Source organism: Paenibacillus sp. P46E, assembly GCF_001909095.1.
Lineage (GTDB): Bacteria > Bacillota > Bacilli > Paenibacillales > Paenibacillaceae > Paenibacillus_AQ > Paenibacillus_AQ helianthi.
Window position 1 is genome coordinate 230,686 of the sequence record NZ_LVYZ01000044.1, and the last position, 57,671, is coordinate 288,356.

Consider the following 57,671-nt stretch of genomic DNA (forward strand, 5'->3'; position numbering starts at 1 on the left):
CGATCACCCTGCAGCTTGGCAGCAAAAAAGCAAGTGTGAACGGGACTGTGAAGCAGCTCACTTCCGCACCTAAAATGATCAACAACGTTACCTATGTCCCTCTCCGGTTCGTAGGCGAAGCGACAGGCAACAGTGTCACCTGGAATGCCAAAGCTAATACCGTAGAAATCAAAGGCAATCAGAGCAGTGCCGTGACCGAGGGAATCTCAGAGCTTTTTGATAAATACACCAGCTATTCCAACAAAAATGATTTCGCCGGATTCCTGGGTCTGATTGATCCGAAATCGCCACTTGCCGCAGCAGCCCCTGCACTCAAAGAACAGATGGAAAAATCTGATACCACCACAGCGATCGCAAAAATGGACATTATCGATGTTCAGGCACAGGAGGCAACGGTGGACGTTGTGGAAACAACCGTTAGAAACAGCGGAGCCTTCACACCTAACAGCACCGCGGAGTACATTTATTCACTTACTAAGAACGCTGGCGGCTCCGACTGGCTGATCAGCAATGTGCAGATTAAGGCCATCAAATACTCCTTACCTGACGGCGCACTTGAAGCCAAGCTCTCTGTTCCTGCGACTGATGAGGATCAAATTAAGGCTGTGCTGCAGTCCAATACAGATTTCTCTAACAAAGAAGACCTGAGCGGCGTACTGTCTACAATAGACGAATCCTCTCCAGCCTATGCACAGAGCGAACAAACCTATAAGCAGCTTTTCGCCGCTTATGATTTGCAGTCCGCTGTGGAATCTTCCAAAATCATTTACTACAATAATAATGAGGCCGCCATCTATGCCGTACTTACATCCAAAAAGCTGAAGGGGCCACAGTTCACCGATTACCGGGCTGAAACCGTAACAACCGTCAAGAAATCAGCAGACGGCAAATGGAAGCTGGTTCAGACCTACAATCTAAATATCGAACCGCTGACCAAATAGGCTAAATGGACAATTTCCTGTTATAAAAGAAACGCAGCAGACTCCTGCCGGGAGCATCTGCTGCGTTTTTATTTGGAACCATAACCCCTCACAGAAACCGTTGGCGGATCTCTGGCGTTGGGACCAGACACTGATCATCCCGGCCGAACCAACGGTAACGGTTCCTGGCTACAAGTCTGTACAGCGCATTGCGAATTGGCCGGGGGACAACAATGAGCAGATAAGCAGCCGGCCAAGGAAAACGCAGCCTGCACGCAATCCGCAGCACCGCAGCTGACTCCGTATAGAAGACCCCATCCTCAACCAGAACTACCGTGCTTAGCTGACCAGGCACAAGACCGCTGTCACTCAAAAGTTGATGAGAAACCTCGCTCTGTAACGGGGCAAACAGAAACTTGCCTTTGGGATCGCGCGGAATAATAAACCGGACCATACCTTGACACAGATGGCAGACCCCGTCGATCAGCACAACAGATTTGTCCTTCATCATAATTCCCCTCTGGTCTTCCTTCATTGCCCTCTCCCCCTTCCGTTAGTCACAGTATATCCAGAACTATGCTTAGAAAAAAACAAAAGCGCGGGATAAGCTCCCGCGCCGTCATGATCCGTCCGTTTAAGTTATTCTGCGATTGCCTTGTCGATCCATTCGTCCCCGAGCATTTGCCCTTCGAAATCAGCTGTGAAAGCCTCCATGCATTTACAGATGAAGTCTTTGCGGCATACCGGACATGGTGTCTTAAGCAGGCGGCTGATGTTCGTCATTTTCCATTCCGGAAACCGATTGTAGAACGCGCGGCACTCCGTTCCGTCAGCAAGCTTGATAATGAACTCGTACAATCCTTCCTTATCGTTGCTGCTGGCTTTGGTCACATTCGTAATATTCGGTCTGTAAGACATCTTCATCACCCATTATTTAAATTTTTGGTAGTTAATAGCACACGCGACATTAACAGATACTTAGACATATTAAAGAATTTTAGGGGTGATGTCAACCAAAGCAGGCTCTGTGGACTTGCATTTAAGCGTTTACCTGAATTTCCCGACTCCATTTAGACATTATTTCCAGAACCCTTATATATATGCCATCCATTTAGGGGAAACACGGAAAAAAACCGGACATATCTGTCCGGCTTAGATTAGATATAAACCATACTGTATTGCTGCAAGACACTCCTTACTACAATTACAACACGTTCAGTTCAACCTCAATATTGCCGCGTGTTGCCTTGGAGTAAGGACAGAAAGCATGAGCCTTCTCGGCCAGTTCCTCCGCCTTCGCGCGTTCAATACCAGGCAGGCTCACATCCAGTCTCACCGCCAATTTGAAGCCTCCGTCGCTCTCATCCTTGCCGATTAGCACATTGGAAGTCACAACGACATCCTGAAGCTTCACACCTTCTTTACGGGCAATATTCGCCAGCGCACTTTCATAACACGCGCCATAGCCAGCAGCGAACAGCTGCTCCGGATTAGTACCCATGCCCCCCGGGCCGCCTAGCTCCTTCGGCATTTTCAAATCATGCTTGAGAGCACCGTCCGAGGATTCCACTGAACCTTCGCGTCCGCCCCGTACCGTAGCTGAAGCCGTGTATAATGCTTTCATTTTCAATGCTGTCATTGCCTATTCGCTCCTTTTCAAGCCAAATTTTTACTTCCGCATACTTCTAACTTAAACCACTGGCACATTTTGAAACGAATATGCAATATTGTTACAACCTTTAGCTTGCTTCTTTCAATAAATAGTGTAAAATTAAATTGTGATAAATCAATGTTCGGGAGGAATTATCCATGAGTATTTATGATTTTGAAGCAAACACACTGCGAGGCCAGGAAGAATCACTGTCCAAGTACAAAGGCAAAGTGCTGCTTGTCGTCAATACAGCCAGTAAGTGCGGATTCACTCCTCAGTATAAAGGTCTCCAGGAAGTGTACGATAAATTTAAGGACCGCGGGTTCGAAGTGCTCGGCTTCCCCAGCAATCAGTTCGCCGGCCAGGAGCCGGGTGAGAGTGAAGATATTGCAGAGTTCTGCGAAATCAATTACGGCGTAACCTTCCCGATGTACGAGAAAATTGATGTAAAAGGCAACGAAGCTCATCCGTTATTCAAATACCTCTCCAAGGAAGCACCAGGCGTATTGGGCTCTAAGAGCGTCAAATGGAATTTCACCAAGTTCCTGGTTGACCAGGAGGGCCGGGTACTGAAAAGATTCTCCCCGCAGACTACACCGGATCAGATTGAAGCCGATATTGCCAAGCTGCTTGGAAAATAATCACCGTGTAAAAAAAAGAGACTCTTCACGCAGGGCCTGGTGCCTTGCGGGATAGAGTCTCTTTTGTAAGGGACTATATACTTTTCCTCCAGATTACATGGATTCCCTGTTCGATTCATTTCATTGATTAATTCATAAATTCCCCACTCATACCACCCATGCTCGTCTAAAACAGTCAGGTTTTCTATGGAAGGGTACGATGTGAAAGAGATAAATTTATTTTCCAGCCTGAAACCAAGTCTCTGGGCAATAGCTTTGGAGCCAACATTGGTGGATACGCACAACCACTCTACGACGTTATACCTTTTGTCATAACAAGATCTCATTCTGACTAGTAATAAGGTGGGTTACCTTATAAAGACCTTACTGTCAGAACTCCGGATATAATACTTCCTTCCATTTGTCAGAATCCAGCCCATGCTGGCATAAAAATGCGTATAGCAACCTTTCCAGTCCAAATCCTACACATCCGGTACTCGCCCAGTTGTCTTCATCCCGCTGAATGAGGAATCGCTCACCAAAGAATTGTTCATGAAAGTTAAAGGAAGCTGCGGCAATCGTTCTCTGATCCTCAATGTGCAGCCGAAGCTCATATTTTAATTCCAGCATGCGCTGGTTTAATATCTTGGCAGCAGTATCCGCCTTGCAGAAAAACGGATCATTGGCCACCTCGCAATGTCCTGATAACCCCAGGCTGTCAACCAAAGCGAATGCAGCCTCCATCATCTGCTGCCGGCTGTCCAAAACGAACTGTTTCGTGCCCATGAATACGATCTCACGGATCGTAAAGTCGAATAGCCGTTCAATAGTCCGGCAATATTTCGATTCGTAGCGGAACGACTTGCCTTTTGATGTAATTACACGATTCCCTCTATCACCCAGATTTGTTCCTTTTAAATGCTGATACGTATGGTAGCACATCGTTGGCGGCAGACAGTAATCTGTATTGTTGCAATGGTGCAGAGCATAAGCTCCAATCTTGCCGGCTTCCTCATAATCTGCAGAAAAAGCACGATAGGTGTCCACATCATTATGCAAACGTGTGACAAACATGAGCATTTGGGGGAAGGAATCAAAATAACCGCAATCCTCCAATGTCTTTGTTGCAATAAGGGTAGGGTACCGGTATTCTTCTCCGCCCATTGCACTCACGATTTTTTTTATCCGCGCATCCAGCTCATCCATGATTTCAATTAGCGGCTCTGCAAAACAAAGCTGCCCCTCTCCCATTTCATACACGAGTCCCTTTTCCAAAAGCTGGTCAAATATGGGGGCATGCTCAATGGACGGTTCAGCAGAGCACCAAACCTGTCTGGAGGGGATGATTTTCTGTGTTGTAATTTCAGTGGAAATCACAGAGTTGATTTTGGCCTCCAGGGTAGAGAAATCGGTTCCTTCCGGTGCTGTCAGCTCGATGCCATTAATTTCTCCGTTCTCTTGAAGCAGCTTGAAATGTTCAATCTCACTGGAGACAAAATAAAGCCGTTTCTCGATTTCCTCTGCATAAGCGGCATTGATGGGCCTATCATAGGTGATTACGCAGTTCCTCATACCCGTTCTCCTGCCGGAGCAGAACTTCCCGTTTTTCTGGCAATCAATTCATAAATAGAGTTAATTGATTTGAAATTGTCCAGGTCAAGATCCTCGGTCCCAATTGTCAGACTGAATTCTTTTTCAACGAAAAGAACCAGCTGCATGGCGAACAGCGAGTTTACCATCCCTGTAGCAAACAGATTAAGATCCTCATTAATATCAGCACCTTGAACATTCTCCGCCAAAAAATTCTTGATTCTTTGTTTTATTGGATTCATAGTTTAAGCCTCCTGTAGGATCAATTCTTTGGAATAATTATAAAACCCTTGTCCGCTTTTACGTCCCAGACAACCTGCGTCCACCATTTTATACAAGATGGGGCAGGGCCGGAATTTGCTGTCCTTAAAGCATTCATACATAACTTCCATGGAATGGAGAATGGTATCAACTCCGATCAAATCGCAAGTCTCCAGAGGCCCCATCTTATGTCCGTAGCTCAGCTTAATCAATCGGTCAATCTCATTTACGCCTGCAACCCGTTCCTGCACCAGGAAGGCTGCTTCATTAATCATTAGGGTCATAAGCCTGTTGGAAACAAAGCCCGGCATATCATTGACAACGATTCCTTCTTTCCCCATCTGACTTAATAAGCCTTTTGTGATTTCTAACGTTTCTGGAGAAGTATGGTAACCTCTGATCACTTCAGCTACAGGCTTTAGGGGCACCGGGTTCATAAAATGCAAGCCAATAACCTTTGTTGGCCTTTGCGTGGCGGAAGCGGCTTTTGTAATCGGGATGCAAGAAGTATTGACAGCAAAAATAACCGGATCCGGACAGATAAGGTCCAGTCTGGTATACACCTCTTTTTTGAGATTCCAGTCTTCAGTAATATTTTCAATAATATAAGAAGCATCTGACAACAAGGTTTCGTCCGTGGTAAAAGTGATATTCTCCATGACCTGCTCATCAGGGACAGCTGCAGCCGTTCCCCCAAACAGTCTGTACATCCTTACATTCTGCTGAATCAACTGCGCCCCTCTTGCCAGGGCTTCCTCTGAACGGTCCACTGCAATTACCCGATAGCCCGCCTGAGATAAATTCTGAACGACGCCTGTCCCAATAGTACCTACGCCCAAGACACCAATTGTTCTCATATTCTATATTCCGCCTTATGAGGATATTATTTTTACTAGACGTTCTATGGTTGGGTCCAATAAAAAATCAGCAGGATGTACGTGTTGTCCGTATGATTGCTGCACGATGGTCAGCATGTTCACCAGCCTCAAGGAGTCTCCCCCAAGAGCAAAAAAGCTGTCATCCACTAGTACGCCAGTCCTTTCCAGCACATCCTCCCAAATATTTATCAGACCTTTCATTAAATGAAGCGACTGAATCTGCGGCTGACTGTGATCCGGGGAAGCCTCGGCCAGAATCATTGTCCGGCATATGTCCTCGTGCAGATCAACCCTCCCCCATGAGTTTATGGGGATATCCTGTAACATCACTATATCGTCCGGTATCATGTGAACCGGAAGCCGGCTGGACAGAAACCGCCAGAGCGCTTCTTTCTCTTCCACGCTGCTCATGAGCAGGTAGGCAACCAGCTGCTCATGTTCTCCGTTCCGTACATTTCCGCGAACCGCTGCCCACTGAACTGCCGGATGCCGCTCCAGTTCCTGTTCAATCTGCCATACATACAACACAGCGTTCTTCGCATGAACTACTCCATTGTCCCGTTCCCCAAGCACCTCTATAGTGCCATCCGATGTCTTTCGGCCAACAAGCCCCGTCTGGATAAGGAACTGCTGATGACCCTCCTGAGGGGGCCCTGCGTAAATCTCTCCGGTTGCCCAGACGGGACAGGTCGCCGCATTTCTTCCGATAACGGAAAGATCCGCGTGGCTGCAGTACATCTTTGCCTCCCCGCGCCCAGCATGCACAATTACTGGCATACCCGAACCTGCGATCCTCCATACCGCTACAACAGAGACCTGAGGGCAATAGGCTGTAACGGCGCTTATCAACGAAGAAGAAACCCTGTCGTTGTGGATAAGGATACGCTTCAAAGATGGCCCCGGGGATTGCATCTTCTGTTTCAGATAATTTTGCAACCGATTCGTAACTGGCATGGGGGTGCTCCAGACTGTTATTTGTTTACGATCAGCGAATTGCATCAAGTCATCCATTGAGTACTCCCGCAAATGCTCCTGATAAACGACAGTTCCCCCTGAACCAAACATGCCGACCCAGTCCATTAACCAGGCAGGGGAGCCAATGGGCCATAATGAGAGGAGTATTTCCTGCTCTTCCAAGTTAAACCGGCTGCTATAGCCGTTCGCCCATTGCTCCAGCTCTCTATAGGTAAAGACCATTTTGTCCGGTTTCGAACCTCCGGCCGGGCCGTAAAGGATACAAGCGGGTGCATCACTTGCCAGAACAGACAGACTTTCTCCCAAGTTCCCAAGACTATCTACCCGATGCACACCATCCTGTATATCGTTTAGATACAGGAGCAGTACCTGTTCTGGAACATGTGTCCGCTCCAGTAAAGCTTCACAGGATAACACCACTTCAATTCGTTCCTCCTGCATTGATGAGACTACCTGCGTCGGTGTCAAGTCAGGACGGATCAGTAGGGCCACAGCACCTAATTGCAAGACGGCAAGAACAGCAGCAATATACTCCTGCTCTTTATCCAGCACAATACCTACTCTTGTATGAGACGTCACTCCCGCATCGCCCAATAGCCCGGCGATTTGCGATGAGCGGCTAAACAACGAGGCATAGGATATATCCCGTTCCTTCGCTGAAATAGCAATATGCGCACCATGCTCTTCCATCCGTTTCAAATCATAGCGAAAAAAGGCCTGACTGGTTAATGAAGCGGGAGAGTCTATACTGACTTGGCGGTTCTCAGGTATGTCAGAATCCATATTCTCGGCCACAGTCATCTGCCAGCAGGCTTCTTGCAAGGCAAGCTTTCCCAACAGATTTCTGTAGGCGGCTTGAAGATCCTCCAGCATTCCCTCTGGAAAGGCCGATTCCATCGCTTGCCATTTACAATGAAGGCTACCTGTCATATCCCTGTATAGCGTAGGTAGCAGTTGTATTTGATTGGTGTAAAGCCCAGCTTCCCGTTCCCTCAGCTTCGGAAGAGGCAGCAAGACTTGCTTCAGCTTATTCCAGTCGGACTGCAGCCCTCTAGCTGCCGCCCCCCTCTTCTTAGCGAAGTGCAGGGCAGATAGATTAGGCATGTCTGGCGAATTGCTGACATTCCCGGCACTCTCTTCTGCTGTATCCACATCGAAAACTGTATTAAAAAAAACTGTCACCCCTGTTCTTGGGGCAACCGCATGCAGCCGGTTCATCTCCCGGAGAACCTCAAAACCCGAGCCGAAAGGATCATCCAAGTGTTCAACCGCCTGTCGCTGAAGCAGGTGGGCCCGTTCGTTGAAGGTGCCTCTCCATGGATCTGCCTCAATCAAGTGGATGGTATTAAAATTCCCCAAGACTTGATGCATTTGCTGATGCATTGGCGGACGGTAAGTGGCAATCAGTCCTATGCTGAACCGGGGAACCTCACTCCGGCACGCAAGAACATCCACAAACGCGGACATTAATACCGTCGAGAGACTTAAGCCTCTGTGAGCCGCCTTTTCCACCAGTAGCTTGCAAGTATGATTATCCAGAAGCTGCTCATCCCAAATTCTGATATCCGGCGGTGTGTCGGGCAGAATGAGCGTCTTGCCAGGCAGAAGAGGCCCCATCGGCAAGGTGCCTGCCTGGCGTAGCCAGCGTTCCCTTGACCTTGTAACCGCTCTGCTGGATCTGTACGCTTGCCATGCGACTGCATAATCGCTGAATCCGATCTCCAATGGAGGCAGAGCAGCCCGGGGCTGTTCCATTAGATGGAACAGCTCCTGAAAGAACTGGATTCGGCTTGTTCCGTCCATCAGCAACGGACTAATTCTAATCTGAAGCACCATTCTCCCACGGCTGAGAAGGTGAGGAAGAAATTCAAACAACGGCCACTCCCGCACCTTGATTTTCTCGGTTCTCATACGCCTGCGTGCAGATTCAAGCGCCTTCTCCAGCACCTCTTCCTTCAATCCCCGCAGGTCGTTCAGCTTCACATGATAGCGGGGATACTCTTCCAGCACTTGTTGCCTTCCGCTATCCAGAATGATGGTTCGCAGAACATCATGGCGTTTCACTAATTGATCTATGGCTGCTTCCAGTCTTCTGCGCAAGTAGGCTGTTGTCAAAAAGTTAATATTGCTGATCTCATACTCAATATATAAGTTGCTCCCACCGGCGCTTGCCTCAAAATACCCGCTCTGTCCCAGCCAGTATACTTGCTGTACTTCTGTCAGCGCATACGGCTCATTAGTAATCGGGCCCCCGGAACCAATTGCCGGAATTCCAGCTTGCTGATCGGGCTCATCCGTGATCTTCTCCTGCAGCCTTTTACGCAGCAGCTCACGCTTCTCGGGTGAGAGTAAGGCAATACGATCCTCAATGCTGCTCATGTCCGCTCTCCTCTCTTGGAGACAGTGGTCCGTATTTCCTGGTTACAGTGCATTCATCCTGATCCGCGCTTCCTCATCAGACAACTGCTCCAGTTCATCCAGCCATTTTTCCAGGTCTCCGTCTTCCTGCTGCAACTCTGCCTGCTCGCGCACAATGGCATATCCCAGCTTGTCAATGGTGGGAGCCTCGAAAATATACCGCAACGGAAGCTCTACACGGAATGTTTCTTTGATCCGGCTTGATAACTGCACCGCCAACAGGGAATGCCCGCCCTTTTCAAAGAAATTGTCGTATACGCCTACGGAATCAAGCTCAAGCAACTCCTCCCAAATCAATGCCAGTGCAGATTCTGTTGGTGTGCGGGGCAGCACCTTGACTTCCTCGCCTCCCCAATTCTCAGCCGGACTCGGCAAAGCCTGATGATCCAATTTCCCGTTCACAGTAACTGGAAGCTCCTTCATGAGCATAAAGGCCGAGGGAATCATGAAATCAGGCAGCTTATCAGATAAATAGTCATAACAATCCTTTGACGATAATTCACTCCCGACTTGTGGAACCACATAGGCGGTTAAACGGCGAGCCTCCCGTTCTCCCTTCCGAAGCAGCACAACCGCTTCCTTAATATCCTGATTTCCGGTCAGCACAGCTTCAATCTCACCCGGTTCGATCCGGAAGCCCCTGAGCTTGATCTGTTGATCTGTTCTTCCTATGAAGTCAATGTTGCCGTCAGCCAGAAATTTCCCGATATCTCCCGTCCTGTACAGCCGTTCCCCAGGTTGACCGCTGAAGGGATGAGGGATGAAGCTTGCGGCAGTATGATAAGGATCGTTAAGATATCCTCTGGCCAAGCCGCAGCCGCCAATATAGAGTTCTCCCGGCACACCCGCAGGGACCGGACAGAGATTCTCGTCCAGTATATAGACCTGTGTATTGGGAATTGGTCTGCCAATTGCCGGCTTCCTCCCAACCTGTCCGCAGGTATGCCAGGTTGCCCATATCCCGGCTTCCGTGGGTCCATAGAGATTATTAAATATCCGGCCGGTTCCCCATAATTCCACCCATTTTTGATCACAGCTTTCACCTGCAGTGTTAATGATGCGCAAATGGGGCAAGTCACTGTATGGCAGAGCTGATAGTCCCGATGGTGTAATCGTCATCACCGTGATCTTCTGTTCTTGCAGCAGTCCGGACATCCGTGGGCCCGGCATAGATTCTTCACGCGTCGGCAGACATAACGCCGCACCATTCCCCAGTGCCATTCCCACCTCGAACACGGAGGCATCGAATCCGATAGATGCCAACTGCGCAACCCGGTCTTCCGCAGTTACCTTGAATATTTCCTTCTGCAGTCTCACGACATTGCCTAATCCGCGGTGGGATAACAGCACCCCCTTCGGAACTCCTGTAGAGCCGGAAGTAAAAATGCAGTAGGCTAACTCTCCCGGCCCAGGCAGGTTCGTTACCATCTCCTCCTGCTTCGCGAATGCATCCAATCTCAAACCTGTGACAGATGGAGGCATCCGGTTCGGCAGTTGTTCCTGCGTGATGACCAGAGCTGTCTTGGTTTCATGCAGAATAAAGTTCATTCTTTCCTCGGGAATTCTCGGATCCAACGGCAAATATATGCCTCCGGCTTTCCAAACTGACAGCATGGCGATGATCCAATCAGGTGAACGCTCAAGATATACGCCCACCATGGTTCCGGGACTGATGCCATGCTTACGCAAGCGGTAAGCCAGCATATCGGCCCGATTATTCAGTTGCCTGTACGTCATCTCCATGCCATCGTATACAGTAGCGATCCTTTCGGGATTCTGCCCGGCATAACGCTCAAACCGCTGAATCACTCCTTCCCCTTCGTCAGCCACGACCTGGGATGGATGGGGATTCCTGCTCCAATTGCTTACAATAGTTTCTTGCTCTACAACATTCAGCATGGAGATCTCCTGGAGTCGGCAAGAAGGACGAACTGAGAATTGCTCCAATATCGTCTTTAAATGGCCAAGCATAGAAGCGATGGTACTGGAATCAAAATATACCGATTGATAATGAATTTGAACGGTAGCCGCCGTTGATCCGGCAGGGGGAATGATAATAACATTTAATGGATAGTTCGTCTGCTGTTCAAACCGGAAATCGCTGATATCGTAATCACCGCCGGATTGAATCCATTGCTTGTCCATCGGGTAGTTCTCAAATGCCAAAATACTGTGAAATAAAGGGGTGCTCTTAGGCAGCCCGCACCATTGCTGAATCTGCAGCAGGGGTGTGTATTCATACTGAAGCAGCTCGGTAAAATGCTCCTGAATAGTCTTCAGCCAGGGAATCAGCGTTGCTTCCTCTGAAACACATATCCTTACAGGAAGTGTGTTAATAAACATTCCCACCGCTTTCTGGATTGCCGTCAACGGACCTGAACGGCCGGATAGAGATGCCCCGAAGACTATATCCTTTTCTCCGCTATAACGGCTCAACAACAGAGCCCAAGCTCCAAGCGCGACAGTATTTAAAGTCAAATGCTGCTTTTGTACCAGAGCTTGCAGTTGAATCGACGAATCGGCTGATAATTCCACGGACTGCTTCTCGAACCGGGCAGCAGGCTGCGTTCCGGATTTGATATACTCCATCAACGGAACCGGCGAACCGAATTCGGCCAAAGTGCGCTTCCAATAGGCCTCCGCCTTGACCAGATCCTGCTTGCGTACCCACTCGATATAATCTCCAAAGGGACGGTAGCTCTCAATATGGAATTGCTTACTTTCGATTAAGCTGTGGTACAAATGAAAGAATTGGCTAAACAGCAGGGAGGTTGACCATCCATCCAGCACCAGATGATGGGAATGCCATATGAATTGCCACACCTTATCTTCCAAGCGGATAAGAGCCATGCGCAGAATAGGCGCTTTTGTAAAGTCAAATCCTCGCTTCCTGCTTCCCTCCCGGTACCCGTCAAGCTTGACCTTGCGGGTCTCGGCATCGATAGATGTCCAGTCCAGATATTCAAGCGGAAGTTCAACCTCACGCTGCACCAGCTGTACCGGAGTTGAAATATTGTCCCAATGAAAGGAGGTACGCAGCACGCTATGTTTGTCAAGCAGCTGTCGCCAGGCCTGTTCAAAAGCATGACGGTGCAGTCCCCCCTTCATCACAAACTCCAGCTCAAGAAAATAATCAGGCGCCTCAGGCTGGTACAGACTGTGAAACAGAATGCCCTCTTGAGCTGGAGATAGGTTGTACATATCCTCAATGTTAGTAGGCTTCATCATAACCTCCGTATTAGGTTATACTGCCAAGCAGTTTATTAAAATCCTGGTCGCTGATCCGAAGCCGCGGAAAGTCCGAGGGTGTGAATCCACCTGCCTCCGCAGATCTGCAGTGCTCTATAATCTCCAGCAAGACTTCTTTGAATAGACCAGCGAGCTGTCCAATGGAATCCTCGTAATACAGGTTTAGACTGTAATCGAAATGGATCTGGAGCCGGCCCTCAATCACATGGCAATTCACACCCAGCTTTGCCGGTCTTTTGCTCAGTGGACTTACGGCTGCACCCATATACTCCATTGCAGGCTGAAAAGATGCCTTTTCCCCAAATATCTGATCCAGCTGTCCTAAGTAATTAAATATAACTTCTGCCGGAGAGGCATGCTGCAACTGAATGTCCTTGCCGGCATCCGGTTTCCAGTAACTGTACATTAAATAGCTGATGCCTTTACCCGGAACCCTGCGAAGCTGCTCCTTAACCGATTTAAGTGTCTCGCCTAGACCTCCGGTTTCCGCGCGCTCCATCAGCAGGGGATACATGGACGTAAACCAGCCGACGGTTCTTGAGATATCGATCCCTTCTGTTACAACATCTCTGCCATGACCCTCAAGAAGCACACGCACAGAAGGAGTGCCCCGCCACCTGTAGCAGGCCTCAAGGAAGGCAGCTAACAGAATATCCATAATTCGTGTGTTGTAAGCCAGATGGACTTCACGCAGCAGCGCCGAGGTATCCTCCCGCTCCAATGTCACCGTCATCATTGCAGAAGATCCGGCAGTATTGCTGTCCGTTGCTTTGTCGGTGGGGAACAGAACCCCGCCCCTGCTGGAATCAGCCAGCCAATAGTTCATATCAGGTTCCCAGTATCCCTCATGGAACTTCTCCTTAAGGTCCATGACCCAACGTTTATATGAGGTTGTCTTTCGTTGAAGCTGAATTTTCTGGTCATCCCCCGCTTGCCACAAGGCCGACTGCAGATCCTCCAAAATCACTCTCCAAGAGAACCCGTCAATCACTAAATGATGGCAGATCATCAGCAACCGGTCAGGCTGCGGGGCACCAAGGCGAAACAGGACAAATTGGACGACCCTTCCCGTTGATAGATTTAGACTTTTCTGTAATTGATTAGACTGTTCCTCAATGGCAGCGGCTTGCATCTCCGGCGCAATGTGCTCCAAAGAGACGTGCTTGAAAGCTTCCATGTCAAGTGGATCCGCGCCATAATAAGCTTCCCAGCCCTCTGATGTCTGTACAAAACGGGTACGAAGCGCATCATGCTGCTGCACCAGCCGCTCTACTGCATATTCCCAATGACTGTAATCGTAGCGTTCACGGACTTCCAGCATGAAAGACATATTCCAGTGATGTCGCTCCGGCTGATTCATTGAGAAGAACCAGCTTTGAACCGGAGATAACGGACAGCTCCCTGTTATCATCCCCTGCTCCTCTTCCGTGTCAGCCCCGCTTCGCTCTTGCACCAGCGGAGCCAGACCCGCGATGGTCTGATGACGGAAAATATCAATATGATGGATATGGATACCGAGCCGGTGGGCTCGTTCAGCAATTTGGATGCTTAGAATGGAATCCCCACCCAGCTCGAAGAAATTGTCATGGACACTCACCCGCTCCACACCCAGTACCCCGGCCCAGATCTCTGCTAAGCTCTTCTCAACTTCAGATGAGGGCGCAACGTACTCTTCACTCCCTTTCTCTGTTTTCAACCCTGGCATCCGCTTTCTGTCGATTTTTCCGCTTGGCGTTAACGGAAGTTCAGGCAGCAGAATAAAGTCGGAAGGAACCATATACCACGGCAGTTTGTTCGAAGACAGCTCTCTTAACTCCCGAATCAGGGTGTTGCGGCTGCGCCACGAATCGGTAAGTTCGGGTTGCCCGGTCTGAACCGCCTGTACTTCCCGCGCCGGCGCTGGCCTTAGGGCATATACATTATAGAGTCCAGTTTCACTTAACTCACTGTCCTGCTCCAGCCACACTTCAAATCCATGGCGGATCAGAAGGTGCTCAACTTCCTGAAGCCGGCCTTCCCTGTCATGGGTTTCCAGCACAATTTGTTTGATCTTCGGCCAATCTTTCTCTTTTATTCCCTTCAGTACGTCAAGCTCACCCTTCTCTACATCCACTTTCAAAAGGTCTATGCTCTCCACGTCACATTCCATGATGATATCGGAGATGGTTCTAAGCTGACATTCATGCTTCTCCGTAGCCAGCCGTTCGTTCAGCATGTCCTGGATCATCTCTTCACCGATCTCCTCCAGGTGTTGATGCTTGAGAAATGCCCGAACCACCGCCTTTTCCTCGTCAACATCGGCATAACGGCCGGATAATATTGACAGGTTGGGATAGTAACTGAAGGTTTCCGTCTTATTGGCATCCGCCAGCCCGCATGCAAATAATCGCGCATTCAAGCCATATAATCGCACATTCTGTTCCAGCGCCCGGAATACGGGCGGAATAGGCTCAAATGCATAGATTGTACAATTTTTGCTTATGGCACCGGCATAGAGAGCGAACATCCCGATATTGGCACCGACATCAAATATGCAGCTCCCCTCCTCCAGAGTTATCCCCCGTTTGGAGTAGGACTCGTTGTCCCAAATTTCCCGGTACATGAACTCAGTCTCATTCTTATTGCGATGAACCAGCTCCAGACCATTAGGAAGCGTATACAGCGACAGCTCGCTCCCGGCCTCCTCCTGGAGCCTCAGAATTCCACTGATTGCGGAAGAAGACTGCGGGTCAGGAACAATATAGGCGGCTAATCTCCGTTCGCCCTCCGCAAGTTCTTGAAGCATAGCTACAGCGCTCTGCACGCCGGGATGGGTGGATAACGCTGCTTCAATCTCGCCCATTTCGATTCGGTAGCCGCGCATCTTGACTTGCTGGTCCATTCTGCCCAAATACTCAATATCTCCGTCCCTCAGATAACGCGCCAAATCACCCGATTTATAGAGCCGCTCCCCTCCCTTTAGGCTATAGGGATTGGGAATGAAGCGCTCAGCCGTCAAATCCGGGTGCTTGAAATAGCCAAGAGACACTCCTGCTCCGCCCACATAAATTTCGCCCGGTACGCCTACAGGGACGGGATTTAGCCGGGAATCAAGTATGTAGAGCTGCAAATCCGGAAAGGCACAGCCGATTACACTGCCGGCTCCCCGTTGTAAATCCTGCTTGGTAATCCGCCGGAATGTGGCATGCACGGTAGTCTCCGTAATACCGTACATGTTAACCAGCTGAGGCTGCTCATCTCCATAGCGTTCAAACCACGGCTCCAGCCTGTATATATCAAGCGCTTCGCCAGCGAATATCACCCAGCGCAGACTCGGGATCCGGGCGGCTTCATGCTCCTGTACCAGCCGGGCCAGCGCATGGAATGCTGTAGGAACCTGATTTAGAACAGTAACCCCTTTCTCATACAAGAGATCATAGAATTGCTGCGGTGAACGGGTAACCTCATAGGGGGCAATCACAATTTGGCCTCCATGGAACAACGCCCCCCACAACTCCCATACCGAGACGTCAAAAGAATAGGAATGGAACAGTACCCACACATCATCCGCTCCGAATCCATACCAGGTTTGTGTCGCATCAAATAACCGGACGACATTGGAATGGGTAACCAGCGTTCCTTTGGGGTGTCCAGTTGATCCGGAGGTATAGATGACATAGGCTAAATCGGCCTGGTTCACAGAGCCGGACAAGTTATTAGCCGGTTCTGCATCCATCAGATGCCAATCGCGATCCAGGCATAGCATGTTGGACACTTCTCCGGCAAGTTCATGGGCCAATTCTTCTTGGGTCAGTATCAGCTCTACCTCTGAATCCGCCAGCATATACTTGATCCGCTCTCGTGGGAACATGGGGTCCAGTGGAAGATAAGCGCCCCCGGCTTTTAGAATACCAAGGATGCCTATAACCATTTCTACGGAACGATCGGTATACATCCCGACAAGTTGTCCCTGCTGAGTACCCTGCTTCCTCAAATAATGCGCCAACTGATTCGCCCGCCGGTTAAGCTCGCTGTAGCTTATTTCCCGGTCCTGATAGACAATTGCTGTCGCATCAGGCGTTTGTTTGGCCTGCGCTTCAAACCGCGTATGAATACCGTCTCCCTGCAAAAAATCGGATGAACCGCTGTTCCACTCTTGCAGAAGCTTGTTTTGTTCTGTGGAGTTCAACAATGGCAGTGCCGAAATGGCAGCCTCCGGATCGGAAATTATTCCCTCCAGCAGCGTCTTAAAATGTCCGACGAACCGGGAAATTGTATCTAAATCAAATAAATCGCTGCTGTAGACGATTCTGCCTTCCAAGCTGTCCGGAATATCAAACAGTTCGAAGGTCAGATCGAACTGCGCATCTACGTCCGCTTCCACGGTGCTTATGGCCAGGCCTGGCATGCGGATTGCGCCCATGGGAGCATTTTGCATAATAAATGCAATTTGATACAGGGGAGTGTGGCTTAACGTTCTCTCAGGCTGAAGTTCCTCTACCAGTCTCTCAAAGGGCAGATCCTGATTGGCAAATGCGCCTAACGTAACTGCCTTGACCCGTTCTATAAGCTCCATAAAGCACGGATTTCCACTGAGATCCGTGCGAAGCACTACAGTATTCACAAAAAAACCGATCATCTCTTCCATTTCCTGCCGCGGGCGGTTGGCTACCGGTGTACCAATGATGACATCTTCCCGCCCCGTATACCGGTAAATCAGTGTTTTGAACGCAGCCAGCACGGTCATAAATAACGTGCAGTCCCTCTGCCGGCTTAGCGTACGCAGCGCAGAAGTAACCGAGGCATCCAAATGGAAATAATGACAAGCGCCGCGAAAGCTTTGAACTGCAGGCCGAATACGGTCAGCAGGCAGCTCCAGCAATGCGGGAGCCTCCGCCAGTTGACGGGTCCAATATCCCAACTGCCGTTCCAGCACTTCACCCTGAAGCCTTTCCCGCTGCCATATTGCATAGTCTGCATATTGCAGACGCAGAGGCTGTAAAGGCAAGGGGTTACCCGCCACGAAGGCAGCATACAAATCCGTCAATTCCCTGATCAACACCCCCAAAGACCATCCGTCAAAAATGATGTGATGGAGCGTAATCAACAAAACGTATTCTTGGGTATTTATCCGGAGAAGTGTGCATCTCAGTAAAGGTGCCTTAGTCAGATCAAACGCCTGCTGTGCATCCCTGGAAGCCAATTCCCGTACCCGGCTGCTTCGTGTCTCTTCCGCGGTTTCCATCAAGTCTATAAACGCAATAGGAATATGCAGCTCCGGAAGAATGCTTTGAGTGACTGTTCCTTCCTCCGCTGCAAAGGTCGTTCTTAATATTTCATGACGTCTTACCACTTCATTCAGTGCATATTCTATTGCGGCAATGTTCAGTTCTCCTTCCAAGCGGAATGCAACCGGGAAATTGTGGGAAGCCCGGCTGGCCTCCCACTGATCCACGATCCATAAGCTGTGCTGGGCAAAAGATACAGGGAGAGAGTCAGAACTCTCCCTGCCGGTAACAATCGCCGGAATCTCCGAACTGTCCATGCCTTCAAGCAAATGCAGAATATCTTCACGCCAATGGGACAGTTGCGAGCGAATATCCTGCGTTAAAGCTCCCTGAGGCGCATTACAGCGTAATTTGCCCTTTTCCGCCCAGAGGCGGATGTCCCGCTCCCGGAGCAGGGACAAAAACTCAGCAAGTGACATATGGTTTGCCCCTCTTTCTGCTAAATCTCAATTTCCTCGCGGACGCCGCTATTCTCCCCGGACGATTCGGAAGCCGATTGCTGCATCCACAGCAAGGCTTCGACATTCCGGGCAAAGCCTTCAATAAACGGCGCTTCAAAGAACATCCTCATTGGAATCTCCACCTTGAATACCTCGTAGGTTCTGGTCATCACCTGCGCCGCAAGCAGGGAATGGCCTCCAAGTTCAAAGAAGTTGTCCCTTATTCCAATCTGCGCAAGACCCAAAACTTCGGCCCAAATATGCGCCAGTTCTTCTTCAACTGCTGTTGTAGGAGCGATGTATTCATATTCTGTGCCCTGCCGGAGCCGATCCGGCGCAGGAAGAGCTTTACGATCTACCTTGCCATTGGCATTGAGCGGCAGATCGTCCAGGAGAATATATTCACTCGGCAGCATGTAATAGGCTACCTTGTCAGACAAAAATTTGTGCAGCACTTCTTTCACAGACAAATCACTGCCTTCGGCGGATGCAGACACATTCAGCAGCAATGGATTCGCATCCGCCTGCCGGTCCGCAACGACGTAAGCCACCATCTGATGCTTCTGCCGGTTCTCCCCTACCGCTGTAACAACGGCGGAGCGGACAGCTGGATGCTGGCATAGGGCTGCTTCAATCTCTCCCAGCTCTATCCGGTGACCCTGTATCTTGACCTGCAAGTCTTCCCGACCAAGGAACTCAATACTTCCATCTGCAGTGTATCTGCCAATATCGCCGGTATAATAGAGACGTTCCCCCGTACGCGGACATTGAATGAAGCTAGATGCACTCTTCTCGTCATCTCGCCAGTAGCCCCTCGCGAGGCCCAGCCCTCCGATATAAAGATTTCCCGGAACCCATAACGGACGCGGCTCCAGGCTTACGTCGAGCACATGAAAAGTCTGGTTGCACAACGGCTTTCCATATGGAATGCTGCTTGCTTCTGGCTCCACCTGTTCAATCGGGTGCGCAATGGACCAGATGGCCGCTTCCGTGGCGCCTCCCAGGCTGATGATTTGTACGCCTTCGGCAATAGAATGAATTCGTTCCGGCAAAGACACAGGGATCCAGTCTCCGCTTAAGAGTACAAGCCGGAGAGCATTAGGCAGGCTATTCTGACGTCCACCCGCATATTCAACGAGCATTTCCATTAGCGTTGGGACCGTATTCCAAATGGTGACTCTCTGCTCAGTGATCAGGTCAACCCAATGCGCCGGATCCTTGGCCCCATCGGATTCCGGAATGATAATGGCTCCTCCGGCCGCGAGCAGTCCAAACACGTCATAGACTGACAGATCAAAGCTGAAGGAAGATAACGCCAGCACCCGGTCTTCTTCCCCTACTCCAAACCGCCGGTTAATATCGAGTATGGTATTGACCGCTCCACGGTGATCAATCATGACTCCTTTTGGAGTCCCAGTAGAGCCAGAGGTATAGATAACATACGCCAAATCCTCCGGACTCCGGGCAATATCTGCCGCTAGGCTCACCGGCAATCCGAGGCTCATCACTTGATCCACATTCAGACTCGCAATAGTATCCGGCCAGCCGATTCGATCTGCAACCCATGATTGTGTAAGCACAAGCTCAACTTCACCGTTATCCAACATGTACAGAAGCTGCGATTCCGGAAGATCCGGGTTGATCGGCAAATAAGCCGCTCCCGAGTGAAGTACCCCCAGTGCCGCTGCAATTTGTTCCCATCCTTTATCCATAATAATAGCCACTAATGAATTGGCTTTTGCCCCTCTGTCCCGCAGCCATCCTCCAATCCGAAGCGCATAAGCAGTCAAATCTCCATAAGTCAGTGTCTGTCCAGGGGCGATTACAGCCACCTGATCCGGCCGTTGCTCTGCCTGATTCAGGAACAGTTCATGGAGCAGCTGCCTGGATTCGGGCGCTGTAGTGTTATTCACTTCCCGATACAGTTGCAAATCGCAGGCAGGCACCGGAACCAGTTCATGGACGGTCTGATTCCAGGCTTCCTCCGTATCGGCCAGAGTGTTCAGTAAATGGCAATAAGCCGCAAACATACTGTCCAACAATCCTTCAGGGAACAATTCTTCAACCGCATCCCAATTGAATACCAGAGCCCCACCTTGTTCGCTGACAACATGGTCCAGCCAAACCTGAGGAGTCTGAGAAATTCCATAGATGGTATCATCTTCAGAATCCAGGGAACCGGAAGGATAATCGGACGGCCCCAGGTTCAATGTGCTTGTAAATACAACCGGCATCACCGCCCTCGGAGCGCTGCCTTCTTGTCTTGCCATTTCCCGAATAACCTGCACGCCGCTGACAAAGCGATGATCCAGATCATCCCATAGCTGCTGCTGCAGTTGACGCGCCCGCTGAGTGAATCCCCCCAGCCCCGAATTGTCAATCTCAAGCAAAATAATTGAGGTGAAATCACCGACAATTTGATTGATTTGCGGATGAATGGGCAGCCGGTTAAAGAGCGACAGGTTTAAAGTGAAGTGCGGATTCTTGCTCCAGGCTGTCAGAACTTCGGCATAAGCAGCGGCCAGCATGCCCGAATGCGTCAAACCAGCTTGCGTGGCACGTGCCTTCAAACGTTCCCACCGAACCGGTTCAAGACTGCCTACCCGCCGGACAAATTCAGGTCTTGCAAGGGAACCCGGCTGTTTAATTATAGGCAGCTCAGGAGCCGGCGGCAGAGTGGGGATCCGATTCTTCCAATAATTCATTGAGGTCTCATAAATCTGCGTCCCGCGAATTTTCATTTCGGCCAGCACGTAATCGCGGAAGGAAACTTCCAGCGGTTCTAATTCCATATCCGGATTTAGATACAACTGGATCAGTTCCTGGCTAACAATTCTCGAACTCCAAACATCACAGATCAGAAGGTCAATACTGACATGCATGCGGACTTTATGGTCCCGGAGCAACGAAGCGCGCATCTCAAATAAAGGCCAGCGGTCCGAAGGCAGCACTTGATGTGACATCCGTTCGCGTATTGCATGGAGTTCAAGGTCTGCCGTTTCTTTGGAGCAGTCCTGCAAATCCAGCACGGCAATAGTGTACTCGGGCACCTCTTTCAGAATTTGCTGCTGTCCGTCCGGCAAGACAATGGCTCTCAGCATTTCGTGCCGCTCCACCAACTTTCTCCAGGCTGCTCCAAATCGCTCCAGATCAAGATCCGCCTGCTCTACCTCCAGATACACATGCATCCCGATATTACCAAGCTCCAGGTCAAAATTGCGGCCTATCCAGCATGCCTGCTGAACATCCGTTAAAGGAAACGGCTCATATCTGGATTCGAATTCATGTATGATCACGGGAAGATCGCTCTGTCCCCCTTGCTGTTCGGCAAGCTCTGAATCCCCCTCTTCGACTAATTGGCCGCCAAGCTCTGTGATTTTATTCGCAAGACCTGCAATGGTAGGCTCTGCGAACAAGCTCCGCAACGGCATATCTACTTGAAAGGACTGCCGGATATGCGAGATGAATTGAATGGCCATCAAGGAATCTGCGCCGAGTTCAAAAAAGTTATCATGTACTCCGATCTCATCATGGCCAAGCCCTGTTGCTAAAATGAGGGCTAATTTACGCTCTTCCGCATTTCGTGGCTTCACAAATACGGTCTCTTCCAATTTGTCCCCAAAACCGGGAAGCGGCAGCAGCTTCCGATTGACTTTTCCGTTAGACGTCAGCGGCAATGCCGCCAGCGGGACATATTCAACAGGAATCATATGTGCAGGGAGCTTCTCTTTTAGATAAGCGGTCAGCTCTTGGTTAAGCGCAGAGGCTTCTTCCTTCTTCTCGACCGATATTTTATAGCCGCCCCAATCTTCTTCCAGGCCCGCAAGCTTGTCCCTTGTCGTATCAATACTGCCTCCGAACAGGCTGTGTAGGTACACATGGCTGTCTCCCAACTGAAAGATTTCCCGAATGATCTCTTCATTTACATTTCCAATCTGACAAAGGCCCACTTCATAATCGGGTGCGGTCATCTCCAGCAATTGCGTCATCAGACCTGCTTCCAGATAGCAGAAGTTCTTAGCCATGGACCCGTACATCGGTTGAATCGCATCCATCTCTCCGATCAAGCACAACGAGAATGCCGATGCCTCGAACACTTCCCGGTTACCGGGCGGAAACAATTTCCCTTCAATGCGGACGTCGCCCGGAAGCGAAACGAGACGGTTCTCATAAGGGTTATAGTAATAAGCGCCCCCTGCAATCCCCTCTACTCTTCCTTCCTTGATATACAGATAGACCTGAACCGGATACAGTCCTCCCGCGGAGCCAAATCTATATTTGGGGAAAGGCAGCTTCTCAAAATCCATCTTCATCAAGCAACGGAGAAATCCGCCAAACTGATCCATGGACAACACAGTTTCCTTGAATATCCGGTAACTGCGGCGGTTAATGTAAGGCTCAGCGGATTCATCCTTATTCTCACTCAGCGGAAGCTGTATACTTTGAGAATGCTCCAAGGAGCGGATCCCCAGATGTTTCTGCTTAAACTCCAAACGCGCAATCGGGTCAAGCAGTATGCCTTCAGCTTCCAGAGCATCCGGATGTAGTGGATCGGCAGTTTCTTCATTCGCTTCGCCGCTATTTGCACTGCGTTCAGGCACATAATATGCGACGATACGTTTGTTTTTCCCTTGTTCAATAAACGTCACCGCCGCCGCCCTGACATCGTCATGTTTCACCAATACCGACTCAATCTCGCCAAGCTCTATCCGGTTGCCGTTCACCTTAATTTGGTTGTCGGCACGCCCCACGAACTCAATGTTTCCGTCAGGTAAATAACGCCCGATATCTCCGGTGCGGTACAAACGTCTGCCGGTGCGGGGATGATACACGAATTGGCTTCGCGTCCGTTCCAGATCGCCCCAATAGCCTTTGGCCAATTGCACGCCCTCACAATACATTTCCCCGGCTACCCAAGTCGGTCTATCGTTTAATTTCGAATCCATAATGTAGTAGGCGTTATTGGCAATCGGTTTGCCGTAAGGGATGGTTGTCCAATCGGGCTTCACTTCATCGACGGGATACCAGATATTCCAGATGGTTGTCTCCGTTGGCCCTCCTATGCTCAGAAACTGGGCATGTCCCGATAAGGCCTTCAAACGCTCCGGCAAGGTAACCGGTATCCGGTCCCCGCCTGCAATAGCCTGCCGCAGAGATTCCGGCAGGCTCTGGTTTCTGTCTTCCGCATAAGCAAGAAGCATCTCCAGCATAGCCGGTACTGAATTCCAGAGCGTGACGTGCTCTGCTCTCATAAGTTCCAGCCAATGGGAAGGCTCTCTCCGCAATGAAGGATCCGGGAGGACAATTACCCCACCCGCAGCCAGCATGCCGAACAAATCATACATCGCCAAATCATGATGCAACATCGTTAGTGCCAGCATCCGGTCCGAAGCTGAGACTGAAAGAGCTTCATTGGTGTACAACACCACATTAGCGAGACTGCGATGTGAGATCATTACTCCCTTCGGTGTTCCGGTCGAACCGGAAGTGTATATGACATAAGCCAAATCTTCCGGCTTCTGGACCGGCAACAACGCGCTGTCCTCCCAATTGGACAAATCCACTGTATCCAGACTGATTCTGGTAATTCCTTCCGGCCAATGCAGGGCCTCATCCAAACGGGACTGTGTTAATACAACATCCACTTCTCCGTTCTCCAAGGCATATTGGATTCGCTCTAAGGGCAGCTCTGCATCAATTGGCAGGCAGGCTGCTCCTGACTGTATGACCGCCATAGCACCGACAACCTGCTCCCATCCCTTTTCCATTACGATGGCAACCAGTTTATTAGGCTCGGCACCACACTCCCTTAGCAGTCTCGCTGCCTGGTTGGACTCCCGGAATACATCACCGTAGGTCATGATACGATTATGCGAAATCACCGCTATCTGGTCAGGTGATCTGTCCGCCTGCTCTGCAAAGAGCATATGAACCAGGGTATCCGTCATACACTGCCCCGTCTGGTTCACAGCTTCCCGCTGCTCTAGCTGATCCCGCGGAACAAGATCCAGCTGACGGCTTGACCATACTGCTTCGTAATTCGCCAATTTCAGCAGAAGATCACAGTAGGCCATAAACATGTCATCCAGCATCCCGGACGGGAAGATTTCGTCCACGGCATCCCAGTTGAACATCACACCGTCGCCCTTCTCCCCGACCTGACAATCGAGCCATACCTGGGGAGTCTGCGAAATGCTGTAGACGACCTGACCGAGACCGTCAAAAGGAGAGGTATCCTCCTCCAGCAACCCGATCGTGCTAGTGAAAACGATAGGAATGGCAACGGCCTGGCCTCCTCCCTGCGCCTTCGCCAGCTCCCTGATGATTTGCACACCGCTTACATAGCTGTGGTTCATGTCTTGCCAGAGCTGGCCCTGAAGGCGTTTTGCCCGGTCTACAAAGGTATCTTCTTCCGTATTGTCAACCTCCAGCAGATAGAAAGAAGCAAATTCCCCGACCAGTGCATTGACCTCCGGATGCAAAGGCATGCGGTTGAACTGTGGCACATTTATGGTGAATTTAGGCGAATCGCTCCATATCGTCAGCACTTCCGAGAACGCCGCCATCATAATGCCGGATGGCGTCAAGCCAATTTGGGCCGCATTCTTCTTCAGCTTGTTCCAATTCTCGGGGCTCAGCTCGCTTCTTCTCCGCACAAATTGCGGCTGTTCAATCGTTTCGATAGTTTTCGCCTGTGGAAGCCCGGGAGCCGGAGGAAGTTCCAGCAGACGCGGCAACCAGTATTCCAACGATTTCTTGTACGGTTCTGTTTCCTTTAGTGCTATCTCTCCCATGACATAGTCCCTGAACGTAATACTGAGCTCCTCCAGTTCTCTTTCCGGGTGCTCGTACAGTTCACAGACCTCCTTAGTCAGGATTCCGACACTCCAGGCATCGGCAATCATGGCGTCCACGCTCAGGTGAAGCCTGGTCCCTTGTTCCAATATCGTTGCACGGATTTCAAATAAAGGCCATTGCTCAATATCCATCACCTGATGCGACATCCGCTCACGCAAGGCCATCAACTCCAGCTCGCATGCTTCGGGGGTCTTCCCGCGCAGATTCGCCACTTCAATGGTGTAAGAAGGAAGATCCTTCAATACCTCCTGCTGGCCATCCCGCCGGATGACCGTCCGCAGCATATCATGCCGGTTAATCAGCCGGGACCAGGCCCCGCTGAATCTTTCCAGATCCAGATAACCGAAGTCAACCTCTTCATAGGTATGACATGCCACATTTCCCAGCGCTATCGCATCACTTCGACCGATTAAATAAGCCTGTTGCAGGCCCGTAAGCGGGAACGGTTTGTGAAGATCCTCCTTATTGGGCTGAATCACATGCACTTCTTCTACCGCTGGATGCGTACCGCTTGCGTTGCCAAGCAGTTCAATTTCATTCACCAGTGCCCAAATTGTCGGTGCTTCGAACAACCTCCGTACCGGAATCTCTACATTGTACCTGTTTTTAACCTGGTGCAAGAGCCTGATTGCCAGAATGGAGTCGCCTCCCAATTCAAAGAAATTATCATAAATTCCCGCCTGCACTATACCTAGCTCATTCGCCAGAATGGCGGCAAGCTCGCGTTCAATCGGTCGCACCGGAGCCACATAGCCTTTGTTGGCTGGACCTTGTTCCGGCAGTGGAAGGGCCTGGCGGTTTATTTTCCCGTTCGCGGTTAAGGGAAGTTCGTCAAGAGTTACAAAAGCCTGCGGAATCATGTACGCCGGCAGCTTAGTAGACAAATAGGAACGTACATGGTCATAAGAAAATTCGCTCTTTGTCTCAGAAACCAAAAAAGCGACGAGCCGTTTGGTCTCTCCCGCTTCGCCGAATATATGAACCGCACTGGTGTGAACATCCGGATATTGTGCCAACGCATTCTCGATTTCACCAAGCTCAATACGGTACCCGCCGATTTTCACCTGCAGATCCTCCCGGCCCAGAAACTCGATATTACCATCCGGCCGATACCTGCCCACATCGCCGGTGCGGTATAACCGCTCCCCCGTAACTGGATGGATTACAAAGCTTGATGAGGTTTTCTCCTCATCTCTCCAATATCCCCTGGCAACCCCTGCTCCGCCGATAATAATGTCTCCCGGCACCCATACCGGACGGATGTTCAGTTCCTCATCCATTACATAGACATTTTGATTCGGAAGCGCCTTGCCGTAGGGAATGCTGTTCCAGCTGGGATCAACTTGTTCAATCGGGTACATAATTGACCAAATGGAGGCTTCCGTCGCACCTCCCAGGCTGACTATACCTGCCTGCGGAGCTAATGTTTTCACCTGCCCCGGAAGCTCCAGCGGAATACGGTCTCCGCTGAGCCATATCCATCTCAGGTAGCCCGGCAGACTTCTGGAGTGACCCGTCAAATATTCCACAAGCATCTCCATCAAGGCCGGCACCGAATTCCATACCGTTATTCTTTCTTTGGATAACAGCTCTGCCCAGTGAGCCGGCTCCCGGTTGGAGTCTGCCCGGGGCAGTACCAAGGTGGCTCCCGCAGCGAAGGTGCCGAATATATCGTATACCGACAAATCGAAATTAAGCGCAGATAATGCGAGAATACGATCGTTCTCCCCTATGCCGAACAGCCCGTTCATTTCCCGGATGGTGTTGACAATCCCGCGATGATCTACAGCAACACCTTTGGGAGCTCCCGTGGACCCGGAAGTATAAATCACATAGGCGAGATCATCAGGCTGCAGTACCTCTTCAAGTGCCCCTCCGTCCAGATCCAGCCAATTATATTCATCGACATACACAACCTGGGTATTCACGGGGCATGCCAGCTTATCCTTCCATACCGATTGGCTGAAGACAATGGACACTTGTCCGTTGTCCAGGAGATAGGAGATCCGTTCCTGCGGCAGATCCGCCGCAACAGGGAGATAGGCGGCGCCGGACTTCAGTATACCCAGCACGGCGGCAATCTGCTCCCACCCTTTCTCCATCACGATGGCCACCAGTTGATTGGGCTTCACACCTTGTTCCCTCAACCAGCGCCCCATACGGTTGGTCAGAACATCCAGTTCATTATAGGTCATCTGATGACCGCCATACACAAGGGCCGGGTGATCTGGCCTCTGTTCACAGTGCTTGGCAAACACAGCAGGCAGCAGTTCCTGATCGGCCACCCTGGTCACTTCAGGCTTCAGGCCTGTAGCTGCCAAATCTGCGGGAACATGAATCCGTCCCGATTGACTCCAACACGTCTCCTCATCTGCCAGCTGCTGAAGCAACAGGCAGTAAGTTTCGAACATCGTATCCAACACGCCCGCCGGGAATAAGTCTTCCGCGGCATCCCAGTTGAACGTGAGCGCACCGCTTCTTTCCCCTACCTGGTGATCTAGCCATACTTGTGGTGTCTGGCTGATTCCGTATACTTCTTTCCCTAACCCGGCTACTTCTATATTGTCTGTAATGTTCCCGGTTTCAGCCTCATTCTGAATGATAAACAGCTCTTCATCTGCGTTATCCAACTCACTGGTGAAGATAATAGGCATCACGAATCTTTGGGCTCCACCGTACATCTTGGCATACTCACGCATGACACGCACCCCGCCAACATGCCGATGATCCAGATCTGCCCATAGCTGTTCTTGCATTTCGCGGGCTTTTTGCTCAAAGCTCCGGTCACCGCCGGCATTAATTTCCAACAGATTTAAAGTGGTGTAGTCTCCAACCACTTCATTCATCTGCGGATGAAGCGGCATGCGGTTAAACAGTGTTAAATTCAGGGTGAATTGCGGATTTCTGCTCCATGTGCGCAATATTTCGGAAAAGGCCGAGAGCAAAACAATCGTTGGTGTTACTCCGGCTGCCTTGGCTCGTTTTTTCAGCTTGCTCCAGGACTCCTTGCGCATAAATCCTTTTCGCCGGATAAATCTGGGCTTCAGTATTTCATCAGGCTTAACCGCGAGCGGCAATTCGGGAGCAGGAGGTAAGGACGGTAGACGTTTCTGCCAATAAGCCAGCGATTCCTGATACAATTCAGTATCCTCTATGGCCTTCATCGCCAACACGCAATCTCTGAAAGTCAGTTCGACCGGCGCCAGAGGCGTACTCAAGTCCTGATAGATCATTGCCAATTCACGAAGCAATATTTGACAACTCATTGCATCTGCGATCAGAAGATCCATGCTGACATGAAGCCTGACCAACTGCTCGCCCATCAGGGAAGCACGGATATCAAACAAAGGCCAGTGATTACTTTGCAACACTTGATGCGATAGAGTCTCCCTGATGTGCAACAGTTCCTGACCCGCTTCGGACTGAGACATGCCGCGAAGATCCGTAACCTTCAGCGAATACGGAGGAACGCTCTCCAGCACCTGCTGGCGTCCATCCGGGTGCACGATTGCCCGCAGCATGTCATGACGTTCGATTAAGATCCGCCACGCCTGTTCCAGGCGCTTGGGATCCATCCCCTCCTCTTCAAATTCCATATAAATATGCGTAGCCACATTTCCCAGTTCAAAATCACCGGACCGCCCCAGCCAGTAGGCTTGTTGCACATCTGTTAATCCAAAGGGCTCATAGCGGCTCTCCAGGTCCGGTACAATGGCCGGAAGGGATGCCGACATCTTCCCTTTTTTGAGAAAGGCAATAATCTCTTCCTTGCGCTCCGACAGTTCTTTCATGCATTCAGGACTTAATTTGCCTTCAGGGGCACGGACACGCAGTTTATCTCCATCCCATTGGATGCTGCCATTTAATTCACGAATATGCGTTAACAATTCTACAACCTTCATCTTGGTCAATACTTCCACCTCATTCACAACAATTTGGAGTAGTGCCTTTACAGTTCAATCTCTTCATACTGTACTGAGGATAGGGTGATATCCGGTTCACTGTTTTCTCTTTCAGCCCACCGAAAGGTATCAATATAAGCAGATAAAAACGCCACGGTAGGCTCCTTGACCAAATCAGCCAGCGCAATTTCAATATTGAAGCTTTGCCGGATTTGAAAAATAAGCTGAACTGCCAGCAACGAATTGCCGCCCAGTTCAAAAAAATTGTCTTCCACTCCCACATTCCGAATGCCAAGCGCATTTTGCCATAACTCTGCAATTTTCTGTTCGGTTTCGTTCCGGGGGGCAAGATAATTCATCCTCAACAATGGACGCTCATGTAATGCAGCCGGCATGGACTCCTCACTGTCCAGGATCACTCGGCGGTCTCCAGCCAGTCGGGCATTCAAATCATCCTGAGAGATAATTAAGTGATCTGCCAAAATATGATCCAGCCCCAGCACAAGTAATCTTGCTGCTGACTCTGCCTCTGAAACCCTCTGTCCATGATCCGTCATGAGGGATGGCGTTTGCCGGGCATTTTCCGGTAACCTGTCTAGTTGTACGATTCTCCATTGAATTCCGCCTGTGCTGGAGCTGTTGCGCACCCAGCGATGCAGCAAGTTCTGTGTCACCCGTTCATGACAAGCGCCAAATCCGCCGAGAGCAGAGAGTAGAGAGGTACAGACTATCACCTGTTCAGGCTCATTCTCCAGCACCAAATCAGCCAGCCATTGCAGCTCTTCCGATACTTCAGTCACGCTAGAGGCCGGTTGCAGCGTTACCGGGAGTATGGCCTCCTCTGTGCAAAATAAAATACGGATCTGCCCCCAAGTACGGCGAACCGTTTCAAGAAGCCTGCCGCATTCTTCCGGACTGCCGATCTCATGGCGAACCGAGTGAATCTCCCCGGCCGAACGGATAATGACCTTCAGACGAAAGCGGACTTTCTCTGTTGCAGCAGGCGGATCTTGCACAGGCAAGACGCCATCGGACGCCGTAGGGATATCTTTGGCTAAATATTCTGCCACAGCCCCCCCTATTTCGCTGTCTGCTCCGATGACCACATAGATGCCCTCTGGGAGAACCTCAGTCATCTGCTCCGGTATCGGCTGTACTTCATAATAATCGGGTACCCATTTCAGCCGGTTCCGATATGCGGATAAACGGCTGCCTGCCTGTGGAGCCAATTCGTGCCATAATACATCGGTCCAGCGCTGAATCTCCCGCGTATCGGTTATGCCTGCTTCCAAATCAACAATTCTGCATGTCAGGTGAGGATATTCGAGCGGAATCGAATCCAGCAGAGACATGATATTCCTGTTCACCGGACTCAGCGTTTCGCTTCCGGTGACCTCCTGAAGCTCTTCTGACAGAACAAGGTAATCTACCGGATAATTCTCCCTTATCCGTTCCAGACATTGAATCCAGGCGAGCAGCTCCGGCACTTGTCCATCCTGTGCGCCGCCTTCCCCCTCCGCTCCAAGGCTCTGGCAATCCAGAACCTTGTCAGGCAAAAGGTCGTACTGCACCAGTTCCCGGACAAGCTCTTCATAATGTCCGGTGCAACGTGAATCAAGGGAATAAGTAAGCCGGGAATGCCTTATGAAGCTCTCTCCCCGGGTGACAAGAACCACTTCTTGCCCCTGCTTCACCAACCGCTCAGCCAGCCCCGCCCCCAATCCTTGCTGATCCGCGAACAGCAGCCACTTTTGGGAGACCGCGAAGCTGTGGCTGCACTGCAGCGCCCGACGCCATCCGGGAGAATACCATCTCATCCCGGAAGGTTCCCGTATAGATCCAACCATTGGAATATCCGCCGGCCCAGGATGAATCCAGTACGTCTTCTTTTCAAAGGGATAGGTGGGCAAAGTCAGCCTTTGCCTGCGCTCGCCTTGATAATATTTCGCCCAGTCCAGCGGAACGCCTTGTGTCCATAGCCTGCCAAGTGCATGCGTCAGCAAGCCCGCAGCCGGTTGTCCGTCATGTGGTGCAGCCATTGTTGATATAACGGATTCAAAAGCGCCTCCGCTGGCCGGATGCTGGATAAACAAAGTGGTCAGCATCTGGCCCGGCCCCACTTCAAGAAAAACTCTCGACCGATCTCTCCACAATTCCTCTATTCCCTCGGACAGACGTACCGGCTGACGCAGGTGTTGAACCCAGTAGCCGGGGTCTACTGCTTGTTCCCGCGTAATCCAGGTTCCCGTGAGATTGGAAATATAAGGGATGCTTGGCGGCTGCAGAGAAACCGTCTGAATGAGAGCTTCAAATCTCTCAAGTATGGGCTCTACCATCGGGGAGTGAAAAGCATATCCTGCGGATACTCTCCGGCACGCAATCCCCTTGTTAAGCAACATAGTGGATAGCTCTGTAATAAGCTCCTGCTTACCCGCTACTACACAGGAAGCCGGACCGTTCAGAACCGATACAGACAAGCCGTTCTGCAACTCATCGATCAGCACCTCAGGTGGCGCCATTACGGCCAACATGGCACCGGGAGGCAGACTCTCCATCATCTCCCCTCTGCGGCAAATCAGCTTCAGGGCATCCTCCAGCGTGAAGACTCCCGCTATACAGGCCGCAGCATATTCGCCTATGCTGTGGCCAATCAGTGCCCGTGGACGGATGCCCCACTCCGCCAGAGTGCTTGCCAAGGCATATTCAACGCTGAAGATCGCCGGATAACTGAGAAGCGGCCGATGAAGTACAGACGGAGGATCCTCCGGATGCCCGGACACTCCTTGCATTAATCTGCGTAAATCAAGACCCGGCCCCTTCATATCACGGCTATCTTCTGACAACAGGATACCCCTCAAATCGTAGCCGATATCCTTCTCGACCAGCTCAAGACAGCGGTCCAGATGCTTGCGGAAAACCGGCTCTGTTCGATACAGCTCCGCAGCCATACCGGGATAATGCTCTCCGAGACCCGGAAACAGGAAGGTAACCGAAGGGGTATTCCCTTCGGCTATCCCCACTGCCATCCGCCCCGTCTGATCATTGCCCAGCAGTGACAGCGCCTCTTCTGCCGAGCGGCAAGCCAATGCCGTCCGGTAAGCGAAGGATCTTCTGCCTACTTGCAAGGTATAAGCCAAGTCTGCGATGTTCGCCTCTTTATTCTCCTGCAAAAATGCAGCCAGCTTCATCTTGTAATTCTCCAGTGCCGATAAGCTTCTTGCGGATAACATTATAGAATGCCAGGCTTTACCTTGTGCGGACGGCACTGTCCGCGGAGCTTCCTGAAGAATCAGGTGGGCATTGGTACCGCCCATGCCAAATGAACTGACTCCTGCCCGACGGAACCCGCTGCCGATCTCCCATTCCTGCAAGGAATGGTTTACGTAAAAAGGTGTTCCGGCAAAATCTATCTGCGGATTAGCTTCCCTGTAGTGCAGCGTCGGCGGCAACTGCCGGTGCTTTAAGCACAACACCGTCTTAATGAACCCGGCCATGCCCGCTGCTGTGGACAGATGCCCCACATTTGTTTTGACAGTACCAATAGCACAATAGGATGTTTTCTGCGTCTTGCTACCGAAGGCCCGGGTTAACGCCATAATCTCAATCGGATCTCCCATTGCCGTTGCGGTGCCGTGAGCTTCAACATAGGTAATCGTTTCAGGATGCGCATTGGCTACAGTAAGCGCTTCCGCAATCACCTCCGCTTGCCCGGATATACTGGGAGCCGTAAACCCTACCTTGTCAGAACCGTCATTGTTAATCGCAGAGCCCAGCACAACAGCGTGGATGTTATCTCCATCTGCTATAGCATCCTCCAGCCTTTTGAGAATAACGACGCCGATGCCATCCCCAAATATCGTGCCCTGGGAGCTTGCATCAAAGGCACGGCAATGCCCGTCAGGCGATACAATCCCTCCAGTTTCGTACGTATATCCACCGATTTGAGGTACTCCGAACGAAACACCGCCCGCCAAGCTCAGATCACATTGCCCGTTCAGCAGGCTCTCGCAAGCCTGATGGATCGCGACCAAAGAGGTGGAGCAGGCAGTCTGAACCGTTACGCTCGGTCCTTTGAGGTTGAGCTTGTAAGAGACGCGCGTGCTTAGATAATCCTTGTCGTTCATTTTGCTCTGAATTACGCTGACCGATGACAGCAAGTCGATGCTTGGCAATACACAATTCAGCAGGTAGGTGTTAGTGTCTGAACCGGCGAAGACACCAATTCTGCCTTTGTACTGCTCGGAGTCATAGCCCGCAGCTTCCAGCGCCTCCCAGGAGCATTCGAGAAAAACCCTGTGCTGGGGGTCCAGCATGGAGGCTTCTTTAGGATTCATCTGGAAAAAAGGAGCATCAAATTCTCCAATCCCTTCAACGACTGGTCTTGCTTTTACATAATTCGGATCACTCAGCCTTGTTTCATCCACCCCCGCAGCCCGCAGTTCCTCGTCTGTGAAGAAGGTGACCGATTCCACTCCATGGCTAAGATTGTGCCAGAATTCATCCACGTTCCTTGCGCCGGGAAATCTGCACGCTAGCCCGATGACAGCGATCTGATCCAATTGTTCCGGGTTGTCCACTATTCATCCTCCCTTCAATTAATATTATCCCCGTCTGCGCTGTCTCGACATTTTGCGCAACTCCCCCCGTTCCTCGCCTTCTTCGTGCCGAACGGGATCGTCCTGCTGTTCGTTAATGAATTTACTCAGGGCATAAACCGTGGGATACTCGAACATGTTCACCAGCGGAATATCCGTATGCAGATTTTCGCGCAACCGGTGATAGACACGGATTAAATACAGTGAATTTCCACCCAGTTCAAAAAAATGGTCATGCAGGCCAACTTGCTCCACTTGCAGAACTTCCTTCCATATTGCGGCGATCTCTTGCTCTGTCCGCGTTTGCGGCTCTAGATACGCTGCTTCCTGCACAAATCGGCTGCCGTGTGCCTGTGGCAGTGCCTTCCGGTCCAGCTTGCCGTTGGCCGTTAACGGAATAGCTGCCAGCGGAAAGAAAACCGCGGGGATACAATACTTGGGGAGCCTTTCCTGCAAATAACCACGCAGCTCCTTAGCCAGAGCATCCGCCTGAAGTTCTGACCTGGTAACAGATCTTTCCTCAGCAAAAGAAACCTCTGCCGCCGCGCTTTGCGGATGTGTCAAAGGTCCTGGAACTAGGTGGCCTATTTCATGAACAAGTGCTGCAAGCTCCGCCTGCTCTTCATGCAGAGCCTGCAGCTCTGTCTGTGAAGCGTTTATCGTTCCACCTAGAAGACAATGCAGGTATTGTTGTGAACCGCTCAATTCAAACAACGGCCGAACCTGCCCAAACTCATATCTGCCTATCTGACACAGGCCCATGCCGCATGCCGGAGCCTCCATTTCCAGCAGTTGTGTCATTAGTCCCGCTTCCAGCAGGCAAAAGTCCCTGGACCAATTCCCGTACAAAGGTTCTACGGCGCTGAACTCTCCGACCAGAAAGATGGCCAGGGCAGCTGATTCAAAAACCTCACGGTTCCCGGGCGGGAATGTAGCCGGATCAATATACGCCTGATCCTTTAATCGGATTAACTGGAACTCCTGCGGATTGAAATAATAGGCACCCCCGGCTATCCCCTTGATTCTGCCTTCCTTGATATATAAATAGGCTTGCACCGGATAGAGGCTTCCAGCAGAACCATAACGATATTTGGGCATAGGCAGCCCAATGTCTTGCGCCGGCACCAGACAACTCAGCAATTGGTTAAGCTGGCCCAAAGAAGCTGTCTCCGCTGTGAATTTGCGGAAACTGCGTCTGGTGAGATAGGGATTAAGCGCTGAGGCTTGCCACTCCGTCTTTTGCAGCGCAATAACATCCTTGCCGCTTATCCGGCGAATTCCCGGATGCGACAGTTTGTGCCTCAAACGTGCTACCGGGTCAAGTACCATCTCTACACCGGAAGCTTCCGCAAAGATTCCTCCTGCGGGGAGGGAAGACTGTCCTTCTGAATCTGTCTCAGTCGGATTCGCTTCCCCAACAGGGATATAATAGGCAATTAATTCTTGTCCTCCGTCTGCGGCAGCGCTCACTATAACGGTGCATTGATGGATGGCTGGATGTTGGTTAACTGCTGCCTCTATCTCGCCCAATTCAATGCGATGGCCTTGAATCTTGACCTGAGTATCCTCTCTACCCAGAAATTCAATGTTGCCGTCCGGCAAATAACGTCCCATATCCCCTGTAGCGTATAACCGCTCTCCTGTTCGGGGGTCGATAATAAAACTGTCTGCAGTCTTCGCCTCGTCTTTCCAGTAGCCTTTGGCCAAGCCCGCCCCACCGATATAGATTTGCCCCGGCACCCAGACAGGGCGGCGGTTCAAGGCCGCGTCGAGCACACGAACCGTTTGGTTTTCTAACGGCTTACCATATGGAATACTGGTTTGGCCCGCCTCCACCTTGTGTATAGGGTACACAATAGACCAGATTGACGCTTCCGTCGCCCCGCCCAAGCTTATCACCTCGGCAGAGCTGTTCCGGGACCGGATGCGGTCAGTGAGAGATAGTGGAATCCGATCCCCGCTCAGCAGCACCAGCCTCAGAGACGGCGGCAGTTCCATTCCAAGACCCTCTTCATACTCCACCAACATTTCCATGAATGCCGGAACTGTGTTCCATAGTGTAATTCCATGCCGCTCCATAAGCTGCTGCCAATGTGCGGGATTGCGAATCTCCCCCGCCTCTGGCATGACAACAGTACCTCCTGCGGTCAACAATCCGAATAGATCATAGACGGATAGATCAAAGCTTAAAGAAGAAAGTGCCAATATACGGTCAGAGGGTCCTACATGATATCTCTGGTTGATGTCCCTAATCGTATTGATGGCACCTGCATGGTCAATCATAACGCCTTTGGGCACACCGGTTGATCCAGAAGTGTAGATGACATAAGCAAGATCGTGAATGGATTGAATCGTCTCCATGGGCTCCGCGCCGCTCTCTTCAATCTGCTCCGCACAATCCACCGCAAGTATCTCCGCCTCTGTCCACTCTTTGACAGCCTGCTCATGTACTGCCTGAGTGAGCACCCACTGGACTTCTGCATTCTGCAGCAAAAAGCGGATTCGCTCTATCGGCAGATCCGGAGAGACAGGCAGGTAGGCAGCGCCTGATTTGAGAATTCCAAGCACAGCCGCAGCTTGCTCCAGACCCTTATCCATTACAACCGCAACCAACCGGTTGCAGCTTGCGCCACGTATCCTCAACCACCGCCCAATTCGATTAGACAAGCGGTCCAGTTCATCATACGTGAGAGCCGCCTTGTCTGTGATAACTGCAGGACGATCCGGGTAACGATCCGCCATTGCTGTGAAGAGTTCATGCAGACAATGACCGGATGAAACCGGATCCTCCGGAGCAACAGCTTCATCCGGGGCTTCCCGTTGTTCAGACGGAAAAGATATAAGTTCCATGCAGGAGCAGTCCCAAGCCATTTTTTGCTCTGCCAGCCGATTCAATAGACAGCAATACGCCTCGAACATGTCATCCAGCATTTGGGGAGGGAACAACTCTTCCACTGCATCCCAATTTAGAATCAGAGCGCCCCGTGATTCCGTAACCTGATGGTCCAGCCAGACTTGCGGAGTTTGGGAGATGCTGAATACATCGTCCGCCAAATCGGATATCCCCAGAGGCAGTTCATCTTGTTCAGGAGAAATCTGATTTAGAATACTTGTAAAGACAACAGGCATTACTGCCCGGGGTGCCCCGCCTTCAAGCCGAGCCAGTTCACGGATCACCTGAATTCCATTCACATACCTGTGATCCAGATCCTCCCACAGTTGCTTTTGCAGCCGCACAGCCCTTTCAGCAATCGAACCCGGTTCCGTATGATTGACCTCCAGCAAAGTCAATGATGTGAAATCGCCGACAATCTCGTTGACCTGCGGATGGATGGGCAGACGATTGAACAATGTGAGATTGATTGTAAATTTCGGACTGCGGCTCCATGCCGCCAGCACCTCGGCAAAGGCCGCGCACAACGCTGAGGAAGGCGTGAGGCCAAGCGCTGCCGCATTTTTTTTCAGCATCCTCCAGCTTTCTTTCGGCAGTTCCGTTGTCCTCCTTGTGAACGTCGGACGGGATGCAGAAGAAGCCCGCTTCACCAAAGGAAGCTCAGGAGCCGGAGGCAGAGTGGGCAGCCTTTCCATCCAGTATTGTCTGGAACTGTTGCCGGCCTTAGAATCGCGGAAAGCTGCTTCTGCCAAGACAAAATCCCGGTACGTCACTTGCAGTGCAGGCAGCATTGCCTTCGGGTCTTGGTATAGCTGCGCCATCTCAACGCTTAATATCTGCATGAAGCTCCATGCATCCCCAATCAGCAGATCAAGACTGACATGCAGCCTGACCTTGTCTTTAAGCCTGGAAGCCTTAATCTCGAATAGAGGCCAGCAATCGCTGGGCATAACCTGATGCGACATGTGCTGCCGCACCTGCACAAGCTTCTCCTCCGTTTCCTCAGGATCTGAATCCCGCAAATCCGCAATCTCAATCCGGTAAAGAGGCACCTCCTCCAAAACCTGCTGTGTGCCATCTGCAAGAATGACCGCCCGCAGCATATCATGCCGGTGAATTAACAATTGCCACGCTGTTTCCAGCGAGGGGATATCCAGATCCTTACTTTCAATCTCCCAATAAATGTGTGTCGAGACATTTCCCAGCTCGAGCCCTTCGTTCCTCCCGATCCAGTAAGCCTGCTGCACATCGGTTAACGGAAAGGGCTTGTAGCGATCCTCAGGCATGGATATATACCGGGGCAGCCCTTCCTCCTGATACCCTGATTTCCCCTTCTCCAATACCGCTTCCGCAAGACCCGAAATGGTCGCCGCTTCAAAAAAACGCTTCATTGTAATCTCCGTTTGGAAGACTCCTCTGATGTTATGAATCACCTGTAGCGCAAGCAATGAACTGCCTCCAAGCTCAAAGAACAGGTCGAACACACCAATCCCTTGTACGCCCAGAACCTGCCCCCATATCTCTTGCAACGCAAGTTCCGTTTCGTTTCTCGGCGCCACAAATCCCACTGTCAACTGCGGACGCCTGTGGCCTTGCTTAAACGCAGACGGGGTCGCAATAGGCACTTGTACAGTTTGCACATTCTCTGTCTGCGGTGCTGCACCCCAGGCAGTGCTTCCCTGTCGTTCTATCCAATATCTCCGCTCCTCAAAGGGATAACCCGGCAACGGAATACGCGTTCTATGTTCATTTCTATAATAAGTGTCCCAGTCTATCGACATGCCTTGCAGCCAGAGCCTGCCCAAGGTTAATAGAGCCCGCTCCTCGTCCGGTTGCTGTTCGTCCTTGGCCGGCAGACTCGTAAACACACGTTCTGCCTCTTCCCGGCCGGCACGATGCTGGATGGCCAAGCTGCTCAATGTATGCCCTGGTCCTACCTCAAGCAGAAGGAAGTCCATATCATCCAGAATCAAGCGAATCCCTTCCGAGAACCTCACAGGCTGACGCATATGTGCCACCCAATACTCTGGCGAGGTTACCTGCTCCTTGGTTGCCCAGGCTCCGGTCAGATTAGAAATAAAAGGAATTTGCGGCTCTCCGAATCGAACGGAATGGAGCAGTTCCCGGTAATCCTCCAATACCGGTTCCATCATTTCAGAATGAAAGGCATGTGTGCTTTGCAGCCTTCTGCAAGCGATGCCCTGACGGAGAAGCCCTCTTTCCAGTTCTGCAATCGCTTCCTCTGTTCCTGATAAGGTGCATGCCATAGGTGCGTTGACGGCAGCGATCGAAACACCGGGAGGTAGGAGAATCTCGACATCCGCTGCGGACTTCATGACCGCCATCATCGCTCCACGCGGAAGCTTCTCTATTAACCGGCCCCGAGTACTGACCAGTAGCAGAGCCTCGGCAAGTGTAAACACACCCGACACACAAGCGGCTACATACTCCCCGATACTGTGCCCAATCATGGCCGAGGGCTGAATGCCCCATTCCATCCAGAGTCGGGCCAGCGCATACTCCAAGGCGAATAATGCCGAATAGGCGATGGAGGGTTCATCCAGCTTCTCATCCGTCAGAATAGGGGCAGCAGCTCTTCCCATAATTCTGGATAGGTCGTATGCCTTCTCTGAAGCTCTTCCTTCTTGTGCAGCCCGCGCCTTGTCAAACATGATCTCCCGCAGGTCGCATTTAAGTATCGGCTTTAGATATTCCGCGCAGTAATCGATATGCTGGCGAAAAATAGCTTCGCTGCAGTATAGCCCATACCCCATATTCAGATACTGATCACCCAGACCGGTAAACATAAAGGCGATTTTACGGTTGTTCTCGTGACAATCAGCCGAATGAATGAGCGATGGTTTTTTTCCCAGCAACAGATCGGGCAGACTGTCTCCAGTTTTCCATAAGGCAATCCTTCTTTTTCCCAGAATGTTCCTGCCCGTGTGCAGCGTATAGGCAAGATCAGGCAGGCAGGTTTCCGGATGTTTGGCTGCAAATTCTGCCAGCAGATTCGTCGTCTGCTCCAAGGCCTCCCCGGTATGTGCCGAGAGGGCAATCCATTGGTATTCGCGTGAATTGCCTGAGGGCAATCTTAACGGCGCTTCCTCCAGGATGAGATGAACATTGGAACCTCCCATTCCGAAGGAACTGATTCCCGCCCGGCGTGGAGAATCGGTTCGTTCCCATTTCTGGAGCTTGTTTACAACATAAAACGGGCTGTTCTCAAAATCTATATTCGGATTGGTCTTTTCGCAATGCAGGCTGGGAACCAGCTTCTTATGCTTTAGGGACAGCACCGTTTTTATAAGCCCTGCTATACCGGCAGCAGTAGACAAATGGCCAAAATTCGATTTCACCGTGCCAATGCCGCAGTATTGATTCTTGTCCGTGTACGCCCGGTAAGCCTCGGTTATTGCCGCGATCTCAATTGGATCGCCCAATTCCGTGCCTGTGCCATGGGCTTCTACATACGATATCGTTTCCGGATCAACTCCAGAGATTGCCAAGGCCTCCGAGATGACCGAGATCTGTCCATCCACACCAGGGGCGGTGTATCCAACCTTTACCGAACCGTCGTTGTTCATGGCGGAGCCTTTGATTACCGCATAGATATAATCTCCGTCCTCAATGGCACTATCCCGACGTTTCAAGACCACAACACCCAAGCCGCTGCCAAATACGGTGCCCTGTCCATCTGCAGCAAATGCCCGGCAATGGCCATCGGGAGATAGAACACCGCCGCCGATATTTTTATAGCCCTCATTCTGCGGAACCCTGATGGACACCCCGCCTGCCAGGGCAACATCGCATTCACCGGCCAGCAAGCTTTGAGACGCTATATGAACCGCCGCCAGAGAGGATGAACAAGCGGTTTGAACCGATACGCTGGGTCCCTTCAGATTCATATGGTAAGCCACCCGGGAGCTTAAATAGTCCTTCTCCATCAGAGTAATCATCTGATAAGGATTCAAGCGTTCCATAATCTCTTTGTTGGGATACACATGATTCAAAAAATACGTGTTCACATCCGTACCTGCATAGATACCGATTCTCCCCTTATAATCACGTGAACTGCAACCCGCATCCTCCAGTGCATGCCATGCGCTCTGCATGAACAAGCGGTGCTGCGGGTCCAGCAATTCAGCTTCACTGGGCGGAATGTTAAAGAATTCAGCATCAAAATATTCCACGCCGTCCAAAACCGCATTAGCCTTCACATAAGCGGGATCAGCAAGAAGGGCAGATTCCACCCCCGTCTCCAGAAGCTCCTCGTCCTTAAAAAAGGTTATGCTCTCTTTGCCTTCTTGCAGGTTCTCCCAATATTGATCCGGGTTCGCTGCACCGGGAAAACGGCATGATAAACCGACAATTGCAATTTGACTGAAATTGTCGGACTCTTCATTCTCATCCAGCCGTTCGTTGCTCATGTTCGTCTTCTCCCCCCCTTATGATCTGCCCTCTGCTTCAGTAATTCCTTGCGAAGCTGGGAACGCGCCTGTCCTTCCTTCACCTGCCCGGAGTCCTGCCGGGTTTGCGATAAGTGCCGGGATAATAGGCGGATAGATGGATACTCGAATAAATCCGATATGGAGATCTTTCTATCCAACAGTTGTTCCAGCTTCACATGAGCCCGCACCATATGCAGGGAGGTCAGCCCCAGATGAAAGAAGCTCGCTTCGGCGCTTATCTGCTCTACTTCCAGAAGTTCCTTGATCACACCGGATACCAGCTGTTCCATTTCTGTCTGCGGAAGAACAGCCCCGCCCGTGGTATGCCCCTGCTCCGCAACGGGATCAGGCAGCGCCTGCCGGTCTACTTTGCCGTTGCTGCTCAGCGGAATCTCCTCCAGAATAACAACAGCGGAAGGAATCATATATTCCGGAAGCTTAGTCTGCAAGTAACGGATGAACCGCGATGTGTCCTGATTAATGCCATCCGCAGATTTCTCCGGTTGTGAAAAAACGTCGGAATCCGCCTGGGGAAGTTTGTCCGCCAGATATCTGACCTCCTCGTTGTCTTCATACAACGACTCAAATGTCATCTGGCTTGCCGCAATTCCTCCTCCGGCTACACAATGCAGATAGGACAAATCTTTTTTCATCCCCAGTTCATTTCTGATTGCATCGAAGTTGACATTGCCAAGCTGACACAGTCCGATACCATATTCCGGAGCTCTCATTTCCAGTAGTTGCGATATGACCCCAGCTTCCAGCAGGGCTCTGTTACCCGCATTATTTCCGTGTGACACTTCAATTCCCTCCGGTTCCCCGACGAAAAATAAAGCGAAAGCTCCTGAGTTCATAATGTCCCGGTTGGTGGCTGAGTGGAACTGCAAATCATATTCATAGTGATCCGACAATTTAGCCAGTGAGTGCTCCTCAGGATGATAATAATAAGTGCCTCCGGATATCCCCTCAATACGATCTGGTCTTACTGTTGCATAGATTTGAACCGGATACCGATCAGTATCTGAGGAATTCCGGCCAATCCCAGGCATAATCCACCGTTCATACTGGCCAGTGCTTAGCTGGGCCATCATTGCGCTGAACGCCTCAAGCGGCAATAGCCCGCTGTTGAATTGTCGGTAGCTTCGGCGTATTACGTACGCAAGCTTCCTAACCCCCGTTAATTCGGGCCCCACCAGCTTTACACGGGTAACCCCTGCCTCAAATCTGCGGATACCGGGGGCTGACAATTTATATTCCAACCGTTGTAGAGGATCAAGCACAGTCTGATCCGAAATCTGGAATACCGTGTCTGTCTTCACTTCAGGATGTTGCCGGGCCTGAGAAAGAGCTGCGGCCAGCTCACTATGCACCTTGCTTCCGGTAGATACAGGATGCCCGCCTCCGGAAGACTCTGACGAAATCCCCAGCCTTCTCCCCTTCTCCTGCAACTCCTCCTCTTCAGAAGGGGAACAGATCGTATCCACTGCTATACTGTGCAAGTAAATATGCCCTTCCGGTAATTCAAGCCCTGTCCCTATTTCCATATTGTCTGTGACATCAGCTTCACAAAGCCTCAGCTGGCAATCAGAAGCGGCCGTTTTCAATAGCTGTGTTATTAGCCCTGCCTCCAGCACACAATATGTTCTAGCCTCCATGCCGTATAACGGTTTGGCCGCTGCCAGATTGCCGACCAGCGCAATCACCAGCGGAGGCTGCTGCTCATTCCTTGAACTGTCGGCAATGCAATCTCCATCGTAGGAAGCACACTCACTCTCCGGCAGCCGGATTAATTCATGCTCTACGGGATGGTAGTAATAAGTGCCGCCTTCTATCCCCTCGATACCTCCCGGCTTAACCATCAGGTATCCCTGCACAGGGTACAAATTCCCGGCGGAGCCGTAGCGGTATTTCGGAAAGGGAACTCCCTCCAGCCGTACGGGGTGCAGAGTCTGCAGCAATTCCCCAATCTGCTGCATAGTGACCTTTCCGGCAAAGCTGCGGCGCTTGGCGGTTGTCTGGGAATTGCTCCGCCGCGCTTCTGCATGCCGTGGGGGAATCAACAGTATACGCTTGGCGGCATCAGCTTCTTCGCGTACTGGCCGGCCATTCTGTACATCATGTGTTCCTCTAACTGGTTCCGTAATGCTTTTGTGGTTTTTCCCGGAACCATCAGTGCCTTCTGTATTCGCACTCGGCACTACATAGGCGATCAAGCGTGAATCTCCGCTTAACTTGCCGGCCAATATTACCACGCTTTTGCTCACCTCAGGATGCTGATTCAGCATAGCCTCGATCTCACCAGTCTCCACCCGGTATCCCCTGATTTTGACCTGGTTGTCCTCGCGTCCCAGAAACTCGATATTCCCGTCAGGCAGGTAACGCCCGCGGTCGCCTGTACGGTACAGCCGCTCACCGGACACCGGATGATGAAGAAAGCTTGCCTTCGTTTTCTCCTCATCCCGCCAATACCCCATGGCTAATCCTTCCCCTCCAATATATATGGAGCCTGGAACCCAGGTTGGTCTGCTGTTTAAGCTCTCATCCAGCACATACACAGACTGATGGGTCAGTGCCCGTCCATAAGGAATGCTTCTCCAGTCGGGCTGAACCTCACCGATAGGATATTCTACCGACCAGATGGATGCTTCGGTAGCCCCACCAAGACTGTTCAGGCGGATATCCTGTCCCTGTGCCCGAATACGATCCGGGAGGGTTACCGGTATCCAGTCACCGCTTAACATTACGAGCCTTAATGCGTCCGGCAGCCTCAAATGCTGCCCTTCCGCATATTTAATCAGCATCTCCAGCAAGGAGGGAACCGAGTTCAGCATAGTGACATTCTGCCGATGCAGCACTTCCATCCACTCTTCCGGATTCGGAGCCATCCCGGAATCAGGCAGCACAATGGTCCCCCCTGCGGCCAAAGTACCAAAAATATCATAGACCGACAGATCAAAACTTAGCGACGAAAGAGCCAGTAGCCGGTCATCCGCGGATATACCGAAACGGCGGTTGATATCCAGAATCGTATTCACTGCCCCCCTGTGATTGATCATTACCCCCTTAGGTATTCCAGTGGAGCCTGAAGTAAAGATTACGTAGGCAAGATCATCCGCCCGCTGTACAGAGGCAAATGGCATCATGTCTTCGTCCGGGACCTGAAGCTTATCCATAATTATTGTTCTCACACCAGAAAGGCCATTCAACCTCTCCGCCAGCCAGCTTTGCGTTAATACCTGTTCTACTTCACCGTGGCTTAACATGTAAGAGATCCGTTCTTCTGGCAAATGGGGATCGACTGGCAAATATGCCGCCCCCGCCATAAGAATTCCCATGACTCCGGCGATCTGCTCCCAGCCCTTCTCCATCACAACTGCAACCGTGTGATTCGGGACCGCTCCCCCTTCTTGCAATATCCGGGCAATATGCACTGAATACCTGTACAATTCCCCATAAGTAAGCTGTCTATCGGAGGTTGTCAGCGCACATTTCCCAGGCTGATCCAATGCGCGCTTTACGAACAATTCATGCAGTAACACCTCGCTCCGAGCGGCTTCGGGATAAACCTTCGCTTCTTCCGGAAGGCTCAGGGGAGCCAGCAGCGTTCTCCACCCTTCGGGTGCCAAGCTCCAGGCTTCATCCGAAGATGACAGATTACTGAGCCTGCTGCAGCAGGCTTCAATCATCTCCTCCAGCATTCCGGCAGGGAAAAGCTCAGTTACCGCATCCCAGTTCATAACCAGTTCGCCCTGTTCCTCCGCAACCTGATGATCAAGCCATACCTGAGGGGTTTGGGAGATACTGTACGTGTCCTCCCCCTTACTATCCATGCCCAAGAGATTTAGACCCAGGAGGGATGGTGTCTGTTTTGGCGCATCTTCATTATGCAGAAGACTTGTAAATACAACGGGCAGTAACTGCATACTTCCTTGACGCTGTGCCAGTTTTCTCAACACATGGACCCCGCTGACATCCCGGTGGTCTAAATTCTCCCACATTTGCGCCTGCAAACGGCGTGCCTTATCAACAAATGCTTCCCCGGCAAGAGGCTCCACCGCCAGTAAAGTCACTGAGGTAAAGTCACCTACCAGACGTTCGACCTCTTCGTGCAGCGCCAGCCGGTTGAACATGGTTACATTAAGCGTGAAGGACGGAACACTGCTCCATGCCGCAAGAACTTCCGAGAATACCGTAGCCACAAGCATGGAGGAAGTGATCCCGGCAGAAGAAGCCTTGTATTTCAGCCTGTGCCATACTTCAGGAGCCAGCCGGCGGGTGATTCTGGAGAATTGGGGCTGGATCAACAGACTTGGAGCCATGGCTAATGGAAGCTCGGGACCAGGCCGCAGATTGTCCAAACGCTCATCCCAATAGCCGACCGACCGCTTATAAGTCTCCGAATCCCGGAGCTTGCGCTCGGCAAGCACGTAATCCCGGAAAGAGATGGTAATTTCCGGTAATTCCGCATCAGCATCAGCGTACAGTTCCTCCAGCTCCTTGGCGAGAATCTGCCAACTCATAGCATCCCCAATCAACATATCAACACTGAAATGAAGCCGAACCTTGTTCTCTTGGAGCAGGGTTGCCTGAATCTCAAATAAAGGCCAACTCCCGCTTGGCAGCACTTGATGGGACATCCGCTCCCGGATTTGGGTCATCCGGGCAGCTGCCGCAGTTTCCCCGCTCTCCCTCAGATCTGTTACTTCAATTGAGTAAGAGGGCACTTCATGAAGGATTTGCTGCCAGCCTCCCGGCTGCACCACTGCCCTAAGCATGTCATGTCTCTCAATAAGTCTCCGAAGCGCCAGCTCGAACTTCTTCACATCCAAGCCTTGAATATCAACCTCTGTATAGCCATGGGCAGCAACGTTTCCAAGCTGATAGCCTTCCCGCCGGCCGATCCAATACGCTTCCTGAACATCCGTTAACGGGAAGGGTTCATATTTCTGCGCCAGGGCCGCCGATAGCACAGGAATGCTCCGATCCGATCCCCCTGTTTGCCGCACCTTGATCAGATGCTCGATTTCCCCCGCCATGAAAGCCAGTGTGGGTGCTTCAAAGAATCGTTTTAGCGAAATATCGACTTCAAACCGCTCGCGAACCAGGGCTGTAATCTGGAACGCCATCAATGAATGCCCGCCCAAAACAAAAAAATGATCTTCTCTTCCGATAGCCGGAATGCCGATCACCTGACTCCATATTTGTGCCAGCTGTGCTTCCACCTTCGTTGCAGGTGGCTTAAACTCTTGCCCCCCCGCTCGAGCTCCGCCTGCAGCAGCCGGCAATTTCCCATAATCCACTTTCCCATTCCCCGTTAGGGGAATACTGTCAATGCGCGTATATCTGCCAGGAACCATGTATTCAGGCATTTTCTGCGCGAGAAACTTGCGTAGCCCTTCAATAGGCAAATCCTGCTTGCTCACGTAATAGGCTGTGAGTATTTGCTCTGCTTCAGCCGGAACAGGCGATTGTCCCGTTCGCGGCTGGTAACCAATTTCCTGCAGAATCCTTTTGGCGGCTGCTTCGTCCACCGGAGTACCCAGATCCTTCAGTGCTGCAGCTCTAGATTCATGTTCCAGCCTAACCTCCCAGCTTGAAGGCAACGCGTAATTGTGAAATCCCTTCTCCAGAGTATGGACATAGATGCCGGCATCATTCAGAAGACAGTTTGTAGTGCAGCCGGTACCTACCGGATTGCGCCAAGGGACATGCAACCTTAAATATTCGTATATGCCGCTTTGTGAAATATCACAAAATCTGTAAAAGTCTACGAATTCAATCTCCTGAAAAATATCATCCTGCTGAAAGAGCTGCGTATCCAGACAAGTGGAAATTGAGTCTTCCATACGATGGTATACTTTTCGCGCTTCTAAAATGGTATCATCTATTTTTTCAATGGAAATATCGGGATGTGTTTCGAATATATTCATCAGACGTGTCTCAAAGATTTGTCCTCTGGACAACCCTGTTACAATGAACCTTATCCCCTTCTGATGAGCCATATTCGTGCTTAGTGTATAAATGGTTTTGAAACAGAAATTGCACACGTTGCTATGACGTCTTAACGAATCTGCCAATATTTCATTGGTGTACGGGCTCTTATCCAGCACATGGTCAATGCCCAATTCCTGAACCACCCGTTCAATATTGGCCAGGGCTCCCTCAAATAAATATCCGTTATCAAAGGTGTAGGCCAGAATCTTCAGTCCCATTTCTGCCAGACGGTATAGCATATAGGTGCTGTCCTTCCCTCCGCTGAACAGCACCATACAATCATATCCGCTTGAAGAGGACGGAGGAGAAGTTTGGGCCTTCTTGAAGAGGTCTTTTAAATCATCCAATGTTCTAAAATAATCCTGCGCTTGCCTCTTGTAGTACTCATAGTTGGTGCACATACTGCATACCCCATGCGAATTAAAAGTAATACCCGGATAATTAGATGGAATCGTGCATTTCGCGCAGTATTTTATCTGATTGGAAACAGGGAGCACCGCTGGTGCCGAAGGCGCATTTACAACACACTGCTCCACTCCCGGATGCGACAACAGCGCCGCCTCCACTTCCTCGAGTTCAATGCGGTATCCTCTGAGTTTAACCTGGCGATCCAGCCGCCCCATATACATCATATTGCCATCTGGCATGTATCGCGCTAAATCTCCCGTCTTATAGAGCCGTCCGCCGGGAACGCTGCCGAAGGGGTCTGGAATAAACCTGTCTGCTGTGATATCCGGACGGTTTCTGTACCCTCTGGCTACACCGTTGCCACCAATATACAATTCACCCGCAACCCCGACCGGAACGGGATTCAGACAAGAATCCAATATATAGGCTTGTGTATTGATAATTGGCCTTCCGATAGGCACAGCACCTGTTCTTCGCTCTTCCGGGCCAACTTGATACGTGCAGCAACCAACCACACATTCGGTAGGACCGTATTCATTAATTAACAGCGTATCCGGTACATGCTCCTGCCAAAAGACAAGTTTTTCGGCTAGCAGTGACTCTCCCCCGATAATAAATGCCCTTGTTGCTCCCTGGAGGTCAGCGGCCGGCAACTGGTATTGCAGCATCTCCAGATGGGCGGGAGTAAGCTTTACCAGACTGAAGCCGCCTTTACCGGCAAGCATGGACCCCAGACTGTTCTCATCCTGTGCCTCGGATACAATATGTATCGGGCGACCTGTGACGAGCGGAGCAAGGATGCTTGTAATGGTCAGATCAAAACTGATGGAGGAGTGTACCGGCGCTCCCCCGCCTGTTTCCAAAGGGTAGGCCGTTTTGCACCAGTACAGATAGTTAACCAAACCGCGATGAACCAGCAACGTCCCCTTGGGACGTCCCGTTGTCCCCGAAGTGTATATCATATAAGCCAGATTCTCGGCGGAAGCCATACTGGATAGATTATGATAGGGTTCCTGATCAAATTGGGACTCTTCAGCATCCAGACATATTTTTAGTGCACCACTCTTATCCAACCGGTTAAGCAGATCCGACTGGGTGAGTATAACCGGAACTCCAGCATCTTCGAGTATGTAGGCCATCCGCTCCTCCGGAAGCGCAGCATCCAGCGGAACATACGCTCCGCCAGCCTTCAGCACAGCAAGGATGCCAACGATCATTTCAGAGGAACGGTGCATGCAGATCCCTACCATCTGCTCTGGCCCGATCCCCCTCTTCCGCAAATAACGCGCCAGCTGATTCGCTCTCCGATTGAGTTCACCATAGGTCAACTGAGTCTTACCGTACACAACGGCAGCTTCAGCGGGACAACGGTCTGCGATCTCCTCGAACAACTCATGTGCACACTGATGAAGCGGAAGACTGCTCTTCGTATCATTCCAGACATGAATTAGCGTATGCCGCTCCTCAGAGGATAACATCTCCAGCTCTGAAATCAGCTGACTCGGCGCACCAGCTATACTCTCCAACAATGTTTGGAAATAGCTCAAAAACTGTTTTATCGTCGAAGACTCGAACAAGTCGCGGTTGTATCTCATTGACATGCGGAATCCGCCTGCATGTTCAGCAGCCATAACCATAATGTCAAAAGGAATACCTCGCTGCTCCAGTTCAAGAGATTGCAGCCTCAATCCATTTAGAACTGTGCCATAGCCGTCCTTGTTCAGTGCAAAAGACGATAAGTCTCCGGAATCGAGTCTCGGCGTTTGCTGGAAGGCAAAGGCCGCCTGAATCAGAGGTGAACTTGAAGCATCACGATCCGGCTGCAATGCCTCTACCAAAGTGCTGAACGGATAATCCTGATTCTCGAAGGCATGGAGAACCGTGGAACGAACTTGACTCAGCAGTTCAGTAAAAGATATGAGGGGACTCATCCGGGTACGAAGCGGCAGCATATTTACAAAGTATCCCACAACATTACCCCAGTCTGCCCTGCTGCGGGCGGCGGCGGGAGTCCCTACAATAAGATCTTCCTGTCCCGACAGACGATAGAGAAGAACCTGAAATGCAGCCAATACCGTCATGTACATGGTGGCATCCTGCTTTAGCCCCAGTCTCTTTAACCGCTCAGACAGCCCGGCATCAAGCACCAACTCCTCAGAGGCGCCGTTAAACGTCTGGGCAGAGACTCGGGAACGGGCATTGGGTAAGGCCAGAACGGGCAGTTCACCTTCCAATTGCTTTTTCCAATAGTTCAGCATCCGATCCCCTGCCTGACCCGCAAGTTCTTTTTCGTGCTCGTTCACATAATCTTCGTATCGGCACCTTATAGGGGGAAGAACCGCCTCGCAGTTTCTGCATGCAGCCGCATAAAGCTTGGTGAGCTCATCAATCAATAGCGTTAGTGACCAAAAGTCTGCAATCATATGATGAACGACAAAGAGAAGCACGTAATCACTTGTATCTCGTTCGAGCAGATGCATGCGGAATAATGGTTCTTGTTCCAAATGGAATGGCCGGTGAGCTTCACCGTCCAGGTAGTCTTCAACCTCCTTGGCTTTCCACCCCTGTACCCGCTGGACATTCAACACCAATTGATCATGTTCTAAATACCGGCAGACAGGTTCGCCCTTTTCTTCCGGAAAGATCGCCCTTAGTTGCTCATGCCGCTCAATGAGTTTACGGAAAGATTGCTGCATTGCTGCTATATTAACCTCTTCCTGAATCTGAACCGCACTGGACAAATTATAGGCTACACTGTCCGGGTTCATCTTGGACAATAACCACAGTGCCTGCTGGCCGCGCGAGAGCTTGTTACCACCGCCAGGGATATCCGCATGATCGCGAACCTTTAGGGAGAAAGGTGCCCCCTCCCCCCGCAACTCCAGAATGCGAACTGCCACTTCCTGAATACTGGCCCCATTCAACAAAAGTGCCGGGGAGATCAGAATGCCTAAGGCGGATTCAATTTCATGAGCCAGTTCGACTGCCATCAACGAATCAAGCCCTAGACTGGTCAGTGATTCTAGCAGACCGGGCTCGCCGGAGGACAGCCGCAATATGCGGGTACTCTGCTCCTGAAGATAAAGAGTCAGAAGCGACATGCGGACAGAGTGCTCGGTAACCGAGTCCAATGCTCGGCGAATAAAAGAAGCAGACTCCGTGGGCACCGGAAGACTCGGTGAAGCAGAAGAAAGAAGCTCGCTTTTGCCGATCATATTCAAGCTGCCCTCCAGATAACTGCTCTTGCAAGCCTGGCGCCGAACCTTACCGCTTGACGTCTTGGAAATGCTGGCTGGTTTCACAAAGACAATGACCTGCACCTGCAATTCATGCTGATTCGCCACCGCATCCCGCACAGCCTTGCCAACCGCTTCAAGATCTGCTTTCCGGTATTCTCTCTTCAGCTCCTGAACAATAACCAGATGCTCTCCATCTTCAGCTTCAACGGAAAAAGCAGCACCGGCTCCCTCCATAATTGCCGGATGACATTGCTCCACCGTGTATTCGATATCCTGGGAATAATGATTCTTCCCACGGACGACTACAAGATCCTTTAACCGTCCAGTAATGTATAATTGCTGATCCAGTAAGCAGCCCAAATCACCGGTGCGAAGAAAAGGACCACTTGTGCCTTCCTCCAGACCGGCAATATAGGCGTGGAACACCGCTGCTGTCTCTTCAGGCCGGTTCCAATACCCTGCCGCGATACTCGGACCTGCCACCCAGATCTCGCCAACCTGCCCATTCCGACAGGGGATATGGGTAACGGGATCAACTATCCGAACCGACTGGTCTGATGGAGACTGTCCGCAGCTTACCAAAGTACGGAATTCTTCGTCTTCAGAGGCGGCAGCTGCGGTTTGTTGTTCAAGAGCAGCGCTTGACAGCTTTTGCACCTCAGGCACCGCCTCCTTGCTTCCGCCCGAAACGATCAAAGTACCCTCAGCCAACCCATAACATGCGTAGAAGGACTCCTTCCGAAACCCATAATTGGAAAATTTGCTTACAAACCGGTGCAGTGACTCTTCCCTGATCATTTCGGAACCGTTAAACGCCAGCTCCCAACTGCTTAAATCCAGGTTCTGTATCTGTTCATCGGAAATCTTCCGCACACAAAGATCATAGGCGAAATTGGGCCCGCCGCTGGTTGTAGCCTTATGCGCCGAAATGGCCTGGAGCCATCTTGCCGGCTGCTCCATAAAGGAAAGCGGTGACATTAATATCACCGGGAAGCCCGAATACAGCGGCTGAAGGATACCGCCAATTAACCCCATATCATGATAAGGAGGAAGCCAGATGACTCCCCTGCTTTCACTTGTATGCTTAAAGCTGTTACGAATCAGTTCCAGATTATGCAGCAGATTGCTGTGTGTAACCATGACCCCTTTGGGATCCGCTGTCGAACCCGAAGTATATTGCAGATAGGCCAAAGAATCCTGTTGAATGGAAGGTTCATGCCAGGAGCTTGCAGCGGAGTCCTCAAGCTGCTCACTGGAGAGCCAGCGTATATGGGGAAGATGCTCCTGTCTCCAGGCTTCCCCGGGAATGTCCTTGGCTAAGGACAAGGCAAAGGCAGCCTGTGAATCACGGGCCGCAGACAATACTCGCAAATCCGGCTTATGCTGCTTGACTGGGTAGCAGGGCACCGGTACGGCACCTGCGTACAGACAGCCAAAAAAAGCAGCGATATACTCCAAACCCGGGGGATAGAGCAACAGAACCCGTTCATTCACTGCGCCGTGATCTTGGAGCATAGCCGCTACAGTTCTCGCTCTCAGATCCAATTCCCCGTAGGTCATGCTCCGCTGCAACTCTTGTCCATCTGCCAGAAATTGATATCCTATCCGATCGGCTTGATGATCTGCCCTGTATCTCAAAAGAGCCAAAATTGAAGAAACACCGCCTAAGCTATGAGTTTCCATATAGACCTCCTTGTCTCTTGAATCGGGTATGGTGATTTACGGTTTAAACTCAAGAATCAGCTTGTCCTCTGCGTGACTCCTGACCTGATCCTCAGAAAAAAATACATTAATATATTGGTTGTTCACCCATAGAGGAATCTGATCCTCCCGGTTCTTATGGAACAAGTGTCCGCTTTGTCCTGTAGAGTTCACTGTCTTCATATCATTCAGCTGACTCATATCAATAATCATGCGCTGCGAGGTCCCAAAGCCGACAGTAAATGGCTGGTTCCAATAGAAGGAGGCCATGTTTACCGTTGAAGTGCTTCCGGGAATCGCATATTTCTTGCTGTTAAAAATTTTTTCCATCAGGGCTATTCCGCTCTGACCGAACGGTGTATGAGTAAATGTGACGGTATGCAGCCGCCCCCAGTTCCATTTCTGTATGTCTTCCCCGTATTGTGAACGCAGCCATTCAACCGCTTGATCCAAACTTTTGGCAATCATATCATCCCGCGTCTCAATACCGGTTGTTTCCGGATCATCAAACCAAGAGCTTTCAGGATTATTCATCAGCTTGATAATCGTTGGCTGAGTCCAATCGGGATAATTCAAATACGATGCAGGCGTAAACATCGCCCCGCCGCTGTCTTGCCAGCCAAATGAACGTTCAAACATATTTCGGAGCATAAAGTTATACCACACTTCAAAAACAGAAGTCCCGATACTGTCAACATCCGTGTATAGATCCCATGAGCGAACCTCATCCAACGCTTTTTGGGCTAAATCCGAATCTGCATGGACCCCTAATAAATAGGGACGGATGTTTTCTGCGAACAAGGAATATGTATCGGTCTGAATGGCTTCCATATCTTGTGGAGACAGAGTCCCTCCTTTTTTCAGCAAGTCACTAATACGCGCTGCCCGATCTCCTGGTGCCCAATCATAAGAGAGCGGGGCATTCGACTGGGTCACATCGTTGTTGGTAGTGACAATATATCCTGCGGGGGGATTGAACTGTGTCGGCAATTTGTCAAAAGGCACATACCCCTTCCATTCGTATTCCCCCGTCCAGCCGGGAACCGGAACTGTACCCTGATGCTTGGATTCACGAACCGGTACTTTACAGGCGGCCTGATAACCAATGTTGCCCTTAGTATCTGCGAAGACGAAATTCTGGCAGGCATTATCCCATGTTTTTAGAGCTTCCCGGAATCCATTCCAATCCTTAGCCAGATTGATCTGCACAATGGATGTAAACAACGTGCTCCCTTCATTCAGCGTCCATTGCAGAGCTAAGGGATGCTCATCCGATAGGCCAAGCACTTGATTAATTATCGTTCCGTGATGTGTGGCGTACACTTTATATATGACCGGATCTTTACCCTTTACGTTAATTTGCTCTGTCTTTATGGTAATAGGCTTCCAGTCCCCCTTATACAGATACCGTCCGGGATCCTGCTCACGATCGAATTTTTCCAAATATAAGTCCTGCACATCAGAGTTCAGATTTGTAATCCCCCATGAGATATGGGCATTGTGCCCGGTTACAATAAGGGGAACGCCCGGAAAAGTGAATCCGGCACTGTCAAACCGTCCTCCGTGCAGACCGTTCTCATACCAGAGCGAAGGCATTCCCAGATTGATATGTGTATCATTTGCTAAGATAGGCTGTCCTGTTGTAGTCCGGCTACCACTGACAACCCAATTGTTGCTTCCCCACATTTCCGAATGATTGTTCATCCATCTGTCAATCCCGGCACTCACTTTTTTGAATTCTTGATTTAACCAAGCGTAATTATCAACTTCCTTTGGAATCACCAGCGGATTCTTGTCTCCCAGAAAAGGAAACAGCTCACTGATATCCTCTCCGCTCCTGCTTGCAATCATTTTTGCCCGTATGAGTTCCTGGGAATGATTGTACGACATGAATAAGGACATCATATTGCCCCAAGCCAAACTGTCCTCTGGTGTCCATTTTTCAGGCTTGATGCCAAGCATTGTAAACTCTACCGACAGTGATTTTGCATTCTGCTCAATATAGTAATTCACACCTGCCGAGTAGGCCTCTAATAATTTCCGGGTACCTTCATCAAGCTGGGGATAGGTTTTCTTGGCAATTTCCTTCAGAGAGTATGCACGAAAGTATTTATCCATTTCGACAGACATCTCGCCGAACACTTCACTTAATGTTCCCGAAATTGCTCTGCGGTTCATATCCATCTGCCAGAGTCTATCCTGGGCGTGAACATATCCCTGAGCAAAAAGAAGATCCTCTTCCCGATCCGCATAGATTTGCGGAACCCCCCATTTGTCCCTTATAATCTCCGCTTTTCTGCTCTTTCCAGCTGTATCTGCTGTGATTTCAATCTTATTGTTCTTCGTGTTGGTTTCTGTAGACGCTGCAATTTCTATAGTTCCGTTCTTCTGGGGCCATGGGGCAAATACCATCCATGAAGCCATCGCTGCAATAAGGATGAGCAGTACCGTCAGAAATCCGCCGATAATGAGCATCCACTTTTTCAACCTCCGTTTTCCGGGAGATTTTTCTTTATTTCTCACAACACCAGCACCTGCCTTGATCTAAGGATTTATCGCGCAAGAAATACCCCTCTCCGATTGAGAGGGGTATTTTTATTAACCAGCCGTACTGGAGCCATCTGCACAAAACTTCTTATACAGCTTAGCTCAACTTGCTAGAATAAGGAATGTGTGCCGCGAGATCGTTCATCATATCCCGGATTAGCGTCTGCTGCTGCTCTCTGATAAAGAAATGACCGCCAGGATACAATCTGAGTGAAAAAAGCGGAGCGGAGTATTGTGCCCAAGCCTCCAGATCTTTGTGGTCAACCTCCTTGTCCTCTTCACCTCCAAAACCGGAAATCGGGAATGGAAAAGGACTTACACCCGAGCATGTATATGTCTCCTCAATAGCCAGATCTGCTCGCAGTATCGGAAGGTACAACTCCAACAGCTCCGGGTATTGAAATATCTCTTCAGGTGTTCCGCTGAAACTGCGTAATCTCTCAATAAACGCTTCTCCGGGCAACAGGTAGATCGGGTCTTCCGTTTGTTTCAAATGTGGAGCCCTGCTTGCTGAGACAAACAACATTTCCGGAATCCGGCTTCCTGAAAGAATCAATCTTCTGGCAATCTCGAAGCAGACCGTTGCTCCCATGCTGTGTCCAAAAAAGAGAAATGGCTTATCCAGATAAGGCATCAACTCCGGTAACAATGCCGCCACTAACGGCTCCATAGCAGAAATTGGCTCTTCCGCTATCCTTGTTTCCCTGCCTGGAAACTGTATCGCGCATAATTCCAGGTCCTGTACCAGATCCCGGCACCAGGGATAATATACAGATGCAGATGCTCCTGCATAAGGGAAACAGAATAGCCGCATCCGGGCTTGCGGATTAGGCTTGGGTATTCTAATCCAAGGACTCAGATTCGCATAATAATCAGGATTCTTCAAGTTTCCACCATTCCCTCCATTCTTCAGGTATCCATTCGGCTACTTCAACATCCTTGACTCTGTCGCACACAGGAATATAGGGCTTGATATCAAGGATGCGGCTTCCATCAGCTGCATCAATTCCCCTGAGCTGTACAAATCCCTCTTCTTGATTAACAGCCAGCAGTTCACAAGTGGTAATAGCAATAGAATTGGGTCTGAACGGCGCGCGGCTGGCAAAAACACCTATCTTTCTCCCCTGCATATATGGAGGTCTGATCGTTAGAGTATTGGTTTGCGTGCTGTTATCGCCTCCCGCCCACCATACAACAATAACGTGGCTAAACTCATCGAGTCCTTTCAGGCCTTCTGCATATGGAGGAATGATCTCCAGAAAGCTGCTCTCGTTGAAAGGGCCCTGCACTTTTTTCACAAAGCCGATTGTGTATAAGGAGTAGTTGCTGTCCGACCAACTCATTTCCCTTCACCGTCCTTCTTTCATGTATTGGATAGGGATTTCAGCATCATAGTGATATTGGATGTAATCAGCTCCGGTTCATCACCGATAATGTGATGTCCGCTATTCGACGTAATCACATGCTGCACATTCTTTCGCCCCTGGCACCAGCTGCGGTGAAGCTGCACCCTACGCTCCACATCCTCAGGTTTTAAGCCATGCAATGTTCTTTCAATCTCTCCGTATCGTGTGGAGGATATAATGACCACGGGTATATGATCGGGCAAAGGCATAGAGCGGACCTTATCGGAATTCACATTCATCTGCTCCCACTCGTCATTAAATCCAGCCCCTCCCATTCTTGCAAACCTGTTGGCCGATTCAATATAGGTCAACCATTCATGGTCGGGCTTGCTCTGCTTCAGTACCGCCAAATAATCTTCATGGGAAGGTTCTGCCAGAACGAGGCCGGCCACTTCGCCGGGGTAACGATGGGCAAAGACACGAACATTAAACGCACCGAAGGACGCTCCAACCAAGAGATAAGGAGGGGCAAGCTGGGCCTGAAGCAACATGCTCCGCAACTCTTCAACCATAAAGTCACAATCCCTTGAACATTCACTGCGAGCAGACCTGCCAATACCGGCCCTGTCGTACGACACGGTTCTGGTCAGCTTCGCAACCTCTGATTGCACAGGCCACCAGGAAGATAAGCTCCCCCCCATTACATTTTCAAAAATGACTGCGGGCTCACCCTCCCCTATCTCTCTCATAAAAAGACGTGTTCCCCCAGCATGTACAAGCCGTTCCCTCATATTAGACGAATGTCTCCTTTCCGACCGCTTTCCAATCCCATTTCTTGCTTTAAGAACCGGCCGGTATAACTCTCTTCACAACTGGACACGTTCTCAGGGGTCCCTTCAATCACCACCTGACCTCCGCCATCCCCACCTTCGGGTCCCATATCAATAATCCAATCGGCCGCTTTAACAACATCCATATTATGTTCAACCAGGATGACCGTATTGCCGGCATCCACCAGGCGGTGAAGCAAGTCCACAAGTTTTTGGATATCGGAAAAGTGCAACCCCGTAGTGGGCTCATCCAAAATATACACGGTTTTCCCTGTATCTACCCGGCTTAATTCTTTGGCCAGTTTAATCCGCTGGGCCTCCCCGCCACTGAGAGTCAGCGCGTTCTGACCAAGCTTAATATAAGACAAGCCTACTTCCTGGAGTACGCTCAAGATTCGTACAATATTCCGTTCCTTTGCAAATACGTTGAGCGCCTCGCTTACATCCATTTCCAGCACATCAAATATCGAATGCCCTTTGTATTTAATCTCCAGTGTTTTCTGATTATACCGTTTGCCTTGACAGTCTGTGCAGGTCACCCATACATCAGGCATGAAATGCATCTCCACCTGCTTTTTGCCGTGACCTTCACAGGTTTCGCATCTCCCACCTTTGGAATTGAAGCTAAAGTGATTGAC

20 protein-coding genes (2 of these 20 only partly in view) are annotated in these 57,671 nt (G+C 50.7%); 2 read left to right on the top strand and 18 right to left on the bottom strand.

Annotated elements, in window-relative coordinates; genetic code table 11:
* On the top strand, nucleotides 1–941 hold the 3' portion of the coding sequence (locus A3849_RS16855; protein ID WP_074112451.1) for a copper amine oxidase N-terminal domain-containing protein. The gene continues 250 nt to the left of window position 1, outside the view; the window shows 941 of its 1,191 coding nt (coding positions 251–1,191); its start codon lies beyond the left edge, outside the window; its stop codon occupies nucleotides 939–941.
* 88 nt (nucleotides 942–1,029) lie between these two features.
* On the opposite strand, the gene A3849_RS16860 is transcribed toward A3849_RS16855, so the two are convergent.
* From A3849_RS16860 to A3849_RS16870, 3 genes are all read right to left on the bottom strand, one after another.
* Nucleotides 1,030–1,455, bottom strand: a complete 426-nt coding sequence (locus A3849_RS16860; RefSeq protein WP_143191839.1) for a thiol-disulfide oxidoreductase DCC family protein — start codon at nucleotides 1,453–1,455, stop codon at nucleotides 1,030–1,032.
* 104 nt (nucleotides 1,456–1,559) lie between these two features.
* Nucleotides 1,560–1,838, bottom strand: coding sequence for a hypothetical protein (locus A3849_RS16865; protein WP_074083281.1), 279 nt, complete (start codon nucleotides 1,836–1,838; stop codon nucleotides 1,560–1,562).
* A gap of 286 nt (nucleotides 1,839–2,124) precedes the next feature.
* Nucleotides 2,125–2,544, bottom strand: coding sequence for an organic hydroperoxide resistance protein (locus A3849_RS16870; RefSeq protein ID WP_074112490.1), 420 nt, complete (start codon nucleotides 2,542–2,544; stop codon nucleotides 2,125–2,127).
* A gap of 185 nt (nucleotides 2,545–2,729) precedes the next feature.
* Here A3849_RS16870 and A3849_RS16875 point away from each other — a divergent pair, with 185 nt between their 5' ends.
* Nucleotides 2,730–3,212, top strand: coding sequence for a glutathione peroxidase (locus A3849_RS16875; RefSeq protein WP_074112452.1), 483 nt, complete (start codon nucleotides 2,730–2,732; stop codon nucleotides 3,210–3,212).
* Between the two features lie 369 nt (nucleotides 3,213–3,581).
* Here A3849_RS16875 and A3849_RS16880 read toward each other — a convergent pair whose 3' ends face one another.
* The 15 genes from A3849_RS16880 to uvrA form a co-directional block, all read right to left on the bottom strand.
* On the bottom strand, nucleotides 3,582–4,763 hold the full coding sequence (locus A3849_RS16880; RefSeq protein ID WP_074112453.1) for a class-II aminoacyl-tRNA synthetase family protein: 1,182 nt from the start codon (nucleotides 4,761–4,763) through the stop codon (nucleotides 3,582–3,584).
* Nucleotides 4,760–5,023, bottom strand: a complete 264-nt coding sequence (locus tag A3849_RS16885) for an acyl carrier protein (RefSeq protein ID WP_074112454.1) — start codon at nucleotides 5,021–5,023, stop codon at nucleotides 4,760–4,762. The genes A3849_RS16880 and A3849_RS16885 overlap by 4 nt, the downstream gene beginning before the upstream one ends.
* A 3-nt stretch (nucleotides 5,024–5,026) precedes the next feature.
* Nucleotides 5,027–5,899 carry a 3-hydroxyacyl-CoA dehydrogenase family protein gene (locus A3849_RS16890; RefSeq protein ID WP_074112455.1) on the bottom strand — a complete coding sequence of 291 codons (873 nt, stop codon included), beginning with the start codon at nucleotides 5,897–5,899 and terminating at the stop codon, nucleotides 5,027–5,029.
* A 15-nt stretch (nucleotides 5,900–5,914) separates the two neighbouring features.
* Nucleotides 5,915–9,274 carry an AMP-binding protein gene (locus A3849_RS16895; RefSeq protein WP_074112456.1) on the bottom strand — a complete coding sequence of 1,120 codons (3,360 nt, stop codon included), beginning with the start codon at nucleotides 9,272–9,274 and terminating at the stop codon, nucleotides 5,915–5,917.
* 42 nt (nucleotides 9,275–9,316) lie between these two features.
* Nucleotides 9,317–12,538, bottom strand: coding sequence for a non-ribosomal peptide synthetase (locus A3849_RS16900; RefSeq protein ID WP_074112457.1), 3,222 nt, complete (start codon nucleotides 12,536–12,538; stop codon nucleotides 9,317–9,319).
* Nucleotides 12,539–12,551: 13 nt separating this feature from the next.
* Nucleotides 12,552–18,248, bottom strand: a complete 5,697-nt coding sequence (locus A3849_RS16905; RefSeq protein ID WP_074112458.1) for a non-ribosomal peptide synthetase — start codon at nucleotides 18,246–18,248, stop codon at nucleotides 12,552–12,554.
* Nucleotides 18,249–18,268: 20 nt separating this feature from the next.
* Complete coding sequence (locus A3849_RS16910; RefSeq protein ID WP_306010715.1) at nucleotides 18,269–29,029, bottom strand: non-ribosomal peptide synthetase; 10,761 nt, start codon at nucleotides 29,027–29,029, stop codon at nucleotides 18,269–18,271.
* A 47-nt stretch (nucleotides 29,030–29,076) separates the two neighbouring features.
* Nucleotides 29,077–33,606: a type I polyketide synthase gene (locus A3849_RS16915; RefSeq protein WP_074112460.1), complete on the bottom strand. Its 4,530-nt coding sequence runs from the start codon at nucleotides 33,604–33,606 to the stop codon at nucleotides 29,077–29,079.
* A gap of 24 nt (nucleotides 33,607–33,630) precedes the next feature.
* Entirely contained in the window at nucleotides 33,631–40,947 is a 7,317-nt protein-coding gene (locus tag A3849_RS16920) for a hybrid non-ribosomal peptide synthetase/type I polyketide synthase (RefSeq protein WP_074112461.1), read from the bottom strand.
* Entirely contained in the window at nucleotides 40,944–52,292 is an 11,349-nt protein-coding gene (locus A3849_RS16925) for a non-ribosomal peptide synthetase (RefSeq protein ID WP_074112462.1), read from the bottom strand. Before A3849_RS16925 ends, A3849_RS16920 begins: the two co-directional genes overlap by 4 nt.
* A gap of 36 nt (nucleotides 52,293–52,328) precedes the next feature.
* The gene (locus A3849_RS16930) at nucleotides 52,329–54,797 is read right to left on the bottom strand and encodes a penicillin acylase family protein (RefSeq protein WP_143191840.1); all 2,469 of its coding nucleotides are present in this window, start codon (nucleotides 54,795–54,797) and stop codon (nucleotides 52,329–52,331) included.
* Nucleotides 54,798–54,954: 157 nt separating this feature from the next.
* Nucleotides 54,955–55,671: a thioesterase II family protein gene (locus A3849_RS16935; RefSeq protein WP_256700805.1), complete on the bottom strand. Its 717-nt coding sequence runs from the start codon at nucleotides 55,669–55,671 to the stop codon at nucleotides 54,955–54,957.
* Nucleotides 55,672–55,729: 58 nt separating this feature from the next.
* Nucleotides 55,730–56,200, bottom strand: coding sequence for a tRNA (N6-threonylcarbamoyladenosine(37)-N6)-methyltransferase TrmO (gene tsaA, locus A3849_RS16940; protein WP_083613546.1), 471 nt, complete (start codon nucleotides 56,198–56,200; stop codon nucleotides 55,730–55,732).
* A 20-nt stretch (nucleotides 56,201–56,220) separates the two neighbouring features.
* Entirely contained in the window at nucleotides 56,221–56,952 is a 732-nt protein-coding gene (locus tag A3849_RS16945) for an alpha/beta fold hydrolase (protein WP_178382723.1), read from the bottom strand.
* A 38-nt stretch (nucleotides 56,953–56,990) separates the two neighbouring features.
* A protein-coding gene (gene uvrA / locus A3849_RS16950) for an excinuclease ABC subunit UvrA (RefSeq protein ID WP_178382724.1) crosses the window boundary here: on the bottom strand, nucleotides 56,991–57,671 show its end. The gene runs 3,237 nt beyond the window's last position; only the last 681 of its 3,918 coding nucleotides appear in the window; the start codon falls outside the window, past its right edge — the gene reads right to left on this strand; its stop codon occupies nucleotides 56,991–56,993.

Excerpts from the sequence above, each read along its gene's own strand:
- A3849_RS16890 (WP_074112455.1), bottom strand. The coding sequence starts at position 5,899 with ATGAGAACAATTGGTGTCTTGGGCGTAGGTACTATTGGGACAGGCGTC.
- A3849_RS16925 (WP_074112462.1), bottom strand. The coding sequence starts at position 52,292 with ATGGAAACTCATAGCTTAGGCGGTGTTTCTTCAATTTTGGCTCTTTTG.
- tsaA (WP_083613546.1), bottom strand. The coding sequence starts at position 56,200 with ATGAGTTGGTCGGACAGCAACTACTCCTTATACACAATCGGCTTTGTG.
- A3849_RS16860 (WP_143191839.1), bottom strand. The coding sequence starts at position 1,455 with ATGAAGGAAGACCAGAGGGGAATTATGATGAAGGACAAATCTGTTGTG.
- A3849_RS16920 (WP_074112461.1), bottom strand. The coding sequence starts at position 40,947 with ATGAGCAACGAACGGCTGGATGAGAATGAAGAGTCCGACAATTTCAGT.
- A3849_RS16905 (WP_074112458.1), bottom strand. The coding sequence starts at position 18,248 with ATGTCACTTGCTGAGTTTTTGTCCCTGCTCCGGGAGCGGGACATCCGC.
- A3849_RS16875 (WP_074112452.1), top strand. The coding sequence starts at position 2,730 with ATGAGTATTTATGATTTTGAAGCAAACACACTGCGAGGCCAGGAAGAA.
- A3849_RS16895 (WP_074112456.1), bottom strand. The coding sequence starts at position 9,274 with ATGAGCAGCATTGAGGATCGTATTGCCTTACTCTCACCCGAGAAGCGT.
- A3849_RS16870 (WP_074112490.1), bottom strand. The coding sequence starts at position 2,544 with ATGAAAGCATTATACACGGCTTCAGCTACGGTACGGGGCGGACGCGAA.
- A3849_RS16880 (WP_074112453.1), bottom strand. The coding sequence starts at position 4,763 with ATGAGGAACTGCGTAATCACCTATGATAGGCCCATCAATGCCGCTTAT.
- A3849_RS16885 (WP_074112454.1), bottom strand. The coding sequence starts at position 5,023 with ATGAATCCAATAAAACAAAGAATCAAGAATTTTTTGGCGGAGAATGTT.
- A3849_RS16865 (WP_074083281.1), bottom strand. The coding sequence starts at position 1,838 with ATGTCTTACAGACCGAATATTACGAATGTGACCAAAGCCAGCAGCAAC.
- A3849_RS16910 (WP_306010715.1), bottom strand. The coding sequence starts at position 29,029 with ATGAAGGTTGTAGAATTGTTAACGCATATTCGTGAATTAAATGGCAGC.
- A3849_RS16935 (WP_256700805.1), bottom strand. The coding sequence starts at position 55,671 with ATGCGGCTATTCTGTTTCCCTTATGCAGGAGCATCTGCATCTGTATAT.
- A3849_RS16900 (WP_074112457.1), bottom strand. The coding sequence starts at position 12,538 with ATGAAGCCTACTAACATTGAGGATATGTACAACCTATCTCCAGCTCAA.
- A3849_RS16945 (WP_178382723.1), bottom strand. The coding sequence starts at position 56,952 with ATGAGAGAGATAGGGGAGGGTGAGCCCGCAGTCATTTTTGAAAATGTA.